At 69.8% G+C, this 56406-nt stretch carries 54 protein-coding genes, 2 rRNA genes and 1 riboswitch (1 of these 57 only partly in view); of the genes, 22 read left to right on the top strand and 34 right to left on the bottom strand.

Annotation, left to right across the window (positions count from 1 at the left end):
* The 5 genes in view from GT755_RS41435 to GT755_RS32900 are tightly spaced (at most 10 nt apart) and all read right to left on the bottom strand, a layout consistent with a single transcriptional unit that may run on beyond the window.
* Positions 1-819 carry the 5' portion of a GNAT family N-acetyltransferase gene (locus GT755_RS41435; protein WP_161483483.1) on the bottom strand. 246 nt of this gene lie to the left of the window's left edge, so only the first 819 of its 1065 coding nucleotides appear in the window; it begins with the start codon at positions 817-819; its stop codon lies off the left edge, out of view.
* A gap of 10 nt (positions 820-829) precedes the next feature.
* Complete coding sequence (locus GT755_RS32915; RefSeq protein ID WP_161483482.1) at positions 830-1138, bottom strand: ArsR/SmtB family transcription factor; 309 nt, start codon at positions 1136-1138, stop codon at positions 830-832.
* A 2-nt stretch (positions 1139-1140) separates the two neighbouring features.
* Positions 1141-1557 carry an arsenate reductase ArsC gene (locus tag GT755_RS32910; RefSeq protein WP_161483481.1) on the bottom strand — a complete coding sequence of 139 codons (417 nt, stop codon included), beginning with the start codon at positions 1555-1557 and terminating at the stop codon, positions 1141-1143.
* A complete protein-coding gene (locus GT755_RS32905; RefSeq protein WP_202610807.1) occupies positions 1554-2267 on the bottom strand; it encodes an aquaporin in 714 nt (237 codons plus the stop codon). Before GT755_RS32905 ends, GT755_RS32910 begins: the two co-directional genes overlap by 4 nt.
* A complete protein-coding gene (locus tag GT755_RS32900) occupies positions 2264-2629 on the bottom strand; it encodes an ArsR/SmtB family transcription factor (RefSeq protein WP_161483479.1) in 366 nt (121 codons plus the stop codon). The genes GT755_RS32905 and GT755_RS32900 overlap by 4 nt, the downstream gene beginning before the upstream one ends.
* Before the next feature lie 88 nt (positions 2630-2717).
* On the opposite strand from GT755_RS32900, the gene GT755_RS32895 reads away from it, so the two are divergent.
* Positions 2718-3173 carry an ArsI/CadI family heavy metal resistance metalloenzyme gene (locus GT755_RS32895; protein ID WP_161483478.1) on the top strand — a complete coding sequence of 152 codons (456 nt, stop codon included), beginning with the start codon at positions 2718-2720 and terminating at the stop codon, positions 3171-3173.
* Between the two features lie 191 nt (positions 3174-3364).
* Here the strand turns inward: GT755_RS32895 and GT755_RS32890 are convergent, their stop codons facing one another.
* The 4 genes from GT755_RS32890 to GT755_RS32875 form a co-directional block, all read right to left on the bottom strand.
* Positions 3365-4798: an MFS transporter gene (locus tag GT755_RS32890; protein ID WP_328794674.1), complete on the bottom strand. Its 1434-nt coding sequence runs from the start codon at positions 4796-4798 to the stop codon at positions 3365-3367.
* Positions 4795-5256, bottom strand: coding sequence for a MarR family winged helix-turn-helix transcriptional regulator (locus GT755_RS32885; protein WP_161483477.1), 462 nt, complete (start codon positions 5254-5256; stop codon positions 4795-4797). Before GT755_RS32885 ends, GT755_RS32890 begins: the two co-directional genes overlap by 4 nt.
* A gap of 111 nt (positions 5257-5367) precedes the next feature.
* On the bottom strand, positions 5368-7308 hold the full coding sequence (locus GT755_RS32880; RefSeq protein WP_328794672.1) for an endo-1,4-beta-xylanase: 1941 nt from the start codon (positions 7306-7308) through the stop codon (positions 5368-5370).
* 145 nt (positions 7309-7453) lie between these two features.
* A complete protein-coding gene (locus GT755_RS32875; RefSeq protein ID WP_161483476.1) occupies positions 7454-8926 on the bottom strand; it encodes an NCS2 family permease in 1473 nt (490 codons plus the stop codon).
* A 148-nt stretch (positions 8927-9074) separates the two neighbouring features.
* On the opposite strand from GT755_RS32875, the gene GT755_RS41695 reads away from it, so the two are divergent.
* Positions 9075-9338, top strand: coding sequence for a DUF2530 domain-containing protein (locus GT755_RS41695; protein WP_161483475.1), 264 nt, complete (start codon positions 9075-9077; stop codon positions 9336-9338).
* Here GT755_RS41695 and GT755_RS32865 read toward each other — a convergent pair.
* Genes GT755_RS32865 through GT755_RS32855 form a run of 3 tightly spaced genes read right to left on the bottom strand, consistent with a single transcriptional unit; the run spans position 9280 to position 13916 of the window.
* On the bottom strand, positions 9280-10020 hold the full coding sequence (locus GT755_RS32865; RefSeq protein ID WP_161483474.1) for an SAM-dependent methyltransferase: 741 nt from the start codon (positions 10018-10020) through the stop codon (positions 9280-9282). The two genes, GT755_RS41695 and GT755_RS32865, sit on opposite strands and share 59 nt — an antisense overlap.
* A 12-nt stretch (positions 10021-10032) precedes the next feature.
* A complete protein-coding gene (locus GT755_RS32860) occupies positions 10033-13122 on the bottom strand; it encodes a sacsin N-terminal ATP-binding-like domain-containing protein (RefSeq protein ID WP_161483473.1) in 3090 nt (1029 codons plus the stop codon).
* A 26-nt stretch (positions 13123-13148) separates the two neighbouring features.
* Positions 13149-13916, bottom strand: coding sequence for a DUF3027 domain-containing protein (locus tag GT755_RS32855; protein WP_161483472.1), 768 nt, complete (start codon positions 13914-13916; stop codon positions 13149-13151).
* Positions 13917-14022: 106 nt separating this feature from the next.
* On the opposite strand from GT755_RS32855, the gene GT755_RS32850 reads away from it, so the two are divergent.
* Positions 14023-15441 (top strand): MFS transporter, encoded by a 1419-nt coding sequence (locus GT755_RS32850; RefSeq protein WP_285589898.1) that lies wholly within the window; start codon positions 14023-14025, stop codon positions 15439-15441.
* Here GT755_RS32850 and GT755_RS32845 read toward each other — a convergent pair.
* Positions 15438-15839, bottom strand: coding sequence for a cold-shock protein (locus tag GT755_RS32845; RefSeq protein ID WP_030452159.1), 402 nt, complete (start codon positions 15837-15839; stop codon positions 15438-15440). The two genes, GT755_RS32850 and GT755_RS32845, sit on opposite strands and share 4 nt — an antisense overlap.
* 90 nt (positions 15840-15929) lie before the next feature.
* Positions 15930-16544, bottom strand: coding sequence for an HAD family hydrolase (locus tag GT755_RS32840; protein ID WP_161483712.1), 615 nt, complete (start codon positions 16542-16544; stop codon positions 15930-15932).
* A 100-nt stretch (positions 16545-16644) separates the two neighbouring features.
* Between GT755_RS32840 and GT755_RS32835 the strand changes: the two genes are divergently transcribed.
* Positions 16645-17322, top strand: a complete 678-nt coding sequence (locus GT755_RS32835) for a TetR/AcrR family transcriptional regulator (protein ID WP_161483471.1) — start codon at positions 16645-16647, stop codon at positions 17320-17322.
* Here GT755_RS32835 and GT755_RS32830 read toward each other — a convergent pair.
* Entirely contained in the window at positions 17206-18114 is a 909-nt protein-coding gene (locus tag GT755_RS32830; protein WP_161483470.1) for a hypothetical protein, read from the bottom strand. The two genes, GT755_RS32835 and GT755_RS32830, sit on opposite strands and share 117 nt — an antisense overlap.
* A gap of 53 nt (positions 18115-18167) precedes the next feature.
* Between GT755_RS32830 and GT755_RS32825 the strand changes: the two genes are divergently transcribed.
* Together GT755_RS32825 and GT755_RS32820 are read left to right on the top strand one after the other, a co-directional pair.
* Complete coding sequence (locus tag GT755_RS32825; protein ID WP_161483469.1) at positions 18168-20426, top strand: helicase-associated domain-containing protein; 2259 nt, start codon at positions 18168-18170, stop codon at positions 20424-20426.
* A gap of 16 nt (positions 20427-20442) precedes the next feature.
* Positions 20443-22083, top strand: a complete 1641-nt coding sequence (locus GT755_RS32820) for a DNA repair helicase XPB (RefSeq protein WP_161483468.1) — start codon at positions 20443-20445, stop codon at positions 22081-22083.
* Positions 22084-22325: 242 nt separating this feature from the next.
* Here GT755_RS32820 and GT755_RS32815 read toward each other — a convergent pair whose 3' ends face one another.
* Positions 22326-22637: a hypothetical protein gene (locus GT755_RS32815; RefSeq protein WP_062346243.1), complete on the bottom strand. Its 312-nt coding sequence runs from the start codon at positions 22635-22637 to the stop codon at positions 22326-22328.
* 124 nt (positions 22638-22761) lie between these two features.
* On the opposite strand from GT755_RS32815, the gene GT755_RS32810 reads away from it, so the two are divergent.
* Positions 22762-24753 carry a HelD family protein gene (locus GT755_RS32810; protein ID WP_161483467.1) on the top strand — a complete coding sequence of 664 codons (1992 nt, stop codon included), beginning with the start codon at positions 22762-22764 and terminating at the stop codon, positions 24751-24753.
* Positions 24750-25169 carry a GNAT family N-acetyltransferase gene (locus tag GT755_RS32805; RefSeq protein ID WP_161483466.1) on the top strand — a complete coding sequence of 140 codons (420 nt, stop codon included), beginning with the start codon at positions 24750-24752 and terminating at the stop codon, positions 25167-25169. Before GT755_RS32810 ends, GT755_RS32805 begins: the two co-directional genes overlap by 4 nt.
* Before the next feature lie 56 nt (positions 25170-25225).
* Here GT755_RS32805 and groL read toward each other — a convergent pair whose 3' ends face one another.
* The 5 genes from groL to GT755_RS32780 all read right to left on the bottom strand — a co-directional run bounded on the left by groL (position 25226) and on the right by GT755_RS32780 (position 30041).
* Positions 25226-26857, bottom strand: coding sequence for a chaperonin GroEL (gene groL / locus GT755_RS32800; RefSeq protein ID WP_030452167.1), 1632 nt, complete (start codon positions 26855-26857; stop codon positions 25226-25228).
* A 339-nt stretch (positions 26858-27196) separates the two neighbouring features.
* Positions 27197-27397 (bottom strand): cold-shock protein, encoded by a 201-nt coding sequence (locus GT755_RS32795; RefSeq protein WP_030452168.1) that lies wholly within the window; start codon positions 27395-27397, stop codon positions 27197-27199.
* 324 nt (positions 27398-27721) lie between these two features.
* A complete protein-coding gene (locus GT755_RS32790; protein WP_161483465.1) occupies positions 27722-27997 on the bottom strand; it encodes a MoaD/ThiS family protein in 276 nt (91 codons plus the stop codon).
* Positions 27998-28025: 28 nt separating this feature from the next.
* Complete coding sequence (gene thrC / locus GT755_RS32785) at positions 28026-29270, bottom strand: threonine synthase (RefSeq protein ID WP_235967946.1); 1245 nt, start codon at positions 29268-29270, stop codon at positions 28026-28028.
* Between the two features lie 14 nt (positions 29271-29284).
* Positions 29285-29423: riboswitch (SAM riboswitch) on the bottom strand.
* A gap of 57 nt (positions 29424-29480) precedes the next feature.
* A complete protein-coding gene (locus GT755_RS32780) occupies positions 29481-30041 on the bottom strand; it encodes an RNA polymerase sigma factor (RefSeq protein ID WP_030452171.1) in 561 nt (186 codons plus the stop codon).
* A gap of 96 nt (positions 30042-30137) precedes the next feature.
* On the opposite strand from GT755_RS32780, the gene GT755_RS32775 reads away from it, so the two are divergent.
* Both GT755_RS32775 and GT755_RS32770 read left to right on the top strand, forming a co-directional pair.
* Positions 30138-31562, top strand: a complete 1425-nt coding sequence (locus GT755_RS32775; RefSeq protein WP_161483463.1) for an alpha,alpha-trehalose-phosphate synthase (UDP-forming) — start codon at positions 30138-30140, stop codon at positions 31560-31562.
* 47 nt (positions 31563-31609) lie between these two features.
* Positions 31610-32764 carry an MFS transporter gene (locus GT755_RS32770; RefSeq protein WP_161483462.1) on the top strand — a complete coding sequence of 385 codons (1155 nt, stop codon included), beginning with the start codon at positions 31610-31612 and terminating at the stop codon, positions 32762-32764.
* Here the strand turns inward: GT755_RS32770 and GT755_RS32765 are convergent.
* From GT755_RS32765 to GT755_RS32755, 3 genes are all read right to left on the bottom strand, one after another.
* Positions 32742-33338, bottom strand: a complete 597-nt coding sequence (locus GT755_RS32765) for a hypothetical protein (RefSeq protein ID WP_161483461.1) — start codon at positions 33336-33338, stop codon at positions 32742-32744. The two genes, GT755_RS32770 and GT755_RS32765, sit on opposite strands and share 23 nt — an antisense overlap.
* 10 nt (positions 33339-33348) lie before the next feature.
* Positions 33349-34170 (bottom strand): trehalose-phosphatase, encoded by an 822-nt coding sequence (otsB, locus tag GT755_RS32760; RefSeq protein ID WP_161483460.1) that lies wholly within the window; start codon positions 34168-34170, stop codon positions 33349-33351.
* A gap of 70 nt (positions 34171-34240) precedes the next feature.
* Positions 34241-34480, bottom strand: a complete 240-nt coding sequence (locus tag GT755_RS32755; RefSeq protein WP_051759579.1) for a DUF3263 domain-containing protein — start codon at positions 34478-34480, stop codon at positions 34241-34243.
* Positions 34481-34535: 55 nt separating this feature from the next.
* Between GT755_RS32755 and GT755_RS32750 the strand changes: the two genes are divergently transcribed.
* The 3 genes from GT755_RS32750 to GT755_RS32740 all read left to right on the top strand — a co-directional run bounded on the left by GT755_RS32750 (position 34536) and on the right by GT755_RS32740 (position 37005).
* On the top strand, positions 34536-35348 hold the full coding sequence (locus tag GT755_RS32750; protein ID WP_285589867.1) for an SAM hydrolase/SAM-dependent halogenase family protein: 813 nt from the start codon (positions 34536-34538) through the stop codon (positions 35346-35348).
* Between the two features lie 67 nt (positions 35349-35415).
* Complete coding sequence (locus GT755_RS32745; RefSeq protein WP_202610805.1) at positions 35416-36549, top strand: S8 family serine peptidase; 1134 nt, start codon at positions 35416-35418, stop codon at positions 36547-36549.
* 138 nt (positions 36550-36687) lie between these two features.
* Positions 36688-37005: a hypothetical protein gene (locus tag GT755_RS32740; protein WP_161483458.1), complete on the top strand. Its 318-nt coding sequence runs from the start codon at positions 36688-36690 to the stop codon at positions 37003-37005.
* Between the two features lie 81 nt (positions 37006-37086).
* Here the strand turns inward: GT755_RS32740 and GT755_RS32735 are convergent, their stop codons facing one another.
* The 5 genes from GT755_RS32735 to GT755_RS32715 all read right to left on the bottom strand — a co-directional run bounded on the left by GT755_RS32735 (position 37087) and on the right by GT755_RS32715 (position 42780).
* On the bottom strand, positions 37087-38103 hold the full coding sequence (locus GT755_RS32735; RefSeq protein ID WP_161483457.1) for an ABC transporter ATP-binding protein: 1017 nt from the start codon (positions 38101-38103) through the stop codon (positions 37087-37089).
* A complete protein-coding gene (locus GT755_RS32730) occupies positions 38087-39133 on the bottom strand; it encodes an ABC transporter ATP-binding protein (protein WP_328794659.1) in 1047 nt (348 codons plus the stop codon). Before GT755_RS32730 ends, GT755_RS32735 begins: the two co-directional genes overlap by 17 nt.
* A 12-nt stretch (positions 39134-39145) precedes the next feature.
* The gene (locus tag GT755_RS32725; RefSeq protein ID WP_161483456.1) at positions 39146-40063 is read right to left on the bottom strand and encodes an ABC transporter permease; all 918 of its coding nucleotides are present in this window, start codon (positions 40061-40063) and stop codon (positions 39146-39148) included.
* Positions 40056-40997, bottom strand: coding sequence for an ABC transporter permease (locus tag GT755_RS32720; RefSeq protein ID WP_161483455.1), 942 nt, complete (start codon positions 40995-40997; stop codon positions 40056-40058). Before GT755_RS32720 ends, GT755_RS32725 begins: the two co-directional genes overlap by 8 nt.
* A 115-nt stretch (positions 40998-41112) precedes the next feature.
* Positions 41113-42780: a peptide ABC transporter substrate-binding protein gene (locus GT755_RS32715; RefSeq protein ID WP_161483454.1), complete on the bottom strand. Its 1668-nt coding sequence runs from the start codon at positions 42778-42780 to the stop codon at positions 41113-41115.
* A 475-nt stretch (positions 42781-43255) separates the two neighbouring features.
* On the opposite strand from GT755_RS32715, the gene GT755_RS32710 reads away from it, so the two are divergent.
* From GT755_RS32710 to GT755_RS38855, 4 genes are all read left to right on the top strand, one after another.
* Complete coding sequence (locus GT755_RS32710) at positions 43256-44167, top strand: ABC transporter permease (RefSeq protein ID WP_161483453.1); 912 nt, start codon at positions 43256-43258, stop codon at positions 44165-44167.
* 16 nt (positions 44168-44183) lie between these two features.
* Complete coding sequence (locus GT755_RS32705) at positions 44184-44990, top strand: ABC transporter ATP-binding protein (RefSeq protein WP_161483709.1); 807 nt, start codon at positions 44184-44186, stop codon at positions 44988-44990.
* Positions 44991-45045: 55 nt separating this feature from the next.
* Positions 45046-45582, top strand: a complete 537-nt coding sequence (locus tag GT755_RS32700; RefSeq protein WP_161483452.1) for a YbhB/YbcL family Raf kinase inhibitor-like protein — start codon at positions 45046-45048, stop codon at positions 45580-45582.
* Positions 45583-45659: 77 nt separating this feature from the next.
* Positions 45660-45821: a hypothetical protein gene (locus GT755_RS38855; protein WP_231515393.1), complete on the top strand. Its 162-nt coding sequence runs from the start codon at positions 45660-45662 to the stop codon at positions 45819-45821.
* Positions 45822-45914: 93 nt separating this feature from the next.
* On the opposite strand, the gene GT755_RS32695 is transcribed toward GT755_RS38855, so the two are convergent.
* Both GT755_RS32695 and GT755_RS32690 read right to left on the bottom strand, forming a co-directional pair.
* Positions 45915-46349, bottom strand: coding sequence for a hypothetical protein (locus GT755_RS32695; protein WP_161483451.1), 435 nt, complete (start codon positions 46347-46349; stop codon positions 45915-45917).
* A 264-nt stretch (positions 46350-46613) separates the two neighbouring features.
* The gene (locus tag GT755_RS32690) at positions 46614-47927 is read right to left on the bottom strand and encodes a KamA family radical SAM protein (RefSeq protein ID WP_030452189.1); all 1314 of its coding nucleotides are present in this window, start codon (positions 47925-47927) and stop codon (positions 46614-46616) included.
* A gap of 181 nt (positions 47928-48108) precedes the next feature.
* On the opposite strand from GT755_RS32690, the gene GT755_RS32685 reads away from it, so the two are divergent.
* The 4 genes from GT755_RS32685 to GT755_RS32670 all read left to right on the top strand — a co-directional run bounded on the left by GT755_RS32685 (position 48109) and on the right by GT755_RS32670 (position 52981).
* Positions 48109-48672: a DUF1707 SHOCT-like domain-containing protein gene (locus GT755_RS32685; RefSeq protein WP_161483450.1), complete on the top strand. Its 564-nt coding sequence runs from the start codon at positions 48109-48111 to the stop codon at positions 48670-48672.
* Positions 48673-48780: 108 nt separating this feature from the next.
* Positions 48781-49782, top strand: a complete 1002-nt coding sequence (plsX, locus tag GT755_RS32680; RefSeq protein ID WP_202610829.1) for a phosphate acyltransferase PlsX — start codon at positions 48781-48783, stop codon at positions 49780-49782.
* Positions 49783-49823: 41 nt separating this feature from the next.
* Entirely contained in the window at positions 49824-51545 is a 1722-nt protein-coding gene (gene argS, locus GT755_RS32675; RefSeq protein ID WP_161483448.1) for an arginine--tRNA ligase, read from the top strand.
* A 125-nt stretch (positions 51546-51670) separates the two neighbouring features.
* Complete coding sequence (locus tag GT755_RS32670) at positions 51671-52981, top strand: hypothetical protein (protein WP_235967941.1); 1311 nt, start codon at positions 51671-51673, stop codon at positions 52979-52981.
* A gap of 223 nt (positions 52982-53204) precedes the next feature.
* On the opposite strand, the gene GT755_RS32665 is transcribed toward GT755_RS32670, so the two are convergent.
* On the bottom strand, positions 53205-53588 hold the full coding sequence (locus GT755_RS32665; RefSeq protein ID WP_030452194.1) for a cell division protein SepF: 384 nt from the start codon (positions 53586-53588) through the stop codon (positions 53205-53207).
* Between the two features lie 540 nt (positions 53589-54128).
* Between GT755_RS32665 and GT755_RS32660 the strand changes: the two genes are divergently transcribed.
* Positions 54129-55337 carry a glycosyltransferase gene (locus GT755_RS32660; protein WP_161483447.1) on the top strand — a complete coding sequence of 403 codons (1209 nt, stop codon included), beginning with the start codon at positions 54129-54131 and terminating at the stop codon, positions 55335-55337.
* Between the two features lie 806 nt (positions 55338-56143).
* Here GT755_RS32660 and rrf read toward each other — a convergent pair.
* Both rrf and GT755_RS32650 read right to left on the bottom strand, forming a co-directional pair.
* Positions 56144-56260: ribosomal RNA gene (gene rrf / locus GT755_RS32655) — 5S ribosomal RNA — on the bottom strand.
* A 53-nt stretch (positions 56261-56313) separates the two neighbouring features.
* Positions 56314-56406 (bottom strand): 23S ribosomal RNA (locus tag GT755_RS32650); the annotation flags it as partial.

Genomic DNA, 56406 nt, shown 5'->3' with positions numbered 1-56406 from the left:
GACGGAGTGCTCGACGACTCCGGCGTACACGCACCGGTCGGAGACGGCCGAAGCGGCGACCCACCCGACCACCTCGTCCGACGCGGTGTCGACCGCCACGTGCCGGTGGCCGGGGAGCTTGGCCGTGGTGAAGGTCTCCCATGTCGGGGCGGTGGTCTCGAAGCTGGCTTGCCCGCCGTCCAGGCCGGTTTGATAGACGGCCAGGACCTGGGCGGCGTCGTCGTCGCGCATCGGGCGGACGGCGATCTCCGGTTTGGTCGCTTGGACGATCGTGCTGTGCAGCCCTTGCGCCAGAGGCGACGTCCGGGTCAGGCGAATGTCGGTGAACCCCACTGCGGTCAGGTGGGCGCGGTAGCCGGCTTCGGTGAGCGTCCCCACGGTGCAGCCGACCGACCGTTCGGCCTCCTCACGGCGGAACGGTTCGAGGTCGTCGTCGGCGACGATGTCGCTCACCCCGAACCGGCCGCCGGGCTTCAGGACGCGGAACGCCTCGGCCAGGGTGCGGGGTTTGTCGGCGGACAGGTTGATCACGCAGTTGGAGATCACGACGTCCACGGCGCGGTCGGGGAGCGGCACGTCGAGCCCCGCGCCGGAGCCGAGATCGAGAACGGTGTCTCCGGGCCGCAGGTCGGCGACCGCCACCGGGTTGCCGCATCCCAGGCTCGCCCCCTCCGGGATACCGGTGTCGCAGGTGTGGGCGTGGGAGCCGGGACAGTCGGCCGACGCGTCGGGGACGGGCTGTCCGGCCTGGGCGGTCTGCGCGAGTCCGGCACAGTGCCGCAGGACCTCTGATCGCCGGTCGTCGATGTCGTCGGCCATGCCGGTCTCCTCAGGTGATGGGGCGTCCCATGACCACGTCGGCGGCGGTCGGGAAGTAGTCCACGCACGCGTCGTTGATCCGGTAGAAGCGCGCGATCCCGCGCTGCTCGACCAGCACGAACCGCACCTCGGCAAGGATCTTCAGGTGGGCCGAGACGGTCGACTGAACGACGTCCACGGCTTCGACGATCTCTTTGACCGACATCGGCTGTCCGGCGCGGGCGAGCAGGGTGACGATCTGCACGCGGGTGGCGTCGGACAGGGCGCGGAAACAGGTGGCGTACTTCTCGGCGGTGTCGCGGTCGAGTGGTCCATTCATCGTCAATCGACGATAGGCGATGAAAGCTCCTGGAGCAACGTCAGAACCCGGCGCTCGATTTCGTCGCGGATCGGGCGGACGTCGTCGACGCCCTTGCCCGCCGGGTCGGGCAGCTCCCAGTCCAGGTAGCGCTTGCCCGGGTAGAACGGGCAGGCGTCCCCGCATCCCATCGTGATCACGACGTCGGACGCCTGAACGGCCTCGTCGGTCAACGGCTTGGGGAACGCCCTGGACAGGTCGAGCCCGATCTCGTCCATGACGGCGATCACGGCGGGGTTGATCGTGTCGGCGGGGGCCGACCCGGCGGAGCGGACGACCACGTCGCCCTTGCCGTGGTGGTCGAGCAGGGCGGCGGCCATCTGGGAGCGTCCGGCGTTGTGGACGCAGACGAAGAGAACCTCTGGGACGGCGGCGGTCATGCGAACTCCTTGGAGGCGGGAGCCGTGGAGGGTGCGGCCACGGGGTGGAGGATCAGGGCCAGAGCAGCGCCGGCGAACGCGCCGGCGAGTTGAGCGGCGATGAACGGCGCGACCGACACCGGGGCGATCCCGGCGAAGGTGTCGCTGAAGATGCGGCCGATGGTCACGGCGGGGTTGGCGAAGGAGGTGGAGGAGGTGAACCAGTAGGCCGACCCGATGTAGGCCCCCACCGCCGGGGCGGCCAGGTGGGCGCGGCCGGTGCGGGTCAGGCTGAGGACCAGAGCCACCAGACCGGCGGTCGCGACGGCTTCGGCCAGCCACAGGGACGGCGCGGTCCGGACGGTGGCGGAGATCGTGACGGCGGGGAGGTCGAACATGAGGTTGGCCAGCACGGCTCCACTGATGGCGCCCATGGTCTGGGCCAGCGCGTAGACGCCAAGAGAGGTTCCCGTGAGGCCGGTCCGCCCCCGGCGACCGAGTGCCCAGTCGACGAGGGAGACCACCGGGTTGAGGTGAGCGCCGGAGACCGGCCCCACCATGAGGATGATCACGGCGAGCCCGGCGGCGGTCGCGGCGGCGTTCTCGGCCAGTTGCAAGCCGACGTCGCTCGGGGACAGGCGGGCGGCGGCGATGCCGGAGCCGATCACGATCGTGACGAGCAGGCCGGTGCCGACGAACTCCGCTATGGCGCGTCGTGCCAGGGAGGTCACCGGACGCCGGCCTCTTCCCTCGCCGTGTCGAACAGCGCCGACAGCCGGTCGAGCGCCTGCGGGATCACCCATGAGTAGACCCAGGTCCCGCGCCGCTCGGAGCCGATCAGCCCGGCTTCCCTGAGGGTCTTCAGGTGATGGGAGATCGTCGGCTGCGACAGGTCGAACTCGGGAAGCAGATCGCAGACGCAGGTCTCCTCGTCGCGGGCGGCGATGAGGGAGAGCAGGCGCAGCCGTACGGGATCGGCGACGGCCTTGAGGACCTTCGCCAGCTCGGCCGCGTCGTCCTTGCTGATGGGTTCACGGGCCAGGGGCGCGCAGCATTCCTCCGCGATGACCGGCAACGGGTTCTGCTTCGACATAGGCCGATATTGACATCGGTCGATACAGGAACGCAAACTGTGCTTCGAAAGGCTACTTAGATGTTCATCGATACAAGGAGAGGATCACATGTCCCGCGTTCAGCTCGCCCTGCGGGTCTCCGACCTGGAGGCGTCCGTGGCCTTCTACAGCAAGCTGTTCGACGCCGAACCGGCCAAGCGGCGGCCCGGCTACGCCAACTTCGCCATCGCCGAACCGCCGCTGAAGCTCGTGCTCCTGGAGGGCGAGCCCGGCCGGCCGACCGTGATGGACCACCTCGGCGTCGAAGTCGACACGACCGACGCGGTCACGGCCGCCTCCTCCCGCCTGGCGGCGGAAGGCCTGGCGACCGCCGACGAACAGGACACCGCCTGCTGCTACGCCGTCCAGGACAAGGTCTGGGTCCACGGCCCCGGCGACGAACCGTGGGAGGTCTACACGGTCAAGGCCGACTCGGCGACGCTGATCAAGGAGTCCGATCCGGCCTGCTGCGCTCCGGCCGGCGTCGAAGTCCTCGACGTGGAGCCCAAGCAGGCCTGCTGCTGATCCACCCGGCCGCGGCGGTCACCACGCGGTGGCCGCCGCGCCGGAGGCGCGGTCGTTCACCAGGTCACTGGACCAGCGCGCCCACGACGACGAGCAGCATCAGCAGGCCGAGCACGGTCGGCAGCAGCCAGCGGCGGGGACGGTCCACGGCGTCGAGCCTAGCCAAGCCCATGGGGTGCCGCTGACCATCCTCAGACCGCGATCGACGCCGTCGCCGGGTTGAGGGCCATGGCCTTACGCGCCGCGACCAGCCGGGTGATCAACACGGCCAGCACCACCCCGCTCAGGCTGAGCAGGCCGGAAACCATGATCCCGACCCGCGGCCCGGCGAGCTCGGCGATCCACCCGATCAAGGGGGCGCCGATCGGAGCCCCGGCCGTGAAGACCAGAACATAGATTCCCATCACCCGGCCGCGCATCTCGCTGGAGGCCCCGAGCTGCAGGGTCGAGTTGGCCATGGTCTGCACGGTGATCATCGCCAGTCCGGCCGGGACGAGCGCGATCAGGAAGGCCCAGTACGCCGGCGTCACCGCCGCCACGATCTGGGCGGCCCCGAAGGCGATGCCCGCGGCGACCATCGTCCGCCGCGACGGGGTGACCCGGCGGGCCGCCAGCAGCGCCCCCACGACCGCCCCGATGGCGAACGCGCTGCTGCCGATCCCGAACGCCGACGCCCCCGCGTCGAACACCTCGGTCGCCATCAGCGCGATGGACGTGGTGAAGCTCTGCGCGAAGACCGCCACGAACCCGACCATGAGCACCGGCAGCAGCAGGTCCGGCTTCCCGATCACGTAACGCACGCCCTCCCTGGCCTGCCCCTTGCCGCGCTTGACCGGCTCGGGGGTGCGCAGTTCGGCCGTCCGCATCAGCAGCATGCCGCCGATGGTGAAGGCGAAGGTGAGCGCGTTGACCAGGAACAGCGGCCCGGTGCCGCCCAGCCAGTTGATCAGGAGCCCGGCGACGGCCGGGCCGACCACGCGGGCCAGGTTGAAGGAGGAGCTGTTCAGGGCGATGGCGTTGGACAGGTCGTCGCGGCCGACCATCTCGACCACGAACGACTGCCGGGTGGGCACCTCGACGCAGGCCAGCAGACCGAGCGTGAAGGCCATGACGTAGACGTGCCAGACCTGGGCGTGCCCGGTGACGGTCAGCACACCCATGGCGAGCGCGAGCGCCGCCATCAGCGACTGCGCGGTCATCAGGAGCGGCCGCTTCGGGAACCGGTCGGCCAGCACGCCGCCCCACATCCCGAACAGCATGACCGGCAGGAACTGGAGCGCCACCGTGATGCCGAGCGCCGTGCCCGACCCGCCGGTCAGGCTCAGCACGAGCCAGTCCTGGGCGGTGCGCTGCATCCAGGTCCCGACGTTGGAGACAACGCCTCCGGAGAGGAACAGCCGGTAGTTGTGGTTCCGCAACGACCGGAACATGCCCGACTTCTCCGACGGGTCCCCGGCGGCCTCGGGCGCGGGCGACGGCGTCTCCGCCGCCGGCAGCACATCCGATCCCGGTTCTCCGGCCGGCGAACCCGGGCCGGCTCCGGAGGGCAGGGCTGGGCCGGGCTCCCGAACCGCCCCAGCTCCCGTCCACTTCGCCAGGTCGGCCGCCGTGCGCAGCCTTCTCACATTTGGGAGAGCTTTTCCAGGATGGGGGCGGCCCGGCGCAGGATCGCCTTCTCCTCCGGTGTCAGCTCGCCGAGGCGCTGGGCCAGCCAGGCCTCCTTGCGGCGGCGTTCTTCTTTCAGCAGCGCGGCGCCCGCCGGGGTGACCGACAGGGTCACCTGACGACGGTCGGTGGGGTGGGGGGAGCGGGCCAGCAGGCCGCGTTCCTCCAGATGGGTGACCACCCTGGTCATCGAGGGCGGCTGCACCTTCTCGTGTTCGGCCAGCTCGCCGGGGGTCATCGTGGTGTGCCGCTCGACGGCGGCCAGGGCCGCGAGCTGGGTGGGCGTCAGGATGTGACCCACGGCCTGTTTGCGCAGGCGACGGGTCAGCCGGGCCAGCGACACGCGCAGCGCGGACGCCAGACCGGCGTCGCTGCGCAGGTTCGCAGCCGGATCCGTGTTCTGAGGATTCGTTAGCATGAGTCATTACCTTTGCTAACTATATGGCACACCATGGCATTCCTGCTCAGGGATACCTTCCCCAAAAGGGCCGGGCACGGCCCCCGAAGGAGGCCGTGCCCGGGTCAAGAATCAGGCGCAGGTGTAACCCGACGCCGTCGAGGTGTCGCTGCTGGGACGCGCCACCTGGAAGCCGAACGTCGTGGTCGCGCCGGAGCCCAGGTTGCCGTTGTAGGCGGCGTTGCGGGCCGTCACCGTGTTCCCGGACACCGTGAGGGTGGCGTTCCAGGAGCCGACGATGGTGTGGCCGGAGGGCAGGGTGAAGGTCACCGTCCACGAGGTGCGCGGGGAGGTGCCGTTGGTCACGGTCACCGGCTGGACGACGTACCCGCCGCCCCACTGGGTCTGGATCGTGCCGGTGGCCGAGCAGCCGCCGGAGTTGCCGCCCGTGGTGGTGAAGGTGACCGAGGTGGAGTTGGCCGACAGGTTGCCCGCCCCGTCACGCGCCCGGACGTAGACCGTGTAGGCCGTGCTGGCCGACAGCCCCGTCAGGGCCACCGAGTTGGTGGTGGACGTCGCGATCTGCGTGCCGCCCGAGTTGTAGACGTTGTAACCCGCCAGGCCCGAGCCGCCCGTGTCGGTCGACGCGGTCCACGACAGGGTGGCCCCCGACGAGGTGATGTTGGAGGCGGTGGGCGCGCCGGGCGTGGTGGGGGCGGTGGTGTCGCTGCTGCCGCCCGTGGTGGTGAAGGTGACCGAGGTGGAGTTGGCCGACAGGTTGCCCGCCCCGTCACGCGCCCGGACGTAGACCGTGTAGGCCGTGCTGGCCGACAGCCCCGTCAGGGTCACCGAGTTGGTGGTGGAGGTCGCGATCTGTGTACCGCCCGAGTTGTAGACGTTGTACCCGGCCAGACCCGAGCCGCCCGTGTCGGTCGACGCGGTCCACGACAGGGTGGCGCCCGATGAGGTGACGCCGGACGCGGTCGGGGCGCCCGGTGTCGAAGGTGCCGTCGTGTCGTTCGGGGTGCCGTTGTCGAGGGCGTTGTGGACCGCCGTGTACGACGGCTTCTGCGAGTAGTTGTTGTCGTAGATGAGCGCGAAGCCCTCACCCGGGAAGGTGTCCGGGACCCACGAGTACTTGTCGGTGAAGCCCCAGATGGTCACGCCGGCGCAGGCCGTGACCGCGAGACAGGCGTTCACCACGTTGGTGTAGTAGGTCGCCTGCTGGGTGTCCTTGGCCGAGGTGCGCGACCCCTGGATGCGGACGTCGAGCTCGGTGATCCTGACCTGGACGCCGAGGTTGGCGAACCGCTGGAGGTTCTGCTGGAGGTCGTTCGGGAAGCCGTACTGGGTGGAGAGGTGCGACTGGAAGCCGACGCAGTCGACCGGCACGTTCTGCGACCGGAGCTGCGAGACCAGGTTGTACATCGCGGTGCTCTTGGCGTTGATGCCCTCGACGTTGTAGTCGTTGATGCACAACCGGGCGTCGGGGTCGGCGGCGCGGGCGGCGCGGAAGGCGTCGGCGATGAAGCTGGAGCCCAGCGTGTTGTACCAGAACGACGAGCGGAAGCTGCCGTTCTCCTCGAAGACCTCGTTCACCACGTCCCACGAGACGACCGTGGGGTTGTTGGCGTAGCGGCCCACGACCGTCGCGATGTGCTCGTTCATCGCGGCTCGCATGTTGGTGGCCGACAGGCCCTGGACCCAGCCCGGCGTCTGGTTGTGCCAGACGAGGGTGTGGCCGTGCACCTGCTGGTTGTTGGCGGTGGCGAAGTTGACGATCTGGTCGGCCCCGCCGAACGTGTACTGGTTGTCGTTCGGCTCGGTGTCGCTCCACTTCATCGCGTTCTCGGCCGTGATCTGGTTGAACTCGGTGGCCGCGATGTTCCGGTAGGCCGTCTCGTTGGCCAGCGGCGAGGTCGCCAGCGCGGTGCCGATGAACTTGCCGCGCGCCTGGGCGTGCACGCGCAGCGCCGCGCTGGCCGAGGCCGGCGTGGCGACGAGGACCGTCGCGGCGGCCGTGGTGAGGGCGCAGGCCGCCGCCACCAGAGATCGCCATTTGAAGGTACGCACTGGATCTCCTGTTCCGAAACTTTTCGGTAACTCCCGTGTCGCACGGAAGGCTAGAATTGGCCGCAAAACGCGGTCAATGCGCCAACCGTGCGACGCGGGGAGTCCTGCGGAGATCCGGCAATCTATCGGTAGATAGTTGAAAGTTTCAGAAGCCCAAGAGGATCTTGATCGGGCCGAGCGCGAAGTAGATCGTGAACAGCACGGCCACCAGCCACATGAGCGGGTGCACCTCGGACGCCTTGCCCTTCGCCGCCTTGATCAGCACGTACGTGATGAACCCGGCCCCGATGCCGTTGGCGATCGAGTAGGTGAACGGCATCAGCACGATCGTGAAGAACGCCGGGATCGCGATCTCCAGGTCGGTGAAGTCGATCTCCCGGATCGAGGTCATCATCAGGAAGCCGACCACCACCAGCGCGGGCGCCGCGGCCTCGTACGGGATGATGTTGACCAGCGGCGCGAGGAACATCGACGCGAGGAACAGCAGACCGGTCACCACCGAGGCGAGCCCGGTGCGCGCGCCCTCGCCGACCCCCGAGGCCGACTCGATGTAGGTCGTGTTCGACGACACCGACGCCGCGCCACCGGCCGCGGCGGCGACCGAGTCGATCAGCAGGATCTCCTTGGTCTTCGGCAGCGTGCCGTCGGCCGCCACGAGGTCGGCCTGCTTGCCGACGCCCACGATGGTGCCCATCGTGTCGAAGAAGTCGGTGATCAGCAGCGTGAACACCAGCAGCACGGCGAGCACGACCGACAACTTGGTGAACGCGCCGAACAGGCTGAACTGGCCGATCAGCGAGAAGTCGGGCAGCGCGAAGATCTGGTCGAGCCCCGGCAGCGCGGGCACGTTGAGGCCCCAGCCCTGCGGGTTGGTCTTGTCGCCGTCGACGGCCGGGCCGATGTTCCCGATCGTCTGGACGATGATCGCGAAGATCGTCGCGCCGACGATGCCGATCAGGATCGCGCCCTTCACCTTGCGGGCCACCAGCAGGGCGGTGCCGAGCAGGCCGACCACGAACACCAGGATCGGCCACGACGTCAGCCCGCCGCCGATGCCCAGTTCCAGGGGCGGCGCCGGGGCGGCCGTCTTGCGCACGAATCCGGCGTCCACGAAGCCGATGAGCGCGATGAACAGGCCGATGCCCACCGAGATCGCGGTCTTCAGGCTCGCCGGGATGGCGTGGAAGACGGCCGTCCGGAACCCGGTCAGCACCAGCACCAGGATGACCAGGCCTTCGAGGACCACCAGGCCCATGGCGTCCTCCCAGGAGACCTGGGAGGCGATGCCGTAGGCGACGAACGCGTTGAGGCCCAAACCCGCCGCCAGGGCGAAGGGCACGTTCGCCACCACGCCCATCAGAATGGTCAGCAGGCCGGCCACCAACGCCGTCGCGACGGCGATCAGCGACAGGTTGGGAGCCGCCCCGTCGCCGAGGAACTGGCCGTCGGCGTCCTGGACGAAGCCCAGGATGATCGGGTTGAGCACGACGATGTAGGCCATCGTGAAGAACGTGGCCAGACCACCACGGACCTCCGCGCCGACCGACGAGCCCCGAGCCGAAATCTTGAAATACGTGTCGAGGAAACTAGTGCTTTGGGGGGTTTTGACGTCACTCACGTGCGCAGAGTGACACCCCTTACCACCAGGGAAAAGACCCAGGTCGCCGACGTGACTTTTTCGTTGCGGTTTCGTACGCGCGCCGCGTCGAACCTCACGCGGGCCGGTAGTGACCTGCCGGATTTAGGCTGACGTTTAGGCTGACAGGGTGACCCAGCAGCGGCGGCCCGATCCAGAGCCCCTCAAGACCAACGACTCCGCCACGATCACGGTGGGCATCGTCCTGTGGGCGATCGCCCTCATCGTCTTGCTGATCCTCCGGCCCGACGAGAGCTGGTACTCGTGGACCTGCGTGGCCGGGATCGGCATGGGCTTCTTCGGGCTCTGGTTCGTCCGCCGGCGCGACCGGAAGATCAGTTCGTCCGCTTCAGCAGGAGCGTCACGAAACCCAGCACCCCCCGGTAGCCCTTGAGCCACATGTCGCGGTGGGCCAGCGCCGCCGCCCGCGCCGTGTCGCCGTCGGGGCCGGGGTGGTCGACCGCCCAGCGCAGCAGGCTGCCGGTCCACGACCACTCGTAGTCGTCCCATTCCGACAGTTCGCTGGTGTAGGCGTAGACCGTCGCGTAGCCCGCGCTCTCGGCGCGCTCGACGGTGCCGGCCAGGTCGGCGTACTCCCCCGGTTCGGCGCCCAGCGTGATGAGCGTCTCGGCGTTCGGCGGGACCTCCCAGAAGCCCTCGCCGATCAGCGCGAGACCGCCCGGCTTGAGGTGCTCCTTGACTGCGTTGGCGGTCTCCACCAGACCGCCGTAGGCGTGCGTCGCGCCGACGCACATGACCAGGTCGTAGAGGCCGTTCTTGTAGTCGGCGGCCGGCATGTGGTGCAGGGTGAGCTGGTGGTCGAGGCCCTGCCGCTCGGCCATGATCCGGCACGACTCCAGGCCCTCGCGGTGCACGTCGACCGCGTCGGCGGTGGCGTCCTCGTGCATGGCCAGGGCGCGGAGCGTCCAGACGCCGTGGCCGCAGCCGATGTCGAGGACACGCGGCTGGGCGCCGAGCTTGGCCCGGCGCAGAATCCGCGTGACGGTCTGACCGCTCACCGGAGCGGCGATGGGGTGGTCGGTGTGCGCGAGGTGACTGATCAGATGACGTTCCACCCTGGCAGTGTTTCAGCCGTCGAGGTCGGCCTCCGCCAGCAGGAGCGGCACACGGTCAGGGTCGCGCAGCAGCGCCTCGACAGCGAGCCGGTCGCCCCACTGCCCGGCCGCCCACGCGAGCCCGCGCGCCAGCCCCTCGACGCCGGACGCGTGCACCCGGCCCTCGAAGAACCGCCACGGCACCGGCCTGCCGTCGACGAGCAGCTCCTCATGCCGCACGTAAGAACCGGGCGCCCCCGGCAGCAGCCTGCGCACCTGCGGGGGAACCGGGGTGTCCGCACCCGTGGAGGTGACGTCGCCGGTGACGACCTCACCGACGAGCGGCAGGTCGAGCACCTCCGACAGCGCCTCGGCCTGGTCGAACCCGACCAGCACGAGCGGCCGGTCGGCCACCAGGGCGAGCAGGTCGGGCGCCTCGACGACGACCGGCTCCAGCTCTCCGTCGACGTCGGCGACCACGATCTCGCCGTTCTGCACCGCCCGGACCGCCGCCGGAGGGCTCACCCGCTCGGGGCTGACCTCGGCCAGCGCCTTCCACAGGGCACGCAGCTGGGCCCGGTCGACGGGCCTGTCGGCGTCGGCCATCAGGTCGAGGAGCTCCTCGGGGCCGCCGTGGGAGGCGAGCAGGTCGGCCAGGGTGGAGCGCACCCCGATCATCGTGAGGGCGGCCTCGTCGGCGACGGGGGGCGCATCGGCGTACAGGCCGAAGAGAAGGGGGTCGGCCGACGGCAGCCGCAGGGAGGTCGGCGGCTTGCCGTCGATCACCGGGTGGTGCGCCAGCCACCAGCCGGTGTAGGAGGGCACCTCGTGGACCTCGCCGCCCGCGACCACCCGCATCGGCTGCAGGGCGGCGCGCAGCGGCGGCCGGGCCAGCAGCGGCAGCGCGGCGGCCCAGTCGGCGACGTATTCGAGGTCGCGGACCGCGGTGAACTCGCGCGCCACGGGCGGCACGTCGAGCTCGGGCAGCAGGTCGAGGATCGCGTCGAGCCACTCGTCTTCGCGGTCGAGGTCGTGGTCGCAGTCGTCGGGGTCCAGGACCACGTCGGCGTCGTTGACCACGGCGAACCCGTCGAGCACACCGGCGGCGGCCAGCACCCGCGAACCGAACTTCTCCACCAGGTCGGGCGCCGCGAACGGGGCCTCCTGGTCGATCAGCCTGGCCAGGTCGCCGCCTTCGAGCAGCAGGTCGCCGGCGGCGTAGACCTCGCCGTCGGCGCCGCGCAGCGCCAGCGCGGCCAGCCAGGGCGCCTCACCGGCGGTCAGCCCGGCGGCGTCGACCAGGGCCAGCACCGCCTGCGCGACCGGCTCGGGGTCGGCCGACCCTGCCGACTCGGTGACGGCGGCGTGGGTGAGCGGGTCGTCGAGGACGGTCCGCGGCGTCGCCTCGGCCGCCCCGAGCCTCAACAGCAGCGGGTGGGCGGCGTCGTGGTGGACGATCCGCAGGCCGAGCGGGGCCAGCAGCGCCGCGTCGAGCGCCTTCTCGCCGTCGGTCAGCAATAGTGTGCCCCGGGCGCCCCGGACCAGCCGGCCGTCGGCCAGCGGCACCCCGACCGCCCCGATCGCCTCGAGGTCGTCGGCCGGGAGCATCTGGTAGAGCGCTCGCCACCAGGCGGGATCGCGGTCCTTCACGGCGTCGCCGGAGAGCATGTCGATCACGTCGGCCAGCTCGACCCTGCGGATGCCCAGACCGGCCAGCGCGTGGTGGCGCACCGGCCACCCGGCGGGCAGCAGGCCGGGCACCATGTCGGCGACCATCGTCAGGAACTCGCCGGGCCCGGCCACCACGCGGGCGTCGCGCCCGGCGATGACCATCTCGTCGTCTTCGGCGAAGGAGACCGCCGCCAGCCCGTCGGCCGCACGCCGGCCGTTGACGATCTCGGCGTAGCGCCCGGACGGCTCCTCGGGCGCCGAGATCGCCGGCAGCAGCGGCAGGTCGGGCAGCAGGGAGAGGATCTCGCTCCGGATCGCCGCGTCGAGCTCCCCCTTCGCCAGCACCTGCGGCACCAGGTCGAGCAGCCGGGGCGTACGCGGCAGCGACCGCAGCAGGTCGCAGTAGACCTCGGCCGAGCGGCGCACCAGGAAGTCGGTCAGCGGCCCGGTCGCGACGTGACGCCGGTCGGTGGCCAGCGGGAACGTCGCGATCAGCAGGGCGGGCAGGTCGAGCGGCTCGTCGGAGGGCGTCGGCGCGTGCACCGACGACGGCACGTCTTTCGGCAGCGGCAGCGCCTCGCCGTCGCGCCGGGCCTGGTCGCCCCAGGCGCGGGCCTGCCCGTGGTCGACCGCCCCGGCGATCGGCACGGCCCAGCGCACCTGCCAGAACGGACGGGCCCGCTCCTCGGTCGGCCGGTCGGCGAACAGGTCGCCCACCTGCTCGGGCGTGAACTCGCCCGACGCCTCGACGACGTGCCACCCGGCGGCGGTGACGCTGCGCCAGACCCCGTCGACCTCGATGTCGATCGCCGACAACGCGGGCATGACCAGCGGCAGCGCCGGGCTGGTCTCTTCCAGCATCCGCCGGACGGCGTCTTCGGCCGCGGCGTTGCGCAGCGGCAACCGCACGATCGTGTCGAAGCCCTCGGGCACCGTCAGCTCGGCCGGGAAGGGCAACCGCAGCAGCGGCACGTGGCCCGCCCGCCCGGCCAGCTCGTCTTCCAGCGCCGGGATCGCGGCGACCAGCTCGGTGGTCAGCGCGCGCGACCAGCGCACCCCGGCGGTCGCCCGGGAGGCGATGGCGGGCTCGTCGGTGACGGACACGACGGCCGCGAAGCCGACGCCGAACCGCCCGGCCGCACCGGCCTCGTCACGCTTGCCGGAGACCCGGAGCGTCGACAGGCCCTCGACCCCGGCGGCGTCGAGCGGCCCGCCGGTGTTGGCGGCTTCGAGCACGCCCTCACGCAGGGTCAGCCGCAACCGGCCGGGCACCCCGGCGCGCAGCGCGGCGTCGGCTGCGTTCTGGGCCAGCTCGACGATCAGGCGGTCGCGGTAGCCGCCGAGGGCGAAGTCCTCCTCGGCGTTGGCGTCCTCGCGGAACCGCGCGGGCGAGGCCGTCCAGGCGGCGAGGACGTTTTCACGCATGCGGGTGGTGCCGAAGAAGTCGTTCATCACACGCTTCCGGGAGTAAAGGGAGGTCAGCCTTCCGGCATGGGGTCGTAGCCCAGGTCGTCGAGGATCGGCTGCGGAGCCTCGCCCGCCGCCGACGGCGCCGGGGCCGCCTCGGAGTGGGCGCCGCAACCGTGGTCGGCGGCGACGACCTTACCGTCGTCGGGGGCGAACTCGTTGGCGCACACACCGAAGCCCAGGCGCAGCGCGCCGGCGAGGGGCCAGTAGAAACCACAGGTGGAGCACTGGGCGGGGGCCGCCGCCGCGAGCGGGGAGTCGGGGCCGGATTCGCCGCTGTGCCAGCGGTTGACCGCCAGGTCGCGGCCGATGGCCGACAACACCCGAGCCCGGCCCAGACCGTATTCGAACAACATCTGGTGGTCGGTCTCGGCGTCGGGGTCGGTCTCGGCGGTGAAGCCGGGCGCGAGCCGGTCGTCGTCGGCCTCGGCCGGCAGCAGGTCGCCGGGCCCCAGGTCGCCGGGGCGCAGGCGGCGGCTCCACGGCACCCAGGTCGGCGCCAGCAGGGCGCCCTTGCCGGGCAGCAGCACGGTTTCACTGACGGTGACGGACTTCGCACGCGAAGCACGGGCCACTGTGATCGCCCAGCGCCAGCCCTCGTATGCTCGATCGAGGCAGGCGAAGTAGTGGGTGACCACCCGGTCACCCTCCGCGTCGAACCCCAGGTGTTCGCCGACCTCGCCCGGCCTGGCGATCTCCTCGGCCGCGGAACGAGCCAGGTCGACGGCGGCGGCGCAGGCCTGGTCAGCGACGGGGGTTCTCACGCGGGTACGGCTCACACTCCATTTTCACCTACCTGAGGAGCGATTTTCACCCTCCTCCAGAGCGGACAGCACCCAAGTGCGTCGGTAAGACTGGAAATTCGACACGAGAGGAGCGGATGGGGTGGCGGGTGCCTGGGGCAAGGTCCGTGACGCGGGCCGCGCGATCATGTCCGCGACCGCACGAACGGGCCGGTCGATCGGCCGCGGCGCCGCCGGTGTCGGGCGGGCCAGCCGTCGGCTGACCCACGCGAAGGGCGCCGACCGCACCGGTCTCGGCCGCCTCATCGAGGTCACCGCGGTGCACAGCGCGGGCGACGCGTTCATCACGGTCTCACTGGCCGGGGCGCTGTTCTTCGGCATGCCCGTCGGTCAGGCGCGCGGCCAGGTGGCCCTCTATCTGCTGGTGACGATGGTGCCTTTCACCGTCGTCGCCCCCTTCGTCGGCCCGGTGCTCGACCGTTTCCGGTCGGGCCGCCGCTACGTCATCGCGGGAACCCTGTTCGCGCGCGGCCTGCTCTGCTGGGGCATGGCCTCCAGCGTCGTCTACGGCGACACGCTGTCGCTCTTCCCGGCGGCCCTGGCGGTGCTGGTGTTGTCGAAGGCCTACAACGTGTCCCGGGCGGCGATCATGCCGAGCGTGTTGCCGGCCGACATAGGGCTGGTCACCGCCAACGCCCGGGTCGCCCTGTTCGCGCTGGTCGCCGCAGGCGGCGCGGCCGGTCTGGGGGCCGGCCTGGTGGCCTGGCTGGGCGCCGAATGGGTGCTGCGGATCGCGATGGTGCTCTTCCTGGTGGCGGGGGTGGTGGCGATAAGGCTGCCGCGCCACGTCGACTCCCCCGACGAGGAGGAGACGGCGAAGCCGCCGGGCGTGCGCGCCCTGCTGAACGTCGGGCCGATCGTGGCCGAATCGATGCGGGCCAACGCGGCGATCCGCATCCAGGCCGGGTTCCTGGTCTTCTTCCTGCTGTTCCTCGTCCAGGACGAGCACCTGCCGGGCCTGGCCCCGGAGATCACGCTCGGCCTGCTCGCCGCGGCCGCCGGGGGCGGCGGCCTGTTCGGCGCGGCCGTGGCGTCGTGGGTGAAGTCCTACTCGCCGCAGCTCATCGTGTTGTCGACGCTGGCGCTGACGACGATCACCACGGTCGTGACGGCCTTCTTCTTCAGTCTGTGGACGGCCGTCGCGGTCGCCCTCATCGGCGCGTTCGCGCAGGGCCTGGGCAAGCTGGCGCTCGACGCGATCGTCCAGCGGGAGATCGGCGAGGAGGTCAGGTCGTCGACCTTCGGGGTGGTCGAGGCGCTGCTCCAGATCGCCTGGGTGTTCGGCGGCCTGATCGGCCTGACGTTGTCGCTCTTCGCCCAGGGCACGGCCGGGCTGGCGGTGATGGCGACCCTGCTGGCGGTCTCGCTGGTCTGGCTGCTGGTCATGCGCCGTCAGCGGAAGGTCATGAGCGCGTCGACCGCGGTCACGGTGCCATTGCGGCCGGTGGCTCAGCCACCGGCCGCGACGGGGGACACGAAACCGCTGACAAATCCCTTTTAGGCGTCAATGTCGTCGGCAATTGCGCGAATCACGGTCGCGACCTTCTTCGCGTGGGCGGGTTCGGGGAGTTTGCCCTTCTGGTAGGACGAGGTCGACAGTTCGTCGAGCAACTTGATCAGGTCTTCGACGATGACGACCATTTCGTCGGGCTTTTTGCGCTTCCCCTTCGGCCGCGGCGCCTTCGCCAGGGTCGGAGGCTGCTCCAGCACCCTGACCGACAGCGCCTGCTGGCCGCGCCGCCCCTCGGCGACCCCGAACTCGACTTTCTGGCCGGGCTTGAGGGCTTCCACGCCTTTGGGCAGCGCGGATGAATGCACGAAGACCTCACCGCCGTCGTCACGGGTGAGGAAACCGAAACCCTTGGTTTCGTCGTACCACTTGACCTTGCCGCTGGGCACAGGAGTGACCTCGTTCAAACTGTCGTGGAAGGGAATGGATGTAGGTTATGCCCACTAGGGCTCCGGGGTGACCGCCGAAAGCCCGTCAAATTACGCGGGAATCGACGCCCGGACGGTGTACCAGGAGACGAACTCGGCGAGGTCGGCGACGACCACGTCGGCGCCCCGCTCGGCCAGTTGCGCGGGGGTGCAGCCGCCCGTCGCGACGGCCACGCTGATCGCCCCGCCGGCGCGGGCCGCCTCGACGTCGGCCACGTGGTCGCCCACGTAGACCGCCGCCCCGAAGGCGGCGATGGCGGCGCCCTTGTCGACGCCGAAGACCGACCCGGCGATCTCGTCGACGTCGAGCCCGAGGGCGTCGACCGTGCGCCGGGCGTCGAGCGCGTTCTTCCCGGTGACCACGATGATCCGGCCCCCGGCGGCGCGCACGGCCGCGAGCGCCTCGTGGGCGCCGGGCATGGCGACGGTGGCGGGCAGCGCGATGCCCGGGTAGAGGGAGCGGTAGAGCGCCACCGCGGCCGGGATCTCGTCGGCCGGCAGCCACTGGGCCAGCTCGTCTTCCAGCGGCCAGCCGATGCGCGACACCGCGACATCGATGTCGATGGGGGTGCTGAGCGACGGCACCAGCGCCTCGTAGACGGCCGCGATCGCCGCGCGTGTGTCGGCGAGCGTCAGGTCGAGGTCGAAACCGACGTTGATCCCCATGCTGTGCACGGATCAAGGATGCCAAAGCGCGCGATCCGCCGCGAAGTGGATCTTCCTTTTATAGCTGGGCGGTCTACGCTGTCCCTCGCGGGAGGTACAGATGAGCACACGGGGTCGCATCATCGAGGAGGCGCTACGGCTGTTCGCCGAGCGCGGCTACAACGCGACCTCGGTGGCCGAGATCGAGGCCGCCGCCGGCCTGTCCCCCGGCGCGGGCGGCCTCTACCGGCACTTCAAGTCCAAGTACGAGGTCCTCGCCGCCGCCGTCGCCGACCGGGCGTCCCGGAACGAGATAACACTCGACGTCGCCCAGACCGAGCCGATCGAGATCCGGCTGGCCGCGATGTGCCGCGCGGGGCTCGGCAAGATGGACGAGGAGCGCATGCTCGCGCAGGTCTTCTTCCGCGACCTGTCGCAGTTCCCCGACCTGGTCGCCGAGGTCACCGCGGGCCTGCTGCAGCCCATGTTCGACGCGCTCACCGAGTGGTTCGCCTGCCAGCCCGAATACCTCGACGCCCAGGTCGACTGGGCCGGGGTCGGCTCGGTGCTGGGCGGCTCGATCATCAACTACCGGCTGATCGAGTACACCACCGGAGAGGCCCCCGGCCGGGTGGCCACCGACCGGTTCGTGTCGGCGTGGATCAGGCTGGCGCTCGGCCTGCTACCGCCGGGCGTGTGTGGAGACGGGTGGGTCGAAGAGCCGGTAGAGCAGCCACGTGAGCCCGGCGGCGGTGCCGATGATGAACGCGATGCCGGCGACCTCGTTGAAGCGCGCTAGCAGCCCCGCGACGGACGTCCGCTCGGGCCCGGTCAGCGCGAGGATCCCCCCGCCGAAGATCCAGGCCAGCGCGGGCGCGCCCAGCCCGGCCAGCCGGTCGGGCATGTTCCACCCCTGACACGACAACGTGACGACCGCCCCCACGGCCCACACGATCCCCGGCACCGGGAAGATCACCACCGCCGGGAACCGGATCGGCACCAGCAACGCGGCCAGCGCGAGCAGCGCCAGCGCCGCGATCTCCCGTGGATGCCCGTGGAAGATCGACCACGCGTCGGGCGTCGGCCTCCGTTTCCACCGCGGCACCAACCGTCCACCTTGAGCTCCCGCTCTCCAGACGCGGCGCGTGGAACTGATCACGATCGGTTGCGGCAACGCCGACCGAGGCGGCCCAGACCGCGAAGGGCCCGGGGAGCCTGATCGTGGTTGCCCTCCGCCCGGCCGGCCTGAACGCGACAGGCCCGAACCCGGCCGACCCGGGCGAAGGCCGGGGCCCGGTGGGAACGTTCGGCGCAGGGCGCTCATCGGGCGGGTCTGCTGGGCCGGGGGTTCCACGGGGGGTTCGCCGCGTAAGCGGCGGACCTCGCGTTCGACCATGTCCTCCGGGCTGCCGAAACGGGCCAGGAGGCGGGCGACCGATTTGGGGTTCTCGTCGCCTTTGCGCTCCTGGTCGACCCGTTCGCGTACCCGCCGGACGTAATCGAGGCGTTCCTCGGGGCGCATCCGGCCGTGGGCGGCGTCGGCCACCCGGCTCACGAATTCCAGCACGAGCTGGTCGGCTCGCTCGATCACTCCGTCATAGTGCCCCAGCGGGGCAGTCCATGCATGCTCCTACGATGGAAAGGATGAGCGAGGGGTTCACGGAGTGGCTGCGCAGCCGGAGCGACGAGCAACTGCGCCTCCTCGCCATGTCCCGGCCTGAGCTGATCACCCCGGTTCCGGCGAATGTGCCGGGTTTGGCGGCAAGAGCCGCGACCCCGTCGGCGATCGGCCGGGCCCTCGACCGGCTCGACGGCTTCACCCTCGCGGTGGCCGAGACCCTGGTCGTCTTCCCGCCCGGTGAGTTGTCGGCGGCGATCCACCGCGCCACCGGGAACGCGCCCGGCACCGACGAGGCGATCGGCCGGGCGCTGACCACGCTGACCGAGATGGCCCTGGTCGACGGCGAGCACCGGCTCGCCCCGGGCGTGCAGGAGGCGCTCGACCCGCCCGCCGGGCTCGGCCAGCCGGCGGCCCGGGTGTTCCGCCACGACGAGCGCGCGATCACGCTGGCCGATCCCCGTGCCGTCCGCGAACTGATCGCGCAGGTCGGGCCGCAGGCCCGGGCGGCGCTCGACGAACTGGCCTGGGGGCCGCCGTCGGGGCGGGTGCCCAACGCCCGGCGCGAGGTGTCGGTCGAGACCGCCCAGTCGCCCATCGAGCAGTTGCTGGCCCGGGGCCTGTTGGGCGCGATCGGCGACGAGACCGTGACGCTGCCGCGCGAGGTCGGGCTGGTGCTCCGCGACGACCGGCTCCACCGCGATCTGTCGCCGGTCCCGCCGCCGCTGGAGGGCGCCACCAGGCGCGCCGAGCTCGCCTCGCGCACCGCCGCCGGCCAGGCCTTCAGTTTCGTGCGGTCGGTCGAGGAGCTCTGCGAGATCTGGGGCGTCGACCCGCCGGGGGTGCTGCGCACGGGCGGCCTGGCGATCCGCGACCTGCGGCGCGCGGCCCAGCAGCTCGACGTGCCCGAATGGACGGCCGCCCTGGTCATCGAGGTCGCCCACGCCGCCGGGCTGATCGCGGCCGGCGGCCCGGCCGACGCCGAGTGGCTGCCGACGCTCGCCTACGACCTGTGGCGGGCCCGCCAGACCGAAGACCGCTGGGAGGCCGTCGCGCGGGCCTGGCTGACCCTCGAACGGGTGCCGGGCCTGGCGGGCGCCCGCGACGACCGCGACCGACTGCTCAACGTGCTCCACCCCGACCTGCGCCGGGGGGCCGCGGCCGAGATCCGCCGCCGAGTCCTGACGGTCGTGGCCGCGACCGAGCTCGCGCCGTCGCAGGAGTCGGTGCTGGCCCGGCTGACCTGGGAACGCCCTCGCCGCAGAGGCGCCCACCTGGCCCGGCTGACCGAGTTCGTGCTGCGTGAGGCCGAGGTCATGGGCCTGACCGGGCTCGGGGTCATGTCGCCCCACGGCAGGGCGGTCCTCACCGGCGTCAAGGCGGCCGACCTGCTCGCGCCGCTGCTGCCCGAACCGGTCGACCACGTGGTGCTCCAGGCCGACCTGACCGCCGTCGCCCCCGGCCCGCTGACCGGCGAGCTCGACCGGTGGCTGGGGCTGGCGGCCGACGTCGAGTCGAAGGGCGGCGCGACCGTCTACCGGTTCGCCGAGGGCTCGATCCGGCGGGTGCTCGATGCCGGGCAGAGCGCCGAGGAGATCCTGGCGATGCTGGCCCGCCACTCGACCACGCCGGTGCCGCAGCCACTGGCCTACCTGGTGACCGACGTGGCCCGGCGGCACGGCCGGCTACGGGTCGGGTCGGCGTCGTCCTATCTGCGCTGCGACGACCCGGCGGTGGTCGACGAACTGCTGGCCGACCGGCGGGCCGGGGTGCTCCGGATGCGGCGGCTGGCGCCGACCGTGCTGGTGTCCAAGGCGTCGCGGGCGACCCTGCTCGACTCGCTGCGCTCGATGGGCTACGCCCCGGTGGCCGAGTCGCTCGAAGGCGACGTGCTGATCACCCGGGCCGACGCGCGGCGTACCGAGGCGCAGCCGGTCCGGCAGGTCAACGGGCTGCTCGCGCCCGAGGCCGAGGTGGTGACGGCGGCGATCCGGGCCCTGCGGGCCGGTGACCACGCGCTGTTGTCACGGCCGGTCCCGGTGGGTGAGCCGGGCGGCGCGGTCCCCCGCACCCCGGCGACGGCGACGATCTCGGCGCTCCAGGAGGCCATCAAGCAGGGCTCCCGGGTTTGGATCGGTTACCTAGACTCACAAGGTCAGGCCACGAGCCGGATCCTCGAACCCGCGAGGATAGAGGGTGGCTACCTGACGGCGTACGACGAGACGAGGGCGGCCATCCACCGCTTCGTACTCCACCGGATCACCGGCGTCGCCGACGTCAACTGATTAGGGGGCTCCACCCGTGAACGACGGGCCGCTCATCGTCCAGTCCGACAAGACCCTGCTGCTGGAAGTCGACCACGAGCGCGCCGACGAGTGCCGACGGGCCATCGCGCCGTTCGCCGAGCTCGAGCGCGCGCCCGAGCACGTCCACACCTACCGCGTCACCCCGCTCGCCCTCTGGAACGCGCGGGCCGCCGGGCACGACGCCGAACAGGTGATCGACGCCCTCATCGGGTTCAGCCGCTACCCCGTCCCCCACGCGCTGCTGGTCGACGTCGCCGAGACGATGGCCCGCTACGGGCGGCTGCGCCTGGAGAAGCACCCCGTCCACGGGCTCATGCTGACCAGCAACGACCGGGCGGTGCTCGAAGAGGTGCTGCGCGCCAAGAAGGTGCAGCCGATGGTCGGCGAGCGGCTCGACGGCGACTCGGTGGCCGTCCACCCGAGCGAGCGCGGCAACATCAAGCAACTCCTGCTGAAGCTCGGCTGGCCCGCCGAAGACCTGGCCGGCTACGTCGACGGCGAGGCCCACCCGATCGCCCTGACCGAAGAGGGCTGGACGCTGCGGCCCTACCAGAAGGAGGCCGCCGACGCGTTCTGGCACGGCGGCTCCGGCGTGGTCGTGCTGCCCTGCGGCGCGGGCAAGACGATCGTCGGCGCGGCGGCCATGGCCCACGCGCAGGCGACCACGCTGATCCTGGTCACGAACACGGTGAGCGTCCACCAGTGGAAGACCGAGCTGATCAAGCGCACCAGCCTCACCGAAGACGAGATCGGCGAGTACACCGGGACCAAGAAGGAGATCCGCCCGGTCACCATCGCGACCTACCAGGTGATGACGTCCAAGCGCGGCGGCGTCTACCGCCATCTGGAGCTGTTCGACGCGCGCGACTGGGGTCTGGTGGTGTACGACGAGGTCCACCTCCTGCCCGCCCCCATCTTCCGGATGACCGCCGACCTCCAGGCACGCCGCCGGGTGGGCCTGACGGCCACGCTGGTGCGCGAAGACGGCCGCGAGGGCGACGTGTTCTCCCTCATCGGCCCGAAGCGCTACGACGCGCCCTGGAAGGAGATGGAGAACCAGGGCTACATCGCCCCGGCCGACTGCGTCGAGGTGCGGGTGACGCTGCGCGACGACGAGCGGCTCGCCTACGCGATGGCCGACACCGACGAGCGCTACCGGTTCGCCGCCACCACGCCGTCGAAGCTGCGGGTCACCGAGGCGCTGGTGAAGAAGCACGCCGGGGAGCAGATCCTGGTCATCGGCCAGTACATCGACCAGCTCGACGAACTCGGCGAGCACCTGAACGCGCCGGTCATCAAGGGCGAGACCAAGGTGAAGGAGCGCGAGCGGCTGTTCCAGGCCTTCCGCGACAAGGAGCTGCAGGTCCTCGTCGTGTCGAAGGTGGCGAACTTCTCCATCGACCTGCCGGAGGCGGCGGTCGCCATCCAGGTGTCGGGCACGTTCGGGTCGCGCCAGGAGGAGGCGCAGCGCCTCGGCCGGGTGTTGCGTCCGAAGGCCGACGGCGGGGGCGCCCGGTTCTACTCCATCGTCAGCCGCGACACCGTCGACCAGGACTTCGCCGCCCACCGGCAGCGTTTCCTGGCCGAACAGGGCTACGCCTACCAGATCATCGACGCCGACGACGTGTTGGCGTAAACAAAAGACCCGGCGGGCAACTCCCGCCGGGTCCACTTAGAAAACATACTTAAGTCCACGAAATTCCGTCGGCCCGAGACAACCGCATCACCCCCTCGTGCCTTGGCCCCCACAGCCAAAGATGGCATCAACGCCCAGGTTCGGGCATACCCCCATTGTCCTGGGCAATCACCTGATTTGCCGCGCTTTTCTAGGGCTTTTCCCATACCGATTGATTAAGACTTCGGAGGGTATTCGCGAGATTACTGCGCGACCAGACCTCCGACGAATAGTACGCCTTCCGCGCCCATCCATGCGGCGATTGCGTACACGAGAAGACGGGCGCGCCATGTCAGCCACGCGCCGATCGTGAGCGCCGTCGCGACGACCGCGAACAACGAGGAGACGGCCGTCACGAGGGCCATGCGGCCGCCGCAGTCGTCGGCCGGTTCGCCGCTGGCGCAGAACGCCTCCAGCCCCCAGCCCGCGTACACGGAAAGACCCCAGAGCGCCGCGAGCAGCACCATGACGGCGGCGGGCAGCGCGGGCGGGAGCGGGATCGGGCCACGGAACACCTCTGCTGCCCTACCCAGCCACGACGCGAGTCAGTCGGCCCATAAACCTTTTGGCCTGGCCCGGAGGGCCGACTAAGCTGGCCGGTTCGCCCACCCGAACCACTCCGGCAGGAGGCACTCCGTCATGCCCCAGCACACCCTCGCCCCCGACATACCCCCGGCCGACGACCTCGCGGACGAACGGCGGCACCTCGACGAGTCGCGGGCGGCCCTGCGCGCCATGCGGGAGCACGCGCAGTCGTTGTCGTCGGACATGGCCGGAGACTGGGTCTCCCAGCAGGTGCTCCAGGGTCTGCTCGACCAGCGCGTCGCGGCCCTCGCCGACCATCCCGACACCCCGCTGTTCTTCGGCCGCCTCGACCGCACCGGCGCCGACGACCTCCCGCCGGTGCTGTACGTCGGCCGCCGGCACGTCCACGACGGCGGCGGCCGGGCGCTCGTCATCGACTGGCGCGCGCCCGTCTCGCGGGCGTTCTACCAGGCCAGCCCGGCCGAGCCGATGGGCGTCGACCGGCGCCGCCGGTTCGGCTACCAGGGCGGCGACCTCACCGCGTTCGAAGACGAGGACCTGGCCCACGGCGGCGACCTCGGCCCCTCGCGCATCCTGACCGACGAGATCGAGCGCCCGCGCACCGGCCCGATGCGCGACATCGTCGCGACGATCCAGCCCGACCAGGACGAGATCGTGCGCGCCGACCTCGGCGTGACCGTGTGCGTGCAGGGGGCGCCGGGCACGGGGAAGACGGCGGTGGGTCTGCACCGCGCGGCTTATCTGCTGTTCACCCATCGCGAGAAATTGTCTCGCGCCGGTGTCATGATCGTGGGCCCTAACCGCGCGTTCCTCTCCTACATCTCCTCGGTGCTGCCCGCGCTCGGCGAGGTGAAGGTCGACCAGACGACCGTGGCGGGCATCCTGGGCGACCACGCCCACCCCGAGGAGCCGGCGGTGTCGGCGGTCAAGGGCGACGCGCGGATGGCCCGGGTGCTGAAGCGCGCGTTGTGGCTCCACGTGGTGAAGCCGGTCGAGGGGGTGCTGGTCACCAAGGGGGCCAACCGCTACCGCGTGGCCGACTACGAGGTGCGCGAGATCGTGGCGTCGTTGCGGGGCACCGTCCGCTACAACCCCGGGCGGGCGACGCTGGCGCAACGGCTGGCCCACCAGGTGCTCGTCCAGATGGAACGGCGCGGGGAGTCCCCCGACGACCGGGTGCAGGACGCGGTGGCGCGCTCGAAGCCGGTCAAGGCCGTCGTCGACCAGGTCTGGCCGAAGCTCGTGCCGGAGCAGGTGCTCTTCCGGCTGCTGTCCGACCCCGAGTTCCTGGCCAGGGCGGCCAAGGACGACCTGACGCCCGAGGAGCAGCAGGCGCTTCTCTGGACGAAGCCCTACAAGTCCCACAGGAGCACGAAGTGGAGCGGCGCCGACGGAGCGCTGCTCGACGAGCTGGCCGACCTGATGGACCGCACCCCCTCCCACGGCCACCTCGTGGTCGACGAGGCGCAGGACCTGTCGGAGATGCAGCTGCGCGCGCTCGGCCGCCGCTGCCGGACCGGTTCTGCGACCATCCTGGGCGACCTCGCGCAGGGCACCACACCGTGGTCGGCGCGCTCGTGGCACGCCGTGCTGAAGCATCTCGGCTTCGCCGAGGGTCTGGTGACGGAGCTGACCCTCGGTTTCCGCGTGCCGCGCGAGGTGCTCGACTACGCCGCCCGCCTGCTCCCCGGCATCGCCCCCGAACTGGCCGCGCCGCGCTCGCTGCGCCCCGGTGCGGGATCCCTGAGGCTGGTGGAGACCTCCGATGTCATCGGAGCCGTGAGAGACGCCGTGAGCGGCGCGGGTGAGGGTTCGGTGGGCGTCATCGTCCGCGACGCCGACGCGGCGAGCTTCGCGACCGCCCTCGGCGCCCCGGTCCTGGGCCCCGACGGCGACGGGTCGAGGGTGCTCGTCGTCCCGGCGGGCCTGGCCAAGGGTCTGGAGTACGACCACGTCGTGGTGGCCGAACCGGCCGACATCGTCGACGCCGAACCGAGGGGCATGGCCCGCCTCTACGTCGTCCTGACCCGAGCGGTCACCACCCTGACCGTGGTGCACGCCAAGCCGCTCCCGGAGGCCCTGTGACCCCCGCTGTGATCCGCACGGCCACGCTCGCCGACGTCGAGGCGATCCTGACGTTCTGGGTGACCAGCGCCGAGGGCACCGACCGGCGCGACGACCCCGCGAAGGTGGTCGCGCTCATCGAGCGCGACCCCGAGGCCCTGCTCGTGTACGAACTCGACGGCGCCGTCGCCGGCACGGTCATCGCCGGCTGGGACGGCTGGCGCGCCCACCTCTACCGGCTCGCGGTCGCGCCCGAGCACCGCCGCAAGGGTGTCGCCCGGCAGCTCATCGCCGCCGCCGAGGAGCGCTTCAAGGCGTTCGGCGCCTTCCGCGTCGACGCGATGGTCCTGCACGACAACACCGACGCCCACCCCGCCTGGGCGGCGACCGGATACGTCATGCAGGAACAGTGGGGCCGCTGGGTGAAGCACTTCTGAAACAGAAGAAGGCGGCCCCTCAACGGGGACCGCCTCATCTGTTTAGCGGGATGGACTTAGAAGTCCATGTCCCCGCCGCCGGGCATGCCGCCGCCCGCGGGAGCCGGGTTCTTCTCCGGCTTCTCGGCGATGACGGCCTCGGTGGTGAGGAACAGGGCCGCGATCGAAGCGGCGTTCTGCAGCGCGGAGCGCGTCACCTTCGCCGGGTCGATGATGCCCGAGTCGAACATGTTGACGTACTCGCCGGTCGCGGCGTTGAGGCCCTCACCCGGGGTCAGGTTGCGGACCTTCTCCACCACGACGCCGCCCTCGAGGCCGGCGTTGACGGCGATCTGCTTCAGGGGCTCCTCGAGCGCCTTCTTCACGATCGCGGCGCCGGTCGCCTCGTCGCCCGACAGCTCCAGCTTGTCGAACGCCTTGGCCGAGGCCTGCAGCAGGGCCACGCCACCGCCGGGGACGATGCCCTCTTCGACGGCCGCCTTCGCGTTGCGGACGGCGTCTTCGATGCGGTGCTTGCGCTCCTTGAGCTCGACCTCGGTGGCCGCGCCCGCCTTGATGACGGCGACGCCGCCGGCGAGCTTGGCGAGGCGCTCCTGGAGCTTCTCGCGGTCGTAGTCGGAGTCGGTGTTGTCGATCTCGGCGCGGATCTGGTTGACCCGGCCCGCGATCGCCTCGGCGTCACCGGCGCCGTCGACGATGGTGGTCTCGTCCTTGGTGACGACGACCTTGCGGGCGCGGCCGAGCTGGTCGAGCGTGGTCGACTCGAGCTTGAGGCCGATCTCCTCGGAGATGACCTGGCCGCCGGCCAGCGTGGCGATGTCGCCCAGCATGGCCTTGCGGCGGTCGCCGAAGCCGGGGGCCTTGACGGCCACCGAGCGGAACAGACCGCGGATCTTGTTCACGACCAGGGTCGCCAGGGCCTCGCCCTCGACGTCCTCGGCGATGATCAGGAGCGGCTTGCCGGCCTGCACGACCTTGTCGAGCAGCGGCAGCAGGTCCTTGTTGGCGGAGATCTTCGAGTTGACGACGAGGATGTAGGGGTCCTCCAGGACCGCCTCCATGCGCTCGGGGTCGGTCACGAAGTAACCCGAGTTGTAGCCCTTGTCGAAGCGCATACCTTCGGTGAGCTCGAGCTCGAGCCCGAAGGCGTTGCTCTCCTCGACGGTGATGACGCCTTCCTTGCCGACCTTGTCCATCGCCTCGGCGATGAGCTCGCCGATCTCGACGTCGCCGGCGGAGATCGAGGCGGTGGAGGCGATCTGCTCCTTGGTCTCGACGTCCTTCGCGAGCTTCGAAAGCTCCTCGCTGACACGCTCGACGGCGGCCTCGATGCCCTTCTTCAGGGACATCGGGTTGGCGCCGGCGGCGACGTTGCGCAGGCCCTCGCGCACCAGCGCCTGGGCGAGCACGGTGGCGGTGGTGGTGCCGTCACCCGCGACGTCGTCGGTCTTCTTCGCGACTTCCTTGACGAGCTCGGCCCCGATCTTCTCCCACGGGTCTTCGAGCTCGATCTCCTTGGCGATCGAGACACCGTCGTTGGTGATGGTGGGGGCGCCCCACTTCTTCTCCAGCACGACGTTGCGGCCCTTGGGGCCGAGGGTCACCTTGACGGCGTCGGCGAGCTGGTTCATGCCGCGCTCGAGACCGCGCCGGGCGTCCTCGTCAAACGCGATCATCTTGGCTGCCATAAGGCTGGACCTCCCAGTAGAGGGTGGCTTCGAAAAAGAGGGACCGAGCCGACGCCCGCGACGGCAAGGCCCGCACACCCTTGGCAGGCCCCATCGCCTCGATCCGTATTGGTTGGCACTCCCGGCCGGGGAGTGCCAACCAACTGTTTAGCACTCTACCCACGCGAGTGCAAGCCGGAGCACGAGAGGGGCAGGTCAGGCGACGTAGGGCAGCAGAAACCCGGCCCGCAGGCTGCGGGCCGGGTTCCAGGTCGCTGGGGTGGGTGGGGTTGGGGGTACAGCCGAACCCTTCTCAACCGCTCACGCGGGAGTGGCCGAAAAGGTTCGCGGTCGAGGGGATCAGACGGTCCGGACAGCCTCCGCCTGCGGGCCCTTCTGTCCCTGCGTGATGTCGAACTCCACACGCTGGCCCTGCTCGAGGGCCTTGTAGCCGTCCATCATGATTGCCGAGTAATGGACGAAAACGTCCTTACCACCGTCTACCGCGATGAAGCCGTAGCCCTTGTCCGCGTTAAACCATTTGACGGTGCCCTGCGCCACTTTCCGACTCCTCTTGCTGGGCCTGGCAACGGACCCGCCCATTCCACCGCTGGTCCGTGACCTTTCGCGCCGTTCTCCCCGGCTACGTCGATCGTTCTCGACCATACACATGGCAAGGCGTGGGACAACAGAGTCAATCGGCCCCTGACTCGTTGTCGTTCGCCCAAAGCATGACGGCTTCTTTTTCGGTTAGAGATTGGTTGGTTGAGAATTGCACCATATGCCATAGCACTCATTAAGCTTCGATAACGATAGAAGTGCAGGTAAACATAGAAACACCCACGCACTGTAGGAGTACGTGGGTGTGGGAAAGGCTGCGGAAGGTCACCCTCCGGCTACGGCCGGGATCACCGAAATCTGCACGCCGTCCGGGGTTGGAGTGTCCAAACCTTCGGAGAATCGGACGTCCTCTTCCCCGACGTACACGTTGACAAAACGCCGCACCTTGCCCGATTCGTCGAGGATCCTGGCGCCGATGCCGGGGTAGTCGGCGTCCAGTTTCTCGAACACCTCGCGCAGCGTCGCCCCTTCGCCGGCGACCTCGGAGGCACCTCCGGTGTAGGTCCGGAGAATCGTCGGAATCCGCACAGAAACACTCATTGTTGACTCTCCTTAACGAACCGTTAGTTCAGTTGGCGAAAGCGGTGCGGAAGGCGTCCAGAGACGGACGGATGACCGCCGTCGGGCGGGCCTCCGACTGGACGGCGTCGAGGGTCTTGAGCCCCTCACCCGTGTTGAGCACCACCGTGGTGGCGTCGGGGTCGATCACCCCGGCCTCCGTGAGCTTGCGCAGCACGCCGACCGTCACGCCGCCCGCGGTCTCGGCGAACACGCCCTCGGTGCGGGCCAGCAGGCGGATCGCGGCGACGATCTCGGGGTCGGTGACGTCCTCCACGGCGCCGCCCGTCCGCCGGGCGATGTCGAGCACGTAGGGCCCGTCGGCGGGGTTGCCGATGGCCAGCGACTTGGCGATCGTGTCGGGCTTCACGGGGCGGACGACGTCGTGCCCGGCCTTGTAGGCGGCCGACACCGGCGAGCACCCGGCGGCCTGCGCGCCGAAGATCTTGTAGGGTGTGTCCTCGACGAGGCCGAGCGCGATGAGCTCCTTGAAGCCCTTGTCGATCTTGGTGAGCTGGGAGCCCGAGGCGATCGGGATGATGATCTGGTCGGGGATGCGCCAGCCGAGTTGCTCGGCGATCTCGTACGCCAGGGTCTTGGAGCCCTCGGCGTAGTAGGGCCGCAGGTTCACGTTGACGAAGCCCCACTTCTCGCCCAGCGGGTCGCCGATGAGCTCGGAGCAGAAGCGGTTGACCTCGTCGTAGGAGCCCTCGATGCCGACGAGCCTGCCGCCGTACACGCTGGCGACGACGATCTTGGCCTCTTCGAGGTTCGACGGGATGAACACGCACGAGTCGAGCCCGGCCCGCGCGGCGGCGGCGCCGACGGCCCCGGCCAGGTTCCCGGTCGAGGAGCAGGAAAGCGTTGTGAACCCGAAGTTACGGGCCGCCTCAACGGCGATCGACACCACGCGGTCCTTGAACGAGTGGGTCGGGTTGCCCGAGTCGTCCTTCACGTAGAGGTCGCGCAGCCCGAGTTCGGCGCCGAGGTTCCCGGCGCGGTGGAGCTTGGTCCAGCCGGGCTGGAGGTTGGGCTTGTCGGCGACGTTCGCCGGCACGGGCAGCAGCGCCCGGTAACGCCAGATGTTGGCCGGACCGGCGGCGATGTCCTCGCGGCTGACGGTCCCGAAGTCGTACGCCACCTCAAGTGGCCCGAAACAGTCCTGACAGGCGAAGATCGGGCCGAGGTCGTAACGGGCGCCACACTCGCGGCAGGAGAGGGCGACGGCGGGTCCGAAGTCGTGGTTGAGCGCCATGAAGCGAGGCCTTTCCCTCATCTTCGCCTGCGACCGCCTTGATCACAGGCCGGAATTGGCACCTGTTCCGACCGGCCTCGCCACGTAGCGAGTTGAGTCGGAAGGGTTGCCGGGGCTTCGCAGGGCCGGTCCCTCCACCCCTCTGGATGAGCAAATATTCAGTTGTCCTGAAAACTGTACCCTGGGCTCCTCAGAGTCCGAATCGGTGTCTCATCTTCCGAGATATCCGTCGCCGAGCGAGGCCTGGATGTGCTTCCTGGCCTGGTGGATGCGGCTCTTGGCGGTGCCGAGCGGGATGCCGAGCTGGGCGGCGATGTCGGAGTAGTCGAGCTGCACGATGTCGCAGAGCACCAGCGCGCGGGCCAGGTCGGGCTTCTCGGCCTCCAGCGCCTCGATGGCGTCGAGCAGGTCGAGCCGGGCGCCGGCGATCACGCTGACCCGGTGGGGGTCGGGCCGCTGCTCGGCCAGTTCGTCGCTCGACTGCTCGGCCGCGCGCCGCTTGAGCGTGCGGTAGGTGGTGCGGGCGCAATTGGCGGTCACGATGTGGAGCCAGGTGGAGAACCGGGAGCGCCCCTCGAAGCGGCCGATGTTGCGGGCCACGGCGAGCAGGGTGTCCTGACAGGCCTCTTCGGCGTCCTGGCGGTAGGGAAGCAGGCGTTCGCAGTGGCGCAGCACGTCGGGTTCGACGCGGCGCAGCAGTTCACCGAGGGCGACGTGGTCGCCGGTGGCGGCGGTGCGGGCCAGTTCCTCGGTGGTCTCGTCAAGCGGCATTGACTGCCCCGATTCTTCGGCGGCCGGGGGTTTCCTGACATCCTATTGCCGACGACATCTTTTCTTAGTCCTCCGGCCATCTGGGGTGTGCCCACCGTGAGTTCAACGCTGATCGCCTCCAACCGCGGGCCCGTCTCGTTCATCCTCTCGGATGACGGCGCGCTGACGATGCGGAGAGGCGGCGGCGGGCTGGTGTCCGGATTGTCAGAGGTCGCCCGGGGCGACGACCATCTGTGGGTCTGCGCCGCGCTCACCGACGGCGACCGCAGCGCGGTCCGGCTCGCCCCCGAGGGCCGCATCGACCGCGCCGGTTACGACACCGGTCCGGTACGCATGCTCGACATCCCCCCGGCCGTCTTCCACCGGGCCTACAACGCGGTCGCCAACTCCACCCTGTGGTTCGTGGGCCACCTGCTCTACAACACCCCGTTCGCGCCCACCTTCGACACCCGGTTCCACCGCGAGTGGGAGTCCTACCGCGAGTACAACGGCGCGTTCGCGCTGGCCCTGGCCGAAGAGGCGGCCCACGGCGCGAAGGTGATGATCCAGGACTACCACCTGACGCTGGCCCCGGCGATGCTCCGCGTCGACCGGCCCGACCTGCGGGTGGCCCACTTCTCCCACACGCCGTGGGCGCCGCCCGAGTACTTCTCGCTGCTGCCCGACGGCATCGCGGCCGAGATCCTCCAGGGCGTCCTGGGCGCCGACCACGCCGGGTTCCTCACCGAGCGGTGGGCGGCGGCGTTCATGGACTGCTGCGAGGCGGTGCTCGACGCCCGGGTCGACCGGGCCGCCAAGACGGTGGAGTTCGAGGGCCGCCTCACCCGGATCGGGGTGCACGCCCTGGGCGTCGACGGCGACGCGCTGGTGGCCCGCGCCTTCGAGCCCGACGTCGAGTCGCACATGCTGGCGATAAAGGAGCAGGTGGGCGACCGGCGGCTGATCGTGCGCATCGACCGCACCGAGTTGTCCAAGAACATCGTCCGCGGCATGCTCGCCTACCGCGAGTTCCTGGCCGAGCATCCCGAGTGGCACGGCAAGGTCGTCCACCTTGCCTTCGCCTATCCCTCGCGCCACGACCTGCCCGAATACCGCGAGTACACCGCGGCCGTGCAGCGCTGCGCCAAGGAGATCGAAGACGAGTACGCCACCGACGACTGGGATCCCCTGATCCTCAACATGCAGGACGACTATCCGCGCTCGCTGGCCGCCTACCGCATGGCCGACGTGCTGCTGGTGAACCCGATCCGCGACGGCATGAACCTGGTCGCCAAAGAGGGCCCGATCCTGTCGCCGCGCTGCGTGCTGGTGCTCTCGCGCGAGGCGGGCGCGGCGGCCGAACTCGGCGCCGACTCTCTGCTGGTCAACCCCTACGACGTCTCGGGCACCGCCGCCGCCCTGCACGAAGGCCTGGTCATGCCCGACAAGGAACGGGTCGAACGCTGCACGCGCCTGCGCCGGGCGGCCACCGCGCTGCCTCCGGAGCGCTGGTTCGCCGACCAGTTGGCCGCCCTCACGTGACGTTGTACGGTTTCCCCATATAACGATCTATATCGGGGGAAATGCCGGTGTCCACGCCTGCGATCACGTTCACGAGGGACCGGCCCACCTGGTTCGTCTACCTGATGCTGGCGACCTTCTCCACCTACCTCTACGGCCTCTCCTCCGCGCTTCCCACGCTCCGCGCCGAACTCGGCGTCACGCAGGCGGTCGCCGGGCTCCACGGCACCGGCATGGCCGTCGGCAGCATCCTCACCGGCCTGGCGCTGCCCTGGCTGACCCGCCGCCACGGCCGTCGTGCCGCCGTCTGGATCGGGATCGGCGGCATGAACGCCGGCATGGTCCTGGTGGGCTTCGGCCAGACGCTGCCGTTCACCCTGGCCGGCTACACCATCGCCAGCGGCTTCGCCGCCATCGCCCTGTACGTCTCCATGGCCGCCCTCAGCGACCACCACGGCCCGGCCGGAGCGGCGTCGATCAGCGAGGCCAACGCGGTCGGCGTGCTCGCGGGCATCCCGGCGACCTACGCGTTCAGCCTGCTGGCCCAGTCGGTGCTCGGCTGGCGGGCGGCCATGTTCATCCCGGTCGTGCTCACCGCCGTGCTCGCGTTCACGATGGGCCGCAACTGGTTCCCCGAGGCCCCGGCCGAGCACGCGGCGGCCCGGACGAACAAGCCCTTCAGCTGGCGTTTCCACTTCGCCGGCGCGGTGCTGCTCTGCTGTGTGGCCGTCGAGTTCACCTTCAACCTCTTCGCCGCCGAGTTGTTCTCCCAGCGGACCGGCCTGACCCTGGCCGAGGCGGCCACCGGCCTGACCGCCATGCTCTGCGGCATCGCCGCCGGACGCTTCGGCGGCGCCGCCCTCACCCTGCGCTACCCGGTCTGGCAGGTGTTCCTCGGCACCATGGCCGTCTCGCTGGCCGGCTGGGCCATCTTCTGGTCGACGACCGTCGTGGCCGTCGGCTACGTGGGCCTGGCGATCAGCGGCGCCGGGATCGGCATGCTGTTCCCGCTGGGCCTGACCCGGATGATCGAGACCTCGGGCGGCCGGCCCGACCAGGCCAGCGGGATCGCGTCGGTGTGGGCGGGGGTGGGCTCGGGCACCGGGCCGTTCGTGCTCGGCGCGCTCGGCGACGCCTTCGGCACCCACGCGGCGTTCCTGCTGGCCCCCGCGCTGCTCGGCCTCGCGGCCGGCGGCCTGCTCAGTTCCAGGTCGACGTTCTGAGGATGGTCGCCAGGCCCGGCGTCTTCCACTGGTCGACGATCAGGATCTTGGACGTCGGCAGGTACCACTCCCGCTGGGTGAAGCCGCCCGCGTAGTCGTACTTGGGCGGCCCGTACATGCAGCTGCCCTTCCACTCGCGGTAGTGGGCGTTGTGGCCGGCGCCGACGAGCCGGTAGCCCTTGACGGCGGGCTTGGTCTTGAACGAGCCCATCCACAACTTCTTGTCGTAGACGCAGGGGCCGACGTCGGTCGCCGGGCTGTAGGGGCGGCTCGGCTCGTAGGCGTTGAAGGTCTCGTGGCCGACCCTGATCGCGGCCGGGCCGAACACCCAGAAGCTGCGGCAGCCGGAGTCGCGGTAGCCGAAGTTCCTGGTGCCCGCGGTCGGGCACGAGCCGGTGACCACGCGCGTGTAGTCCTTGGCGACCTTGTAGACCTTCCAGGTCGCCGGGATCTTGACGGTGAGGCCGTTGCGCAGGTGGACCGACTTGGTGCCGGGAGCGGCGGCGGCCGGGGAGGGGACGAGAGCCGCCAGGATCAGGCCGGCGGCGGCCGCCGCCAGGGTTCTGGAGATCATGGCGCCGACGCTACTGCTCGCGGCTTGCGATCGACTTGAGAAGCTGTTCGAGGAACGCCACGACGCCGTCGGGCCCGTCGACCACGACGTCGGCCTGTTCGGCCAGCGCGGTCACCTCGGCGGAGCCGGAGCAGACCCGCACCCCTGGGATGTTCACCGAGGCGACCGCCTCGAAGGCGGCCAGGTCGCCCAGGTCGTCGCCGACGAACATGACCGAGCGGGCCCGCTCGGCGATGAGCAGTTCCTTGAGCGCCTTGCCCTTGTCGACGCCGGGGCCGCGCAGCTCCAGCACCTTGCGGCCGGGCTCGACGACCAGCCCGTTGGCGGCGGCCAGCTCGGCGAGCGGCCCGCGAAGGGCCTCCAGCGCCGCGTCGGGATCGGGGCAGCTCCGGGTGTGGACGGCCAGCGCCCGCCCCTTGTCCTCGATCGTCACGCCCTCGTGGCCCGACAGCAGACCGGGCAGCTCGGCGCGGATCGTCGTCAGCCCGGCGGGCGGCGGCGGCGAGGTGATCTCCCCGCCCTCCCAGCGCTCGATGCCGTACTGCCCGAGGATGACCAGGCCGGGGACCTCGACCAGGTCGGGGCCGTCGGGGGTGTCGCCCAGGGCGAGCGCGGTGCCGGGCGGGCGGCCGGTGACGACCGCGATGCGGCGCACCACCTCGGCCAGCCGGATCAGCGCGGCGGGCGCGCCGGGGTGGATCCAGGCGGCGGAGGGGTCGGCGACGATCGGGGACAGGGTGCCGTCGAAGTCGAGGCCGATGACGGCGCCGCCCGGGTCGTTCACCATCGCCTCAAGACCGGCCCGGCCGCTCTCGGTCCGGACGTCCGGCATGTCCCCCACGTTTCGCCCCTTTCGTCGCGCGACGGTCACTCTGTCAATCGCAGGTTAACGCGATCTGAACTCAGACCGACCGGCCACGTCCACGGCGGCGGGCGTCGCGGCGTTCGCGCAGGCGGTTGACGAGCGCCGGATCGGCGGCCAGCGCCTCGGGGCGGTCGATCAGGCCGGCGAGCACCTGGTAGTAGCGGGTGGTGGACATGCCGAAGGTGTCTTTGATCGCCTGCTCCTTCGCGCCCGGGTGACGCCACCAGCCGGCCTCGAACGCGAGGATGTCCCTGTCTTGAGGGGAGAGACCGTCCACACGGGCAATGTTAACTGTCGCCATTTTCCGGGGAGGCGACGTAATGTCACCAGGTGTGACGCCTGTTATCACTCTCCTGACCGACTACGGTCTCGAAGACGGGTTCGTGGCCGCGTGTCACGGCGTTATCGCCGGCATCGCCCCCGAGGCCCGGATCATCGACGTCGGCCACCTCGTCCCGGCGGGCGACGTGCGGCGCGGGGCCGCGATCCTCGCCCAGACGATCCCCTACCTGCCCCGTGGGGTGCACATCGCGGTGGTCGACCCGTCGGTGGGGTCGAGCACCCGCCGGGCGGTCGCGATCGAGGCGGGCGGGCGGGTGTTCGTGGGGCCCGACAACGGGGTGCTCTCGTGGGCCGTGCACGCCGTCGGCGGCGCGACCGCGGCCTACGAGCTGACCAACGAGGACGTCTGGCTCAAGCCGGTGTCCCGGACCTTCCACGGGCGTGACATCTTCTGCCCGGTCGCCGCCCACGTGGTGGCGGGCCGCGAGGTGGCCGGGCTGGGCACCGCCATCCCGCCGCGCGAGCTGGTGACGCTGCCCGAGCCGACCTCGCGGCTGCGCGACGGCGCGTGCGAGGGCGAGGTGCTCTCGGTCGACCGCCACGGCAACGTCCAGCTCTCCATCACCGCGGCCGACCTGGGCTTCCTCGGCGTGCGCGACGGCGACACCCTGGCTGTCTGGCTCGGCCGCCGCCAGCTCGCCGTCCCCTACCGCGACACGTTCGCCGCGGTTCCGCCGGGTGACCTGGTGGCCTTCACCGACTCGGCCGGCCTGGTGGCCGTCGCCGTCAACGCGGGCGACGCCGCCCAGCGGCTGGGCCTGCCGCCGGGTGCGCACGTACGCCTCTCCCCCGCCCGGACATAACGCACTGTATTTGAATGTTCACGGAAAGGTCAGATACGGCGGCGTGAGCGTGCCAGAATAGGCCGCCGTGACCTTCCTGGCCAAGCCGTTCGTGCTGCTTGCCGTGGTCTGCCTGCTCTCCGGATTCGTCGTCGTGCCGCCCGCGCTCGCCGACGACGCGGGGGCGGCGGCCCGGGAGCGGCAGTGGCCGTTGGAGGTCATGGGCGTACCGGCCGCGTGGGAGCTCAGCCGGGGCGAGGGCGTCACGGTGGCCGTCCTCGACACCGGCGTCGACGCCCGCCACCCCGACCTGGCCGGCGCGGTCGTCGAGGGTCCCGACCTGACGGGGGCCGGGACCACCCACGTCGGCCATCACGGCACGTCGATGGCGAGCCTGATCGCCGGGCGCGGCCACGGCCCCGGCGGCGATCTCGGGGTGGTCGGGGTGGCGCCCCGCGCGACGGTCCTGTCGATCCGGGTGACCCTGGAGACCCACGACCCGGCCCGCGCCGACCCCCGCGTCGCGCGGCAGGTCAGGGGCGCGGTCGCCCAGGGCATCCGGTGGGCCGTCGACCACGGGGCCGACGTGGTCAGCATGTCTCTCGGCGGCGCCGACGGCAGCTACGAGGGCAGCCCCGACGAGGCGGCGGCGGTCCGCTACGCCCTGTCGAAGGGCGTGGTCCTGGTGGCCTCGGCCGGCAACGACGGCGCGGGCGCCGACCGGCCCACCTATCCGGCGGCCTATCCGGGGGTGATCGCGGTCGGCGCGGTCGACCAGAGGCTCGCCCCGGCGGCCTTCTCCAGCCGGCGGAGCTACGTCTCGGTGACCGCCCCCGGCACCCGCGTCGTCAGCGCCGACGGCCACGGCTCCTACGTGGTCGCCGACGGCACGAGTTCGGCCGCCGCCTTCGTGGCGGGCATCGCCGCCCTCGTGAAGGCCCGCCATCCGGGCATGGGCGTGACCGACGTCCGCCGGGCGATCCTCCAGGGCGCGGTCTGGCACAACGCGGGGCGGCGCGACGACGCCTACGGGCACCGGGTGGCCAACGCGCGGCGGGCCCTGCTGGTGGCCGGGGCGCCCCGGCGGGCGGCGATGGCGGCGCGGCCCCGGCAGGCGAGCGTCGCGGGCCCTGCGGAATCTACCGGTTTGGGGCCGTTGATCTGGTCTGCCCTGTTGCTCCTTGTCGCCGCCTTGGTGGCGAGGGTGGCGCTTCGCGCCTGACCATTGCGGCTTCCTTGCCGCTCCCTGACCGGATGGGGGGTCCTCCCCTTACGAAAGACCGGGTAGACATATCTCTGACTACACAGAGTAGTCATCCGCGTGCTCAGCCGCCCGGACATACCTCAGGGAGAAACACATATGATCCGCCGCATCGTCGTCACCTCGGCCGCCGCTGGTCTCGTCGTCGTCGCCCCCGCCAGCATGGCGCACGCCGACACGCCCGTCACCAACCTGGTGAACACGCAGTGCGTGTCGTCGCCCGAGTACCTCACCGGCCTCCCCGTGCTGGCCACCCTGCTCGCCCCGGTCTGCGGCCTGGTCAAGAGCCTGCCCGGCGTGGTCGGCCAGGTCGTCGGCGGCGCCACCCAGGGCCTGCCGGTGCCCTCGGTCCCGAGCGTCCCGGGCGTCGGCACCGTCACCGGCCTGCTGCCCGTCAGCGCCGTGTCGGTTCGCTAGTTCTCACGCACCACTCGCGAAAAGGCCCCCGCCTGGATCCAGCGGGGGCCTTTCCATTACTCCGCGTAATCGAATCGCGTGTTACGACGCGTGCACCACGTCGTGGACCTCGGCGAAGTGGCAGGCGCTCTCGTGGTCCGTGCCGGGACGGATCTGGAGCAGCGGCTCCTCGACGGCGCAGATCTCCTGCGCCTTCCAGCACCGGGTCCGGAACCGGCACCCCGACGGCGGGTTGGCCGGCGACGGCGGGTCACCCTGCAGGATGATCCGCTCCCGCGACTCCCGGCCCTCCGGGTCGGGCACCGGCACGGCCGACAGCAGCGCCTGCGTGTAGGGGTGGCTCGGCTTGTCGTAGATCTCGGTGTCCTTGCCGATCTCGACGATCTTCCCGAGGTACATCACCGCCACGCGGTCGGAGATGTGCCGCACCACCGACAGGTCGTGCGCGATGAAGATGTACGCCAGCCCGAACTCCGTCTGCAGCCGCTCCAGCAGGTTGATGACCTGCGCCTGGATCGACACGTCGAGCGCGGAGACCGGCTCGTCGCAGATGATGATCTCGGGCTGCAGCGCCAGCCCCCGGGCGATGCCGATGCGCTGCCGCTGACCACCGGAGAACTGGTGGGGGTAGCGGTTGATGTGGTCGGGGTTGAGGCCGACCACCTCCAGCAGGTCCTGCACCTTCTTGCGACGGTCGCCCTTCGGCGCCACGTCGGTGTGGATCTCGTAGGGCTCGCCGATGATGTCGCCGACCGTCATACGCGGGTTCAGCGACGTGTACGGGTCCTGCATGACCATCTGGATGTTGCGCCGGAACCGCTTCAGGTTGCTGCCCTTGTGGACGTCGACGAGCTCGCCGTTGACCTTGACCGACCCCGAGGTCGGCTTCTCCAGCGCCATCAGCAGCTTGGCCAGCGTCGACTTGCCGCAGCCCGACTCGCCGACCACGCCGAGGGTCTCGCCCCGGCGCAGGTCGAAGCTGACGCCGTCGACCGCCTTGATCGCGCCGATCTGGCGCTTCATCACGATCCCCTGCGTCAGCGGGAAGTGCTTGACCAGGTCGCGGACCTCGAGGATGGGGTCACCCTGCGGTGCCATCGAGGACCTCCCTCCAATAGTGGCAGGCGCTGCTGCGCGTGCCGCTGATCTCGTGCAGCGCCGGGACGTCGGTCACGCAGTCGTCCTGGCGGAACGGGCAGCGGGGGTGGAAGGCACAACCCGTCGGCATGTCGAGCAGGTTGGGCGGCAGGCCCTTGATGGCGTACAGCTCCTGGCCCTTCATGTCGACCCGGGGGATCGACTCGAGCAGGCCCTTCGTGTACGGGTGCGCGGCGTTGCGGTAGATGTCGTGCACCGGGGCGTTCTCGACGATGCGGCCGCCGTACATGACCGCGATCTTGTCCGCGACGTCGGCGACGACGCCGAGGTCGTGGGTGATCAGGATCATGCCCATGTTGCTCTCGCGCTGGAGTTCGGCCAGCAGCTCCATGATCTGGGCCTGCACGGTGACGTCCAGGGCGGTCGTGGGCTCGTCGGCGATGAGCACATCGGGGTCCAGCGCGATCGACATCGCGATCATGATGCGCTGGCGCATGCCGCCGGAGAACTGGTGGGGGTAGTCGTTGACGCGCTGCTTGGCGGCCGGGATGCGGACCCGGTCCATCAGCTCGACGGCCTTGGCGTAGGCCGCCTTCTTCGACATGCCCTTGTGGACGCGGAACATCTCGGCGATCTGCCAGCCCACGGTGAACACCGGGTTGAGCGCCGAGAGGGCGTCCTGGAAGATCATCGCGATCTGCTGGCCGCGGATCTGGCTGCGCTGGGCCTCCGACAGCTGGAGGAGGTCGGTCCCCCGGAAGCGGATCTCACCCTTGGGGATGCGCGCCGGCGGCATGTCGAGGATGCCCATGATCGCCTGGGCCGTCACCGACTTGCCGGAGCCCGACTCGCCCAGCACCGCGAGGGTCTCCCCGGCGTTGAGCGCGTAGGACACGCCGTTGACCGCGCGGGCCACACCCTGCCGCGTGGTGAACTCCACGTGCAGGTTGTCGACCGCGAGCAGCGGCTCGGTGCCGATCGAGCCGCTGTCGGCCGGAAGCAGGTGCGTGTCGACGGACGGGTTCTTCACTGGTCACCCCTCCTATCGAAGCTTCGGGTCGAGAGCGTCGCGGACGGCGTCGCCGAGCATGACGAACGCCAGCACCGTGAGGCTCAGGAACAGGGCCGGGAACAGCAGCGCCTCCGGCGCCTGGAGGAACCGGTTGCGCGCGTCGGCGATCATCAGACCCCACGAGATGTCGGGCGACTGGATGCCGACGCCGAGGAACGACAACGCGGCCTCGGCGGCGATGAAGACGCCCATGTTCATGGTGGCCACGACGATCACCGGGGCCAGGGCGTTCGGCAGGATGTGCCGGCCCATGAGCCGGCCGGGACCGGCGCCCAGCGCCCTCGCCGCGAGGACGTAGTCCTGGCTCTTGGCCGACATGACCGCCGCCCGCATGATGCGCAGCACCATCGGCCAGGCGAGCACCGACAGGGCCACCACCACGGTCCAGATGCCCGCGTTCTCACGGCCGACGAGGGCCAGGATCAGCAGCGCGCCCAGGGTCGAGGGGATCGCGAAGAAGATCTCCGCGACGCGGGAAAGGATCGTGTCGGTCCACCGGCCGTAGAACCCGGCCAGCAGGCCCAGCAGACCGCCGATGAGCGTGGTCACCAACGTGGAGAAGACGCCTACCATGATCGAGATCCGGGCGCCGTAGATGACCCGGGAGTAGGTGTCGCAACCCTGGTTGTCCGTGCCGAAGATGTGGGCCGCGCTCACGCCCTGGCGGGCCTTGGTCAGGTCGCACGTGGTCGGATCAAATGCGTTGACCGAAGAGAACAGACCCGGAATGATCGACATGACCACGAGGACGGCGATCATGACGGCGGCGATGATGAAGACCTTGCTCCGCCGCAGGTCGTACCACGCGTCGGACCACAGGCTCGCCGGCTTCTTCTGCTTCGGCGGCTTGACCGATTTGGGCTTCTGCTCGGTGAGCGTGTCACTCATAGCGGATCCTGGGGTCGAGGACGGCGTACAGGAGGTCGACGATCAGGTTGGCGGCGATGAAGATCAGCACCAGTACGGTCACGATGCCGACGACCACCGAGTTCTCCGACAGGTAGACCGAGTCGACGAGCTGGCGCCCGATGCCGTTCAGGTTGAAGATGGTCTCGGTGATCACCGCGCCGCTCATCAGGGTGCCGAGGTCGGCGCCCAGATAGGTGACGAGCGGGATCAGCGAGTTGCGCAGGGCGTGTCTGCCGAGCACTCTTCGCCGCGGCATGCCCTTGGCGACGGCGGTCCGCACGTAGTCGGCGCGCAGCGTCTCCATCAGGCTCGTCCGGGTCAACCGGGTCAGGTACGCGATCGACGTCCCGGCCAGCACGATGCCCGGCAGCAGGTAGCTGCGCCAGCCCTCGGAGGTGCCGGCCACGGGGAAGAAGTCGATTCCCGTGGAGGTCTTGAGTTGCAGCCCCAGCACGAGCTGGAGCACGAAGCCGCTGACCAGCGTCGGGATCGACACCAGCAGCAGCGTGAAGGCGAGGATGGCCGTGTCGGCGGCCTTGCCGCGGCGCAGCGCGGCGATCAGGCCGAGGCCGATGCCGACGATCGCCTCGATCACCAGGGCCATCATGGCCAGGTTCAGGGTGATCTGGAACTTGCCCTCGAAAATGGTCGAGACCGGCAGCCCTCGGAAGGTGGTTCCGAAGTCGCCGGAAAGGATGCCCTGGATGTAGTAGCCGTACTGGACTACCAGGGGTTCGTCCAGGTGGAACATCTCACGCATCGTGGCCCGGAACACCGGGTCGACCGCCCGGTCTCCCGCGAGAGCCTGAATGGGGTCGCCGGGGAGCCAGTAGACGAGCGTGAAGATGAGAAACGTGGTGCCAAGCAACACAGGGATCGCCTGGAGCAGGCGCCTGACAACGTAGCGGCCCATTCGGTCTCCCGATCATGACGAAGGGCAGCCCCACTGCAACCAATCGGGCTGCCCCAAGAGTGATGGTCCATCCCGGGCGGCTCAAGGGGTTCCGCCGCCCGGGTTGGATGCCGTCTTAGGCCTTCTCGACGTTCGCGATGTCGATCCGCTCGAACGGGTCGATCTTGACGTTCTTCACGTTCGAGGAGAACGCGCCGTTGGTCTGGTAGAAGTAGACCGGGATGTAGGGCAGTTCCTTGAGCAGGATGTCGTCAGCGGCCTGGTAGGCCGCGATGCCCTCTTCGACGGTGGGAGCCGAGTCGGCCTTCTTGAGCAGCTCCTCGAACTCCTTGTTGTTGAAGCCCGAGTAGTTGGAGCTGGCGTTGGCCGCGAAGATCGGCTTGAGGTAGTTCTCCGGCGACGGGTAGTCCATGATCCAGGCCATCCGGAAGAGGCCCTTCCACTTGTCCGCGCCCAGGTCGTCGAGGATGGTGGCGAACTTCTCGACCGGCTTCGGCTCGACCGTGGCGCCGAGGTTGGTGCGGAGGTTGTTCGCGACCGCCTCGATCCACTCCTTGTGAGCGCCGTCGGCGTTGTAGCCCAGTTCGATCGTGCCGGCCTGCGCGCCGCCGTTGGCGTCCCACAGCTCCTTGGCCTTCACCGGGTCGTAGGTGCAGGCCTCGCCGCACGCGCCCTGACGGTAACCGGCGACGACCGGCGAGATGAAGTCGTCGGCCGGCACGCGGGTGCCGGAGAAGACCTGCTCGGTGATGGTCTTGCGGTCGATGGCCATCGAGATGGCCTTGCGCAGCTCGACCTTCTTGGCGTAGTCGGCGCCGACCTTGGTCGGGAAGCCGAGGTAGCCGATGCCCGAGGAGGGCTGCTCGATGTAGCGGTCGCCCAGCTCGGCCTTGGCGGAGGCGATGACCTCCGGCGGGAGCTGGTCCATGATGTCGATGTTGCCGGCCTGCAGGTCGCGGTAGGCGGTGTTCAGGTCGGTGTAGATCGCGAAGTCGACGGCCTCGACCTTGGCCTTGGCCTCGGCGTAGTCGTCGTTGCGGACCAGCGAGATCTTGGTCTCGACGCCGCGCTTCCACGGCTTGGCCATCTTGAAGGGGCCGTTGCCGATGGGGGACTCGCCGTAGGCGGCGGTCACCTTGCCGTCGGGGCCGAAGGCGGCCTTGGGCATCGGGTAGAAGGCGGTGTAGCCCAGCATGGTCGGGAAGCCCGAGAAGGGGTTCTTCAGCTCGACCGTGAAGGTCAGCGGGTCGACGACCTTCAGACCCGAGAGGCTGGTCGCGGTGGCCGCGGGGGCCTCCTGCGGACCGTCGCCGTCGGGGTCGACCGGGTTCATCTCGTCGTAGCCGGCGATCGAACCCATGAAGTAGTTGGCCTCGTACGCGTTGGCGCCGTTGGCGGTGTAGTTCCAGGAGTCGACGAAGCTCTGCGCGTCGACCGGGGTGCCGTCGTGGAACTTGTAGCCGTCCTTCAGCTTGATCGTCCAGTTGGTCTGGTCGTCAGAGGTGATGGACTCGGCGATCTGGTTGATCGGCTTCTTGTCAGCGTCGTAGTTGACCAGGCCGATGAACAGGGCGTTGAGCACCTCGGCGCCGTTGGTCTCGGCGGTGTTGCCCGGAACGAGCTCGTGCTGCGGCTCGCCGATCTCGACCACGACCGGCGCGGCGGCGGCTCCCTCGCCACCCGCGGCAGGGTCGGTGGCCTCGTCGCCACCACCACAGGCGGCCAGGCCGAGCGCCAGCACGGCGGTGCCGGCGATGATCTGTGCGCCCTTGAATACGCGCATAGTGAGTAGATCCTCCCTCAAAGGATGGGCGTTGGCGCTGAGCTGCGAGATGTCCGGGCCGGCACCCCCTCGGCCCCTTGTGGGGACCTTGGATTTGCAGACACGGTCAAACGAGCTGACGCCCTGCCAGTCGTCCGCGAGCATCCCTCACCACACACCGCAGTGTTGTCTCTGCTGCGTTGCAGTTCGGTCACACGTGCGTCAGTCGGGCGTCACACGCATACCAAGAAGGTCGCCTCAAACCTCTTAAACGGCTCCAAAACTCCCACAAAGGTACACATGTCCCGGTACTGGTAAAGCCACGGTAGGACCTTTGCGGTACCGATCGTGGCGTTGTCCCCATATCAGGACCTGGTGGGCTACCTTTGACCAAGCCGTGGCACGCCCGCCACCGGCGGCTTCACCCGACCCACGAGGAGCCAACGGATGACCATCGCAGGCTTCTCGTTCACCAGCATCCAATAGAGTCCTTGCCATGAGCCAGCCGGATTCCGCCGTCGCGGACGCGCAGGGCGGCGCAGCGACGGAATCGCTGGCCGCGCTCGCGAAGCGTCACGGCCTCCGTCGCGCGATCGCGCGCCCGAGCCTTCCCTTCTACGTGAAGCAGCTCTGGGCCCGTCGGCACTTCGTGCTCAAGTACGCGACGTCGCGCAACGTCTCCAAATACAGCCAGTCGATGCTGGGCCAGCTCTGGCAGCTCCTCACGCCGCTCCTGAACGCCGGCGTCTACTACCTGATGTTCGGCGTCATCCTCGATCAGAAGAAGGACATCTCCAACTACACGGCCTTCCTGATCACCGGCGTCTTCATCTTCACCTTCACCCAGCGCACCGTCAGCGGCGGCGCCAAGTCGATCTCGAACAACCTGTCGCTGATCCGGGCGCTCCATTTCCCCCGCGCCGCGCTGCCCCTGGCCTACGCGGTGCAGGAACTCCAGCAGCTGCTGTGGTCGATGCTGGTGCTCATCGGGATCGTGCTCCTCACCGGCGAGCCGCTCACCCTCTACTGGCTGCTCATCCCGGTCGCGCTGCTGCTGCAGCTCACCTTCAACATCGGGGCCAGCCTCTTCATGGCCCGCGTGGGCGCCTTCGCCCGCGACATGAACCAGCTGCTCCCGTTCATCATGCGGACCTGGCTCTACGCCTCGGGCGTCTTCTTCAGCATCCCCGACCGGGTCGCCGACCTGCCCGAGTCGCTGGCGTTCGTGCAGTACATCATGGAGCTCAACCCGGCCGCGGCTTACATCGAGCTCATGCGTGACCTGCTCATCCAAAGCCACACCCCGCCCCAGTGGGCCTGGACGACTGCCATATTCTGGGCGGTGTTCGCCCTTGTCATCGGATTCTGGTACTTCTGGCGCGCCGAAGAGAGGTACGGACGTGGCTGAGGCGAAGCCGATGGCGATGGAAAGGGTGTGGCCGTTGACCGCCGAAGAGCAGGAGGCGACCAGGAAGTCGTCGGCCACCGGCACTCCGACCGTCATCGTCGACGACCTCCACATCGTCTACAAGGTCTACGGCGCGACCTCGGCCGAGGAGAAGGGCAACGCCGCCACCGCCCTGCTGCGACTGGTCAAGCGCCAGGGCCGCCCGCAGATGCGTGAGGTCCACGCCGTGAAGGGCGTCTCCTTCGTGGCCCGCCACGGCGACGCGATCGGCATCATCGGCCGCAACGGCTCGGGCAAGTCGACCCTGCTGCGCGCCATCGCCGGGCTGCTGCCGCCCCACTCCGGCGCGGTCTACACAGACGGCCAGCCTTCGCTCCTGGGCGTGAACGCCGCCCTGATGAAGGAGCTCACGGGCGAGCGCAACATCACCCTCGGCTGCTACGCGATGGGCATGACCCCCTCGGAGGTCCGGGCCAAGTACGACGAGATCGTCGACTTCTCCGGCATCGGGGAGTTCGTCCAGTTCCCCATGTCCACCTACTCGTCGGGCATGGGCGCCCGTCTGCGGTTCGCCATCGCGTCGGCGAAGGTCCACGACGTGCTGCTGATCGACGAGGCGCTGGCCACCGGTGACCGCGAGTTCCGCAAGCGCTCCCAGAAGCGCATCATGCAGATGCGCGAGTCGGCCGGCACCGTCTTCCTGGTCGCCCACAACCTCGACGTCATCGAGGAGACCTGCAACCGCGTCATCTGGCTGCACAAGGGCAAGATCAAGATGGACGGCGACCCGGCCGAGGTGATCGGCGCCTACAACAAGGCGTGAGTGGTAGAGGATAGGCCCGCAGGAAGATCGCGACCTATCCCGAGCGGAGTGCGCCATGCCGACGCCAGCACCCATTCCCTACGACCACCTGCCGGAGGTCCCGGCGCTCACCGTCGAGTCCCCCGGGCTCTCCGACGGTGCGACGCTGCCTGGCCGCCACGTCTTCAACGACTGGGGCTTCACCGGCGAGAACGTCTCCCCGCGCCTGACGTGGTCGGGCGCGCCCGAAGGCACCCAGAGCTACGCGGTCACGTGCTTCGACCCCGACGCGCCCACCGGCAGCGGCTTCTGGCACTGGCTCGTGTTCGACATCCCGGCGTCGGTCACCGAGCTCCCCGAGGGCGCCGGCAACGGCCCCGACTTCGCGGGGCTGCCGGAGGGGGCCGTCCACACCAGGAACGACTACGGCATCAAGGAGTACGGCGGCGCCGCCCCTCCCCCCGGGCTGCCGCACCGCTACCTGTTCGCCGTGCACGCGCTCGACACCGACAAGCTCGGCGTCGACCCCGACGCCAACCCGGCCGTGGTGGGCTTCAACATCACCGCCCACACCCTCGCGCGCGGATTCATCGCACCGGTGTACGAAAGCTGATGCCGCTGCGGCCGGTGTTCCACTATGATTCGAACGGGGATTCGATCTAAGGAACGCCGATGCCATGGGAGGGCGGGATGAGTGAGCTGGTGACGGCCATCGATCATCTGGCCGACGAAGACCCGTCTGAACTTTCACCTGCCCTGCTGACCGAGCAGCTCATCGAACTGCACTGGCAGATGGCCAGACTGCAGGCACAGATCGCCAGGCGCACGTCGGTGCGCCCCTGGGCAAACTGAGAACGGCCGGCGCCTCCCGAAGGCGCCGGCCGTTCTCATATGTCAGAGGCACGGAAACGTTGACGTGGCCACGCCAACGTGTCCGAGAGGCACTTAGCGGGTGCCGGAGACGATGTTCCTGACCGCGCCCGACAGGTTCTGGGCTGCCTTGCTCACCTGGGTGGCCGAACCGGTCAGGTCCTTGCTGGCGCCGCTGATGTGGTTGGCGCCACTGGTGACCTGGCCCGCGGCGCCGGTGACGGCGTCCAGCGTGGGGGCGAGCTGGGTCGAGACGTCGTTGCTGCTCGCGCTCATCGGGGTGGCCCGCACCGCCTCGGTCCAGCCCGCGACAGGGGCGGCGGCCGGCGGCACGGCGCCGGTGACGGCGGCGAGGTCGGCGCCCGGGAGGGCCGGGAGCTGCCCGCCGACGAGCGGAATGCCGCCCAGCAGGTCCGAGACCGGGCCGTCCGCGGCCTGAGCGGGCGCGGCGAACATAGCCGCGACGCCGAAGGTCGCGACGACGAGTGCTGCCTTGATCATGCGCTTCATGTAAATGCCTCCTGAGCCCCGTCCCAGGTCAGGGAACGGGAACCGAGAACCCCCGCGTAACCGGCGCGGGTTCGCGCCGGCCGATTGGCTAGGCCGAATTTCTATCACCACGCGAAACGGCCCGGTGACCGGGAGTCACAACACCGGAGGGCTGGAGGGCGCCCGACTTGGCGGCACATGATGGGAATTCACATCCGGCCCGGGAGAAAGGCACGGTAAACGCGGCTCCCGGGCCGAGGGCAATTGTTTTCCGTCTCCTTGGGGTCAGGCCGCGACCGGAGCCGCCGACTCGAAGGGGAACCGGTCGGCGAACGCCGGGCGCAGATCGGTCAGCCAGACGGCCGTGGGGTCGTAGCGCGCGAAGAAGGGACGGCCGACCAGGCCGGGGTCACGGGCCTGGATGAAGTGCAGCACGAAGACCCGCTGCCCGTTGATCTCGGTCACGCCGTCGACGCAGACCTTGCCGGGGGTGGCCGACATCGAGGGGCCCCTGACCGTCCGGCAGAGACCGGAGACCTGGGCATAGGCGTCTCTGAAGGTCTCGTACGCGTCGGCGAGCGGCACCGCGAAGTAGTCCTGCGGCCCGGTGTCCCGCTCGACGAACATGTAGTAGGGGACCATGCCCATCGCGTTCTGCCGCCGCCACATGTGGGCCCACGTGGCCGCGTCGTCGTTGATCGTGCGGATGAGGGGGGCCTGGGTCCGGACCGTGGCGCCGGTGTCCAGGATGCGCCGCACCGCCGAACCCACCGCCTGGGGTTCGAGCTCCCGAGGGTGCGAGAAGTGCGCCATGAACGCGAGGTTCTTGCCCGACCTGACCACCTGCTCGAACAGCTTGAGCGTGTCGTCGGCGTCCGGGTCGGTGACGAACCGGCCGGGCCAGTAGGCCAGCGACTTGGTGCCGATGCGGATCGAGTCGATCTGCGGCAGGTCGAGCAGCGGCTCGACGTAGCGGCGCAGCACCGGCTCTCCCATGATCATGGGGTCGCCGCCGGTGAACAGCACCGACGTCACCTCGGGGTGGCGGCGGACGTAGCCGACGAGCGCGTCGACGTCGCCGGAGGCGAACTTCAGGTCGGGCTCGCCGATGAACTGGGCCCACCGGAAGCAGTAGGTGCAGTAGGCGTGGCAGGTCTGCCCCTGCTTGGGGAAGAACAGCACGGTCTCGGGATATTTGTGCTGCATACCGGGCACCGGCTCGTCGCCGATCTTGGGCACGTTCAGGTCGAGCTGCCCGGCCGGATGGGGGTTGAGGCCCATGCGCACCTCGTTGGCCGCCGCCGTCAGCTGCTTGACCGGGGCGTTCATCCTGATGAGGTTCGCCAGACGGGAGACATCCGCTTCGGGCAGCATGTCCTCTTGAGGAAAGACGAGCCGATAGATCGGGTCGTCGGGGACCGCGGACCAGTCGATGAGCTCGTCGACGACGTAGGCGTTGGTGCGGAACGGCAGCACGGTCGCCACCGCGCGCACCCGTAGCCGCGCCTCCTCGCCGAACCCGGCCTTCTCGCGAAGCAGGTCGTCGAGATGTTTCGTCGTGTATGCCCGGAAGCCGCGGGTTCCCTCGTTAAAGATCACTCGGCCTTCCCTTCTCGGTAGTTTTTCCGATCTCGTGTAAACCAAGGAGGCCTGTCAGGCGTCTGGGGACCTCTATACCGGTATCGGACCGTCCCGACAGCCGAATTCAGGATTTGGTAAAGGCCGTAGTCATGATTTTTGCCTCTCGCGACATATCTCGAATGCGGGTAATCTGGGGCATGTGACGACAGAAGACCCAGGTCAGCGCGCTTCCGACGCCGACCGTGACCGGGTCGCGGCGATCATCGCCGAAGGCCTGGCCACCGGCCGCCTCACCACGGCCGAACACGCCGACCGCCTGGAAGCCACCTACGGCGCGGTCACCATGGGCGAACTGGTGCCCATCACCAAGGACCTCCCCTCCACCGTCGCGAACACCGCCCCGGCCGACGTCGGCCGCAAGAGCATCACCGCCGCGTTCAGCAAGGTCATCAAGAACGGCCGCTGGGTGCCCGGCCGCCACCTCCGCCTCCAGGCCCGCTTCGGCGCCCTGATCATCGACCTGAGCGACGCGGTGCTGCCCGGCCGTGAGATCACCGTCGACATCAGCGCCGCGTTCAGCAAGGTGATCATCCGGGTGCCCGACAACGCCAACGTCATCGACGACGGCAGCGCGGTCTTCGCGAAACGGGTCGTCTCGGGCGGCGAGAAGGACGACGGCCCGGTCATCCGGGTGACGGGCAACGCCGCGTTCTCCAAGGTCATCGTGTCCCGGAAGGTGTGGGACTGGAATCTGCGCCGATAACGCGAGCCGACGGACGGCGCACCAACCCTCCCCGCCTACCATTCACTGAGATTCCCGGATCGATTGGATGGCGTTGTGGCCGTATCGTCGCCGGTCGCGCTCGACGCCATGGGCGGCGACCACGCGCCAGAACAGATCGTGGCGGGGGCCGTCGCGGCCGTCAGAGAGCTCGGGGTCCCGGTCGTGCTGGTCGGCGAGCCCCGCCCGCTCCACGACCTCCTGTCCCGGTACGGCGCCGCCTCCGAGATCCCCATCGTCCGCGCCGAAGAGGCGATCTCCATGGACGAAGGCGCCCTGGCCAGCCTCCGCCGCCCCCGCTCCAGCATCGCCGTGGCCTGCCACCTCGTCAGGCGGGGCGACGCGTCCGCGGTCGTGTCGGCGGGTTCGACGGGCGGCGTCGTCGCCACCGCGAAACTGCGGCTCAAGACCCAGCCGGGCGTGCTCCGCCCCGCCATCGCCGTGGCCCTGCCCACCGTCCCCGACCCGACGATCCTGCTCGACGCGGGCGCCAACGCCGACGCCAAGCCCGAGATGCTGGTCCAGTTCGCCCACCTGGGCGTCGCCTACGTCGCCACCGCCCTCGGCCGCGACAACCCCCGCGTCGGCCTGCTCACCATCGGCGCCGAGGCCGAGAAGGGCAACAAGGTCGTCAAACGCGCCCACGAACTGCTGGAGACCGCCCCCGGCATCCACTTCGCCGGCAACGTCGAGGGGCACGACCTGCTGTCGGGACGCGTCGAGGTCATCGTCGCCGACGGCTTCACCGGCAACGTGGCGCTCAAGACCATGGAGGGCAGCGTCCGCTACGCCTTCGGCCAGCTCCGCCAGGCCGTCGACGGCAGCGCCGTGGCCCGGATCGGCGGCCTCCTCCAGCGTCCCCGCCTGCGCGGCCTCTACGAACGCCTCGACCCCGAGGCGCACGGCGGCGCGGTCCTGCTCGGCCTCAACGGCTGCGTGGTGATCGCCCACGGTTCCTCGCGCGCCAAGGGCGTCGCGGCCGCGTGCGAGCTGGCCGCCCGGCTCGCCGCCGAGGGCGTCGTCGGCAGGGTCGGCGAACGCATCGCGGCCATTCCCCGGTCCCACCGGTTGTGGTTCTCCGACCGGCGGTAACCCTGGCGACGACGGCGGTTGCGCGTCGCTAGGCTTTGTGTATGACCGACCCACAACTCGTGCTCGCCGAGCGTGTCCAGCAGGCGCTGGCCACCGCGTTCGGCCAGGAATACGCCGCCGAGGATCCGCTGATCAGGCCCTCCCAGTTCGCCGACTACCAGGCGAACGTCGCGATGAGCCTGGCCAAGCGACTCCGACGCGCGCCGCGAGATGTGGCCCAGGAGATCGCCGCCAACCTCGACCTGCCCGGCACCGTCGAGGTGAGCGGCCCGGGGTTCCTCAACCTGCGCTTCCACGACGCCTGGATCGCCGCCGAGGCCGGCGCCATGCTCACCGACGACCGGCTCGGCGTGGCCCGCGAGCTCCCGTCGAAGACGGTCGTGGTCGACTACTCCGCGCCCAACGCCGCCAAGGAGATGCACGTCGGCCACCTGCGCACCACCGTCGTGGGCGACGCGCTGGTCCGCGTACAGGAGCATCTCGGCAACCGCGTCGTCAGGCAGAACCACCTCGGCGACTGGGGCACCCCGTTCGGCATGCTCATCGAGCACCTCCTCGACATGGGCGAGGAGGCCGCGGTCGCGCAGCTCGAGGCGGGCAACGGGAACGACTACTACCAGGCGGCCCGCGCCAAGTTCGACGCCGACCCCGAGTTCAACCGCAGGGCCCGCGCCCGCGTGGTGACCCTCCAGGCCGAAGACCCCGAGACGATGCGGCTCTGGCGCATCTTCATGGACGCCACGGTCCGCTACTTCAACAAGGTCTACACCCAGCTCGGCGTCACCCTGACCGACGACGACATCGCCGGCGAGAGCATGTACAACCACGCCCTCGCCCAGGTCTGCGACGAGTTGCAGGAACGCGGCATCGCCGAGATCAGCGACGGCGCGTTGTGCGTCTTCCCGCCCGGCTTCACCGGACGCGAGGGCGCGCCCCTGCCGTTCATGATCAGGAAGTCCGACGGCGGCTACGGCTACGCGACCACCGACATGGCCACCATGCGCTACCGGGTGCAGGACCTGAAGGCCGACCGCATTCTCTACGTCATCGGCGTCACCCAGTCGCTGCACCTGCAGATGCTGTTCGCCTCGGCGAAGATGGCCGGCTGGTTGCCCGACCACGTCTCGGCCGAACACATCCAGATCGGCAGCGTGCTCGGCAGCGACGGCAAGATGTTCAAGACCAGGGCTGGCAAGTCCATCAAGCTGCTCGAACTCCTCGACGAGGCCGAGACCAGGGCCGCCGCCGTGCTGGCCGACCGCGACTACGACGACGCCACCCGCGCCGAGATCGCCCACGCCGTCGGCATGGGCGCGGTCAAGTACGCCGACCTGTCGGTGAGCCACGACAGCGAGTACGTCTTCGACTTCGACCGCATGCTCGCCCTGACCGGCAACACCGGCCCCTACCTCCAGTACGCCACCGCCCGCATCCGCTCCATCTTCCGCCGCGGCGAATACGACCCGGCCGCCTCCTACGGCCCGATCGTCATCACGCACCCGGCCGAACGCGCTCTGGCCCTCGCCCTGCTCGGCTTCGGCCCGGTCGTCGCCGAGGTGGGCGCGCGCAACGAGCCCCACCGCCTGTGCGCCTACCTGTTCGACCTGGCCAGCGCGTTCACGACCTTCTTCGAGAACTGCCCGGTGCTCAAGGCCGACTCCGAGGAGGAGCGCCAGTCCCGGCTCGCGCTGTCGCAGCTGACCCTCCGGGTGCTGCTGCAGGGGCTCGACCTGCTGGGGATCACGGCGCCCGAGCGGATGTGAATCCACGGATCGGCGCGCCTCAGAACACGAACAGGTCACGGCCGTCTAGTGTGGGCGCGGTCAAGGGAGCGTCTGCGGAGCGCAAAGCAGACGTCCACCTGCCGTGGGGGAGTCAGCGCGTGAGCATGGATGTAACAGCCCGGCCGGAGTCGTCCGGCAGCGCCGACGCCACAGAGCTGCACCGCTACGCCGAGGCGCTGCTCGTCCACCTCACCGCCGACGGCGGCGCGCCACCGCCACCGCCCGGGGCGATCGACGTCCCGGGCTACTGGCTCTCCCCGGCCGTACGCGCGCTGGTGCTGATCCTCACTGGCGACGACGCGATGGAGCCGTTGTCCGAGGCGGCCCAGCTCGACGGCGCCAAGACGGCGCTGTTCCTGTGCCTGGCCTTAGCCGTCTGCGGCCACGGCGACCGCATCCACGCCTCGTGGCTCGGCACCGCCTTCGGCGACCTGTCCTCCGAGCGCCCGGTGACGGCCGGCCAGCGTGCCCTGTGGCTGGCCGCCGCCCGCGGGGCCTACGGCCCGGCCGGGAAGATCTTCGTACTGCGCAAGCTCGACGCGGTCGAGGTGCTCCACGACGACGACGTGTGGCTGAGGGCGCTCGTCCCGGCCGAACCGGGCCTGGTGGTCCCGCCGTCGCTGAACGACTTCCCCGAGCTGGCCCAGATCCCGGCGCTGGGCGGCCCCGTGCAGGCCGCGGCCAGGCTGGCCAGGCTCCGGCATCGGTGTGAGGAGATCACCTCCGTACCGCCGCCCACGGGCGCGCTGCCGCAGACCCGCGCGGTGTGGCCCGACACCGAGCCGATGGCGGTGTTGTCGGCCCTCGTCGGCGCCGCCGAGCCCGACGGTCCGCTGAGTTCGCTCAACGGCCACCTGCTCGACGACCTGAAGCCCGGCGCCGACCCCTACCTCGCCGCTCTCGCCCTCCACGTCGCGGCCCCCGCGATCAGCACCGCGGCGGCCCACCTCGCCGACCGCACCGACGCCGAGCAGCCCGAGACGCTGGTGCTGCCGATCCTGGGCCACTCGATCACGCTGCGCCCCGACGGCCCCGACGGCGAGGCGATGGCCGACGCGGAGCGCCGCATCATGGCGGGCTACATTCCCAAGCGCCCTTCGCCAATGCCCGGCTACCTGGCCGCGCTCGGCGGCCTGGTCGTCTTCACGCTCGGTTTCGTGTTCTCGATGATCCTGGCGGTCGTGGGCGTCGGAATAGGCGCTTTGGGGGCGTGGTTGTTGTGGCGCTTCCGGGGCCGAGAGAAGGCCGATCTGGCGTTGGTGAACGCGCAGGTGGCCGAACTCCACGAACTCGCCACATCGGCGGTCTGGGCCCTGCACGAATACGCCCGTGAGGCCAAAACACGGCGCGACCAGGCACTCGCCGACGTCGCCGAGGTGGGACGACTGCTGAAACGCGGGCCACGCGCCGGATAAGCGGTGATATCCCCGGAATACCGAATCTTCCAGAGAAAGCCCGGGAAATGCGAGACCCGGCCTGCGGAATCCCTTCGCAAGCCGGGTCGAAATGGTCGGTCGGGGCTGGTCGGAACACCCTGAGTGTCGGACGGTCTTACGTGTGCGGCCGGCGGAGGGGCCGGCGAGGGGTGGGTGGTGAGAGGCCTCGGCGTCGCCTCTCCACCCGCTCGCGAGGTGACCGTTAAGCGGTGGTCACTTCGACGTTCGACGGCGTGAGCAGGAACACCTTGTCGGCGATCCGCTCGATGCGACCCTCACAGCCATAGGCGAGGCCGGCCGCGAAGTCGACCATTCTGGTCGCCTCCAGGGTCGACATCGTCGCGACGTCCATCACGATCGTGTGGCCGTCGCGGAAGTGACGGCCCACGGTGAGCGCGTCGTCGTACTTCCTCGGACGTACCATCACGATTCGCGACGGTTCGCCCGCCGGCTGCCAGCGTTTCGCGGCCCTTTCGGAGGCCGGCATCCAATCGTCGTCGTATTCCTCTTCCCCATAGGGCTCTTCCGAATATTGCTCGGCTCCGCCCAGGCCAAGGTATGTCGCTACCTTGCGCACTGCCCCCATCGGCTTCGTCCTTTCCGGGTTTGTCCCGACACAAGGGACGCTAACCGACCATTCTCTTATGGCGACCCGACACGCCTATACATGGGATTCTCTTTGTCGCGGGTCGTCAGTAGTCCCGTGACATGCGCGCCTGCACCGTAGATTCGTTTACCGACCAGCCATTCAAGGGTAACCCGACGAGCTTCCGCCTGCTGGAAGGTCAGATAACCAGATCGACGATGAGCACCATTGTGGCGGAAATGCGGCATTCGCTAAACAGATTATTCGAGCGCCGAATCAATTCGCTGGACAACGAACTCCGACCACAGAACGTGACCAACCGGATCCCCCGGACGAATTGCACGGATCATGGGAACTACCCGTGCCCACCAGGGCGCCACATATGCGGGAATGCCCGACCGGGCACCGAAGGCGAAGGCTGCGGGGGCACCTCATACTCCCCGCCACTTTCAACCTATAGCGGACTCCCGGGCTTGCCGCAAGACCCCCGTGACCCCTCACAATCAGTGGCTCCGAACCACTTCCAGGGGGAAAACACCCATGCGCGTACTGCTGTCCACCATCGGGTCACGAGGCGACGTGCAGCCGCTGGTGGCGCTCGCCACCGAACTCCGGGCCCTCGGCCACGAGGCCCACCTGTGCGTCCCACCGGACTTCCGCGGCTGGATCGAGGGCCTCGGCCTGCCGGTCACCCCGATCGGCCCTGAGCTCCGCACCCTGACCGCCGCCACCCCGCCCCCGAACGCCACGCCGCCGTCACCCGAGCAGCTCCGCCGTATGGCCGAAGCCTCCGTGACGGCCCAGTTCGAGACCGTCATGACGGCCGCCAAGGACTGCGACCTCATCGTGGCCGCCACCGCCATCCAGGTGGCCGCCCGCTCGGTCGCCGAGGTCCTGAAGATCCCGTACGTCTTCACGGCCTTCTGCCCGATCGTGCTGCCCTCCGTCCACCACTCCCCGGCCCCCGCCCCCGGCCGCCCGCCCGTCGACGGCGACAACCAAGTGTTGTGGGCCGAAGACGCAGCCCGCTTCACGGCCAGTTTCGGAGCCGCCCTCAACAACCACCGCACCACACTGGGCCTGCCGCCCGTCTCCGACGTACGCGGCCACATCTTCGCCGACCACCCCCTGCTGGCGAGCGACCCCACCCTGGCGCCGTGGCCCGAGCCGGGGAGCGGGGTCGTGGAGACGGGGGCGTGGATCCTCCCCGACCACCGTCCCCTGTCCCCCGAGCTGTCGGCCTTCCTGGACGCCGGCGACCCGCCGGTGTACTTCGGCTTCGGCAGCATCCGCGCACCCCGGGGCCTCGCCGAAGCGATGGTCGAGGCGGCCAGGGCGACCGGGCGGCGGGCGATCCTCTCCCGCGGCTGGGCCGACCTGCTGCCCACCGACCCGGGGCCGGACGTCCTGTCGATCGACGAGGTGAACCAGCAGGCCCTGTTCCCTCGCGTGGCGGCGATCGTCCACCACGGGGGCGCCGGGACCACCACGGCCGCCGCGCTGGCCGGCACGCCGCAGGTGGTGGTGCCTCAGGTGTACGACCAGTACTACTGGGCGCAGCAGGTGCAGCGCCTCAACGTCGGCATCGCGCATCCGTCTGGTGTGCCGACGGGCGAGTCTCTGACCGTGGCGCTGAGTGAGGCGCTGTGGCCGGACATCGCGAGTAACGCGGCAGAGCTGGCTGGACAGATCCGGAGGGACGGCGCCGGCACCGCAGCGCACCACCTGCTCAAGCTCGCCCGCGCCTGACGAGAGGGGACAAAACTCGGCCGGGGCGAGTATGTCCCTGCGGGAGGAGGAACGAGGGCCCGGCCTTTGTAGGCCCTCGTTCTTTCTGCCCCAACGGGACATGGTGAGCGGACCAGGATTGCCACAGGTAGCTCAAGGACAAGCGGCTCTCCGCACACGACGAAGGAGCCGACGACATGGCCGCACGCTCTCTGGCTGGGCGGCGGCCGAGCCTTGAGCCTCTATGCCGTGACTCGCCCCGCATACAACGATCATCCCGGCCGGCCTGGGACCAGGCTCCGGCAGCCAGGCTGATAACCAGGCCATCAGCGGCGATCACATCGCTCTGTCCGTGCCAACCTCGACCGCACGACCACGCCGAGCATGACCTGCCGGATGACGGTCAGGCCATCCAGACACTCTGCCCGTAAACAACAAAGGCCAGCTACACCGACGCGATCTCCAAACACCAAGCCGCCCGATTGGGCGCCTGACCATCGCGGCCAAGTCTCAACGGATGGTCCCCGAAAACGACGAAAGCCCGACCGCGTGGCCGGGCTGCCCTCGAAACACCACGCCGGCCGACGTGGACAACCCCTTCCGCCAACAACGACAACCCGGCTGGTCTCGAATGACGCCCAGGCCATCCCCCGACGGGGGGCCGGCCGACGTGGCCGAACCCCGCACACAACGGCCGCCTGACCACCACGGTCACGCCTCATCGATCCGCCTATGAAACGCAGAAAGCCCGGCCGAATGGCCGGGCCCTGGCCCGTGAAACGTCGAAGGCCCCGATCAAATTGATCGGGGCCTCCGGTATAAAGATTGTCCGGCGGTGTCCTACTCTCCCACACCGTCCCCGGTGCAGTACCATCGGCGCTGAAGGGCTTAACTTCCGGGTTCGGAATGTAACCGGGTGTTTCCCCTCCGCCATAACCGCCGTAACTCTAGCGAACCCGCTTGTGGTTCGAGAGTTGCATAGTCGACGCGAACATTTATGGTCAAGTCCTCGGCCTATTAGTACCGGTCAGCTCCACACATTACTGTGCTTCCACTCCCGGCCTATCAACCCGGTCGTCTACCGGGGGCC

It is taken from the genome of Herbidospora solisilvae (assembly GCF_009901565.1).
GTDB lineage: Bacteria > Actinomycetota > Actinomycetes > Streptosporangiales > Streptosporangiaceae > Herbidospora > Herbidospora solisilvae.
This window is presented reverse-complemented; position numbering and strand designations above follow the sequence as displayed.

Excerpts from the sequence above, each read along its gene's own strand:
- GT755_RS32735 (WP_161483457.1), bottom strand. The coding sequence starts at position 38,103 with ATGGCACCGCAGGGTGACCCCATCCTCGAGGTCCGCGACCTGGTCAAG.
- GT755_RS32915 (WP_161483482.1), bottom strand. The coding sequence starts at position 1,138 with ATGAATGGACCACTCGACCGCGACACCGCCGAGAAGTACGCCACCTGT.
- thrC (WP_235967946.1), bottom strand. The coding sequence starts at position 29,270 with ATGGCGCTCAACCACGACTTCGGACCCGCCGTCGCCCTCTCCTGCCGC.
- GT755_RS32670 (WP_235967941.1), top strand. The coding sequence starts at position 51,671 with ATGGATGTAACAGCCCGGCCGGAGTCGTCCGGCAGCGCCGACGCCACA.
- GT755_RS38855 (WP_231515393.1), top strand. The coding sequence starts at position 45,660 with ATGAGTGAGCTGGTGACGGCCATCGATCATCTGGCCGACGAAGACCCG.
- GT755_RS32715 (WP_161483454.1), bottom strand. The coding sequence starts at position 42,780 with ATGCGCGTATTCAAGGGCGCACAGATCATCGCCGGCACCGCCGTGCTG.
- GT755_RS32790 (WP_161483465.1), bottom strand. The coding sequence starts at position 27,997 with ATGAGTGTTTCTGTGCGGATTCCGACGATTCTCCGGACCTACACCGGA.
- plsX (WP_202610829.1), top strand. The coding sequence starts at position 48,781 with ATGGGCGGCGACCACGCGCCAGAACAGATCGTGGCGGGGGCCGTCGCG.
- GT755_RS32910 (WP_161483481.1), bottom strand. The coding sequence starts at position 1,557 with ATGACCGCCGCCGTCCCAGAGGTTCTCTTCGTCTGCGTCCACAACGCC.
- GT755_RS32900 (WP_161483479.1), bottom strand. The coding sequence starts at position 2,629 with ATGTCGAAGCAGAACCCGTTGCCGGTCATCGCGGAGGAATGCTGCGCG.
- GT755_RS32825 (WP_161483469.1), top strand. The coding sequence starts at position 18,168 with ATGAGCGAGGGGTTCACGGAGTGGCTGCGCAGCCGGAGCGACGAGCAA.
- GT755_RS32700 (WP_161483452.1), top strand. The coding sequence starts at position 45,046 with ATGCCGACGCCAGCACCCATTCCCTACGACCACCTGCCGGAGGTCCCG.
- GT755_RS32765 (WP_161483461.1), bottom strand. The coding sequence starts at position 33,338 with ATGATCTCCAGAACCCTGGCGGCGGCCGCCGCCGGCCTGATCCTGGCG.
- GT755_RS32705 (WP_161483709.1), top strand. The coding sequence starts at position 44,184 with ATGGAAAGGGTGTGGCCGTTGACCGCCGAAGAGCAGGAGGCGACCAGG.
- groL (WP_030452167.1), bottom strand. The coding sequence starts at position 26,857 with ATGGCAGCCAAGATGATCGCGTTTGACGAGGACGCCCGGCGCGGTCTC.
- GT755_RS32860 (WP_161483473.1), bottom strand. The coding sequence starts at position 13,122 with ATGAACGACTTCTTCGGCACCACCCGCATGCGTGAAAACGTCCTCGCC.
- GT755_RS32665 (WP_030452194.1), bottom strand. The coding sequence starts at position 53,588 with ATGGGGGCAGTGCGCAAGGTAGCGACATACCTTGGCCTGGGCGGAGCC.
- GT755_RS32725 (WP_161483456.1), bottom strand. The coding sequence starts at position 40,063 with ATGAGTGACACGCTCACCGAGCAGAAGCCCAAATCGGTCAAGCCGCCG.
- GT755_RS32660 (WP_161483447.1), top strand. The coding sequence starts at position 54,129 with ATGCGCGTACTGCTGTCCACCATCGGGTCACGAGGCGACGTGCAGCCG.
- GT755_RS32780 (WP_030452171.1), bottom strand. The coding sequence starts at position 30,041 with ATGCCGCTTGACGAGACCACCGAGGAACTGGCCCGCACCGCCGCCACC.
- GT755_RS32720 (WP_161483455.1), bottom strand. The coding sequence starts at position 40,997 with ATGGGCCGCTACGTTGTCAGGCGCCTGCTCCAGGCGATCCCTGTGTTG.
- GT755_RS32885 (WP_161483477.1), bottom strand. The coding sequence starts at position 5,256 with ATGCTAACGAATCCTCAGAACACGGATCCGGCTGCGAACCTGCGCAGC.
- GT755_RS32835 (WP_161483471.1), top strand. The coding sequence starts at position 16,645 with ATGAGCACACGGGGTCGCATCATCGAGGAGGCGCTACGGCTGTTCGCC.
- GT755_RS32695 (WP_161483451.1), bottom strand. The coding sequence starts at position 46,349 with ATGAAGCGCATGATCAAGGCAGCACTCGTCGTCGCGACCTTCGGCGTC.
- GT755_RS32710 (WP_161483453.1), top strand. The coding sequence starts at position 43,256 with ATGAGCCAGCCGGATTCCGCCGTCGCGGACGCGCAGGGCGGCGCAGCG.
- argS (WP_161483448.1), top strand. The coding sequence starts at position 49,824 with ATGACCGACCCACAACTCGTGCTCGCCGAGCGTGTCCAGCAGGCGCTG.
- GT755_RS32740 (WP_161483458.1), top strand. The coding sequence starts at position 36,688 with ATGATCCGCCGCATCGTCGTCACCTCGGCCGCCGCTGGTCTCGTCGTC.
- GT755_RS32895 (WP_161483478.1), top strand. The coding sequence starts at position 2,718 with ATGTCCCGCGTTCAGCTCGCCCTGCGGGTCTCCGACCTGGAGGCGTCC.
- otsB (WP_161483460.1), bottom strand. The coding sequence starts at position 34,170 with ATGCCGGACGTCCGGACCGAGAGCGGCCGGGCCGGTCTTGAGGCGATG.
- GT755_RS32810 (WP_161483467.1), top strand. The coding sequence starts at position 22,762 with ATGCCCCAGCACACCCTCGCCCCCGACATACCCCCGGCCGACGACCTC.
- GT755_RS32840 (WP_161483712.1), bottom strand. The coding sequence starts at position 16,544 with ATGGGGATCAACGTCGGTTTCGACCTCGACCTGACGCTCGCCGACACA.